Annotated in this window: 57 protein-coding genes, 1 tRNA gene and 1 pseudogene; 51 read left to right on the top strand and 8 right to left on the bottom strand. The window is 44.2% G+C overall.

What is annotated here, in order from left to right:
* The 3 genes from NCCP2222_RS10135 to NCCP2222_RS10125 form a co-directional block, all read left to right on the top strand.
* Nucleotides 1-1843: beta-propeller domain-containing protein (locus NCCP2222_RS10135; RefSeq protein ID WP_248512017.1), on the top strand; the 1843-nt coding region annotated here is incomplete at its 5' end.
* 126 nt (nucleotides 1844-1969) lie between these two features.
* On the top strand, nucleotides 1970-2710 hold the full coding sequence (locus NCCP2222_RS10130) for a threonine/serine exporter family protein (protein WP_248512015.1): 741 nt from the start codon (nucleotides 1970-1972) through the stop codon (nucleotides 2708-2710).
* 16 nt (nucleotides 2711-2726) lie between these two features.
* Nucleotides 2727-3176: a threonine/serine exporter family protein gene (locus NCCP2222_RS10125; RefSeq protein WP_248512013.1), complete on the top strand. Its 450-nt coding sequence runs from the start codon at nucleotides 2727-2729 to the stop codon at nucleotides 3174-3176.
* 101 nt (nucleotides 3177-3277) lie between these two features.
* Here NCCP2222_RS10125 and NCCP2222_RS10120 read toward each other — a convergent pair whose 3' ends face one another.
* The gene (locus tag NCCP2222_RS10120; protein WP_248512010.1) at nucleotides 3278-4930 is read right to left on the bottom strand and encodes a sensor domain-containing protein; all 1653 of its coding nucleotides are present in this window, start codon (nucleotides 4928-4930) and stop codon (nucleotides 3278-3280) included.
* Nucleotides 4931-5057: 127 nt separating this feature from the next.
* Here NCCP2222_RS10120 and NCCP2222_RS10115 point away from each other — a divergent pair, with 127 nt between their 5' ends.
* From NCCP2222_RS10115 to NCCP2222_RS10105, 3 genes are all read left to right on the top strand, one after another.
* Nucleotides 5058-5963, top strand: coding sequence for a DMT family transporter (locus tag NCCP2222_RS10115; RefSeq protein ID WP_248512003.1), 906 nt, complete (start codon nucleotides 5058-5060; stop codon nucleotides 5961-5963).
* Between the two features lie 204 nt (nucleotides 5964-6167).
* Entirely contained in the window at nucleotides 6168-7910 is a 1743-nt protein-coding gene (locus NCCP2222_RS10110; protein ID WP_248512002.1) for an ABC transporter ATP-binding protein, read from the top strand.
* A complete protein-coding gene (locus NCCP2222_RS10105) occupies nucleotides 7891-9720 on the top strand; it encodes an ABC transporter ATP-binding protein (protein WP_248512001.1) in 1830 nt (609 codons plus the stop codon). The genes NCCP2222_RS10110 and NCCP2222_RS10105 overlap by 20 nt, the downstream gene beginning before the upstream one ends.
* Nucleotides 9721-9778: 58 nt before the next feature.
* On the opposite strand, the gene NCCP2222_RS10100 is transcribed toward NCCP2222_RS10105, so the two are convergent.
* Nucleotides 9779-10249 (bottom strand): YusW family protein, encoded by a 471-nt coding sequence (locus NCCP2222_RS10100; protein WP_248512000.1) that lies wholly within the window; start codon nucleotides 10247-10249, stop codon nucleotides 9779-9781.
* A 108-nt stretch (nucleotides 10250-10357) separates the two neighbouring features.
* A complete protein-coding gene (locus tag NCCP2222_RS10095) occupies nucleotides 10358-11377 on the bottom strand; it encodes a DUF2804 domain-containing protein (RefSeq protein WP_248511999.1) in 1020 nt (339 codons plus the stop codon).
* Nucleotides 11378-11444: 67 nt separating this feature from the next.
* Here NCCP2222_RS10095 and NCCP2222_RS10090 point away from each other — a divergent pair.
* Nucleotides 11445-11517: transfer RNA gene (locus NCCP2222_RS10090), tRNA-Ala, on the top strand.
* 132 nt (nucleotides 11518-11649) lie between these two features.
* On the opposite strand, the gene NCCP2222_RS10085 is transcribed toward NCCP2222_RS10090, so the two are convergent.
* From NCCP2222_RS10085 to NCCP2222_RS10070, 4 genes are all read right to left on the bottom strand, one after another.
* Nucleotides 11650-12867 carry a tyrosine-type recombinase/integrase gene (locus NCCP2222_RS10085; RefSeq protein ID WP_248511998.1) on the bottom strand — a complete coding sequence of 406 codons (1218 nt, stop codon included), beginning with the start codon at nucleotides 12865-12867 and terminating at the stop codon, nucleotides 11650-11652.
* 1 nt (nucleotide 12868) lies between these two features.
* Nucleotides 12869-13378 (bottom strand): ImmA/IrrE family metallo-endopeptidase, encoded by a 510-nt coding sequence (locus NCCP2222_RS10080; RefSeq protein ID WP_248511996.1) that lies wholly within the window; start codon nucleotides 13376-13378, stop codon nucleotides 12869-12871.
* 81 nt (nucleotides 13379-13459) lie between these two features.
* Nucleotides 13460-14038: an OB-fold putative lipoprotein gene (locus NCCP2222_RS10075; RefSeq protein WP_248511994.1), complete on the bottom strand. Its 579-nt coding sequence runs from the start codon at nucleotides 14036-14038 to the stop codon at nucleotides 13460-13462.
* 15 nt (nucleotides 14039-14053) lie between these two features.
* Nucleotides 14054-14410 (bottom strand): helix-turn-helix domain-containing protein, encoded by a 357-nt coding sequence (locus tag NCCP2222_RS10070; protein ID WP_248511992.1) that lies wholly within the window; start codon nucleotides 14408-14410, stop codon nucleotides 14054-14056.
* A 157-nt stretch (nucleotides 14411-14567) separates the two neighbouring features.
* Here NCCP2222_RS10070 and NCCP2222_RS10065 point away from each other — a divergent pair, with 157 nt between their 5' ends.
* The 30 genes from NCCP2222_RS10065 (at nucleotide 14568) to NCCP2222_RS09920 (ending at nucleotide 37121) form a co-directional block, all read left to right on the top strand.
* Nucleotides 14568-14810 (top strand): helix-turn-helix transcriptional regulator, encoded by a 243-nt coding sequence (locus NCCP2222_RS10065; RefSeq protein WP_248511990.1) that lies wholly within the window; start codon nucleotides 14568-14570, stop codon nucleotides 14808-14810.
* A 189-nt stretch (nucleotides 14811-14999) separates the two neighbouring features.
* A complete protein-coding gene (locus NCCP2222_RS10060; RefSeq protein ID WP_248511988.1) occupies nucleotides 15000-15692 on the top strand; it encodes a Rha family transcriptional regulator in 693 nt (230 codons plus the stop codon).
* 23 nt (nucleotides 15693-15715) lie between these two features.
* Nucleotides 15716-15955 carry a helix-turn-helix domain-containing protein gene (locus NCCP2222_RS10055; protein ID WP_248511986.1) on the top strand — a complete coding sequence of 80 codons (240 nt, stop codon included), beginning with the start codon at nucleotides 15716-15718 and terminating at the stop codon, nucleotides 15953-15955.
* Between the two features lie 166 nt (nucleotides 15956-16121).
* The gene (locus NCCP2222_RS10050; protein WP_248511984.1) at nucleotides 16122-16388 is read left to right on the top strand and encodes a helix-turn-helix domain-containing protein; all 267 of its coding nucleotides are present in this window, start codon (nucleotides 16122-16124) and stop codon (nucleotides 16386-16388) included.
* Entirely contained in the window at nucleotides 16385-16663 is a 279-nt protein-coding gene (locus NCCP2222_RS10045; RefSeq protein WP_248511982.1) for a hypothetical protein, read from the top strand. Before NCCP2222_RS10050 ends, NCCP2222_RS10045 begins: the two co-directional genes overlap by 4 nt.
* Nucleotides 16664-16979: 316 nt before the next feature.
* A complete protein-coding gene (locus tag NCCP2222_RS10040; protein ID WP_248511981.1) occupies nucleotides 16980-17285 on the top strand; it encodes a hypothetical protein in 306 nt (101 codons plus the stop codon).
* A gap of 5 nt (nucleotides 17286-17290) precedes the next feature.
* A complete protein-coding gene (locus NCCP2222_RS10035; RefSeq protein WP_248511979.1) occupies nucleotides 17291-17470 on the top strand; it encodes a hypothetical protein in 180 nt (59 codons plus the stop codon).
* Complete coding sequence (locus tag NCCP2222_RS10030) at nucleotides 17470-17715, top strand: YqaI family protein (RefSeq protein ID WP_248511977.1); 246 nt, start codon at nucleotides 17470-17472, stop codon at nucleotides 17713-17715. Before NCCP2222_RS10035 ends, NCCP2222_RS10030 begins: the two co-directional genes overlap by 1 nt.
* A 99-nt stretch (nucleotides 17716-17814) precedes the next feature.
* On the top strand, nucleotides 17815-18834 hold the full coding sequence (locus tag NCCP2222_RS10025; RefSeq protein WP_248511974.1) for a hypothetical protein: 1020 nt from the start codon (nucleotides 17815-17817) through the stop codon (nucleotides 18832-18834).
* Nucleotides 18834-20981: an AAA family ATPase gene (locus NCCP2222_RS10020; protein WP_248511973.1), complete on the top strand. Its 2148-nt coding sequence runs from the start codon at nucleotides 18834-18836 to the stop codon at nucleotides 20979-20981. The genes NCCP2222_RS10025 and NCCP2222_RS10020 overlap by 1 nt, the downstream gene beginning before the upstream one ends.
* A complete protein-coding gene (locus NCCP2222_RS10015) occupies nucleotides 20968-22770 on the top strand; it encodes an ATP-dependent helicase (protein WP_248511971.1) in 1803 nt (600 codons plus the stop codon). Before NCCP2222_RS10020 ends, NCCP2222_RS10015 begins: the two co-directional genes overlap by 14 nt.
* A gap of 11 nt (nucleotides 22771-22781) precedes the next feature.
* On the top strand, nucleotides 22782-23732 hold the full coding sequence (locus NCCP2222_RS10010) for a DnaD domain-containing protein (protein WP_248511970.1): 951 nt from the start codon (nucleotides 22782-22784) through the stop codon (nucleotides 23730-23732).
* A complete protein-coding gene (locus NCCP2222_RS10005; RefSeq protein WP_248511969.1) occupies nucleotides 23729-23893 on the top strand; it encodes a hypothetical protein in 165 nt (54 codons plus the stop codon). The genes NCCP2222_RS10010 and NCCP2222_RS10005 overlap by 4 nt, the downstream gene beginning before the upstream one ends.
* 160 nt (nucleotides 23894-24053) lie before the next feature.
* Nucleotides 24054-24875, top strand: coding sequence for a DNA adenine methylase (locus NCCP2222_RS10000; protein ID WP_248511968.1), 822 nt, complete (start codon nucleotides 24054-24056; stop codon nucleotides 24873-24875).
* A complete protein-coding gene (ssb, locus tag NCCP2222_RS09995; RefSeq protein WP_248511967.1) occupies nucleotides 24872-25336 on the top strand; it encodes a single-stranded DNA-binding protein in 465 nt (154 codons plus the stop codon). Before NCCP2222_RS10000 ends, ssb begins: the two co-directional genes overlap by 4 nt.
* 170 nt (nucleotides 25337-25506) lie before the next feature.
* Nucleotides 25507-25815: a MazG-like family protein gene (locus NCCP2222_RS09990; RefSeq protein ID WP_248511966.1), complete on the top strand. Its 309-nt coding sequence runs from the start codon at nucleotides 25507-25509 to the stop codon at nucleotides 25813-25815.
* 200 nt (nucleotides 25816-26015) lie between these two features.
* A complete protein-coding gene (locus NCCP2222_RS09985) occupies nucleotides 26016-26183 on the top strand; it encodes a DUF6011 domain-containing protein (RefSeq protein ID WP_248511965.1) in 168 nt (55 codons plus the stop codon).
* On the top strand, nucleotides 26180-26695 hold the full coding sequence (locus tag NCCP2222_RS09980; RefSeq protein WP_248511964.1) for a Holliday junction resolvase RecU: 516 nt from the start codon (nucleotides 26180-26182) through the stop codon (nucleotides 26693-26695). The genes NCCP2222_RS09985 and NCCP2222_RS09980 overlap by 4 nt, the downstream gene beginning before the upstream one ends.
* A gap of 7 nt (nucleotides 26696-26702) precedes the next feature.
* Nucleotides 26703-26990 carry a hypothetical protein gene (locus NCCP2222_RS09975; RefSeq protein ID WP_248511963.1) on the top strand — a complete coding sequence of 96 codons (288 nt, stop codon included), beginning with the start codon at nucleotides 26703-26705 and terminating at the stop codon, nucleotides 26988-26990.
* A 166-nt stretch (nucleotides 26991-27156) separates the two neighbouring features.
* Nucleotides 27157-27348 carry a hypothetical protein gene (locus NCCP2222_RS09970; protein WP_248511961.1) on the top strand — a complete coding sequence of 64 codons (192 nt, stop codon included), beginning with the start codon at nucleotides 27157-27159 and terminating at the stop codon, nucleotides 27346-27348.
* On the top strand, nucleotides 27326-27559 hold the full coding sequence (locus NCCP2222_RS09965) for a hypothetical protein (protein ID WP_248511959.1): 234 nt from the start codon (nucleotides 27326-27328) through the stop codon (nucleotides 27557-27559). The genes NCCP2222_RS09970 and NCCP2222_RS09965 overlap by 23 nt, the downstream gene beginning before the upstream one ends.
* A gap of 333 nt (nucleotides 27560-27892) precedes the next feature.
* Nucleotides 27893-28090 (top strand): XtrA/YqaO family protein, encoded by a 198-nt coding sequence (locus NCCP2222_RS09960; protein ID WP_248511956.1) that lies wholly within the window; start codon nucleotides 27893-27895, stop codon nucleotides 28088-28090.
* A 23-nt stretch (nucleotides 28091-28113) separates the two neighbouring features.
* Nucleotides 28114-30759, top strand: a complete 2646-nt coding sequence (locus tag NCCP2222_RS09955; RefSeq protein WP_248511954.1) for a helicase C-terminal domain-containing protein — start codon at nucleotides 28114-28116, stop codon at nucleotides 30757-30759.
* A gap of 95 nt (nucleotides 30760-30854) precedes the next feature.
* Nucleotides 30855-31046, top strand: a complete 192-nt coding sequence (locus NCCP2222_RS09950) for a hypothetical protein (RefSeq protein WP_248511952.1) — start codon at nucleotides 30855-30857, stop codon at nucleotides 31044-31046.
* An 11-nt stretch (nucleotides 31047-31057) separates the two neighbouring features.
* Nucleotides 31058-31558: a sigma-70 family RNA polymerase sigma factor gene (locus NCCP2222_RS09945; RefSeq protein ID WP_248511950.1), complete on the top strand. Its 501-nt coding sequence runs from the start codon at nucleotides 31058-31060 to the stop codon at nucleotides 31556-31558.
* 301 nt (nucleotides 31559-31859) lie between these two features.
* Nucleotides 31860-32201 carry a hypothetical protein gene (locus tag NCCP2222_RS09940; RefSeq protein WP_248511949.1) on the top strand — a complete coding sequence of 114 codons (342 nt, stop codon included), beginning with the start codon at nucleotides 31860-31862 and terminating at the stop codon, nucleotides 32199-32201.
* A gap of 66 nt (nucleotides 32202-32267) precedes the next feature.
* Nucleotides 32268-33068, top strand: coding sequence for a phage terminase small subunit (gene terS, locus NCCP2222_RS09935; protein WP_248511948.1), 801 nt, complete (start codon nucleotides 32268-32270; stop codon nucleotides 33066-33068).
* Complete coding sequence (locus tag NCCP2222_RS09930) at nucleotides 33061-34395, top strand: phage terminase large subunit (RefSeq protein WP_248511947.1); 1335 nt, start codon at nucleotides 33061-33063, stop codon at nucleotides 34393-34395. Before terS ends, NCCP2222_RS09930 begins: the two co-directional genes overlap by 8 nt.
* Nucleotides 34396-34398: 3 nt before the next feature.
* Nucleotides 34399-35889, top strand: a complete 1491-nt coding sequence (locus tag NCCP2222_RS09925) for a phage portal protein (protein WP_248511946.1) — start codon at nucleotides 34399-34401, stop codon at nucleotides 35887-35889.
* Nucleotides 35889-37121, top strand: coding sequence for a phage minor capsid protein (locus tag NCCP2222_RS09920; protein ID WP_248511944.1), 1233 nt, complete (start codon nucleotides 35889-35891; stop codon nucleotides 37119-37121). Before NCCP2222_RS09925 ends, NCCP2222_RS09920 begins: the two co-directional genes overlap by 1 nt.
* A 264-nt stretch (nucleotides 37122-37385) precedes the next feature.
* Here the strand turns inward: NCCP2222_RS09920 and NCCP2222_RS09915 are convergent, their stop codons facing one another.
* Entirely contained in the window at nucleotides 37386-37652 is a 267-nt protein-coding gene (locus NCCP2222_RS09915; RefSeq protein ID WP_248511942.1) for a hypothetical protein, read from the bottom strand.
* 348 nt (nucleotides 37653-38000) lie between these two features.
* On the opposite strand from NCCP2222_RS09915, the gene NCCP2222_RS09910 reads away from it, so the two are divergent.
* The 14 genes and pseudogenes from NCCP2222_RS09910 to NCCP2222_RS09845 all read left to right on the top strand — a co-directional run.
* The gene (locus tag NCCP2222_RS09910; protein WP_248511939.1) at nucleotides 38001-38606 is read left to right on the top strand and encodes a phage scaffolding protein; all 606 of its coding nucleotides are present in this window, start codon (nucleotides 38001-38003) and stop codon (nucleotides 38604-38606) included.
* Between the two features lie 24 nt (nucleotides 38607-38630).
* On the top strand, nucleotides 38631-39626 hold the full coding sequence (locus NCCP2222_RS09905; RefSeq protein WP_248511937.1) for a major capsid protein: 996 nt from the start codon (nucleotides 38631-38633) through the stop codon (nucleotides 39624-39626).
* 21 nt (nucleotides 39627-39647) lie between these two features.
* Nucleotides 39648-40007: a head-tail connector protein gene (locus NCCP2222_RS09900; RefSeq protein WP_248511935.1), complete on the top strand. Its 360-nt coding sequence runs from the start codon at nucleotides 39648-39650 to the stop codon at nucleotides 40005-40007.
* Nucleotides 40008-40009: 2 nt separating this feature from the next.
* A complete protein-coding gene (locus NCCP2222_RS09895) occupies nucleotides 40010-40336 on the top strand; it encodes a hypothetical protein (RefSeq protein ID WP_248511932.1) in 327 nt (108 codons plus the stop codon).
* Nucleotides 40333-40716, top strand: coding sequence for a hypothetical protein (locus NCCP2222_RS09890; RefSeq protein ID WP_248511931.1), 384 nt, complete (start codon nucleotides 40333-40335; stop codon nucleotides 40714-40716). The genes NCCP2222_RS09895 and NCCP2222_RS09890 overlap by 4 nt, the downstream gene beginning before the upstream one ends.
* Nucleotides 40713-41099 (top strand): minor capsid protein, encoded by a 387-nt coding sequence (locus NCCP2222_RS09885; protein WP_248511930.1) that lies wholly within the window; start codon nucleotides 40713-40715, stop codon nucleotides 41097-41099. The genes NCCP2222_RS09890 and NCCP2222_RS09885 overlap by 4 nt, the downstream gene beginning before the upstream one ends.
* Nucleotides 41100-41108: 9 nt before the next feature.
* A complete protein-coding gene (locus NCCP2222_RS09880) occupies nucleotides 41109-41609 on the top strand; it encodes a phage tail tube protein (RefSeq protein WP_248511929.1) in 501 nt (166 codons plus the stop codon).
* Between the two features lie 17 nt (nucleotides 41610-41626).
* Complete coding sequence (locus NCCP2222_RS09875) at nucleotides 41627-41959, top strand: hypothetical protein (protein WP_248511928.1); 333 nt, start codon at nucleotides 41627-41629, stop codon at nucleotides 41957-41959.
* A gap of 10 nt (nucleotides 41960-41969) precedes the next feature.
* Nucleotides 41970-42287 (top strand): Gp15 family bacteriophage protein, encoded by a 318-nt coding sequence (locus NCCP2222_RS09870; protein WP_248511927.1) that lies wholly within the window; start codon nucleotides 41970-41972, stop codon nucleotides 42285-42287.
* A 50-nt stretch (nucleotides 42288-42337) separates the two neighbouring features.
* A complete protein-coding gene (locus NCCP2222_RS09865; RefSeq protein ID WP_248511925.1) occupies nucleotides 42338-45526 on the top strand; it encodes a hypothetical protein in 3189 nt (1062 codons plus the stop codon).
* Between the two features lie 14 nt (nucleotides 45527-45540).
* Complete coding sequence (locus NCCP2222_RS09860; protein WP_248511923.1) at nucleotides 45541-45885, top strand: DUF6711 family protein; 345 nt, start codon at nucleotides 45541-45543, stop codon at nucleotides 45883-45885.
* Between the two features lie 11 nt (nucleotides 45886-45896).
* Nucleotides 45897-47525, top strand: a complete 1629-nt coding sequence (locus NCCP2222_RS09855; RefSeq protein ID WP_248511921.1) for a hypothetical protein — start codon at nucleotides 45897-45899, stop codon at nucleotides 47523-47525.
* Nucleotides 47525-47926, top strand: a complete 402-nt coding sequence (locus NCCP2222_RS09850; RefSeq protein WP_248511919.1) for a hypothetical protein — start codon at nucleotides 47525-47527, stop codon at nucleotides 47924-47926. The genes NCCP2222_RS09855 and NCCP2222_RS09850 overlap by 1 nt, the downstream gene beginning before the upstream one ends.
* Before the next feature lies 1 nt (nucleotide 47927).
* Nucleotides 47928-48153, top strand: a pseudogene (locus NCCP2222_RS09845) (hypothetical protein); the annotation flags it as partial.

Raw genomic sequence — 48153 nt, 5'->3', positions numbered from 1 at the left:
TACGAGAACATTTTTAAAATCGTTCAAGCAGAATAAAATCAAATTCACTATGTACGAATCAATCGAAACTGTGAAATCTGCAGCTGACTTAAAAGCTTATTTTGAAATAGCGAAAAATCTACAAGGTAGAAATCAAAGTGAAGAGATTACCTTGGAAAGTGCTGAAGTTGCATCTGACAGCAGTAGTAGCAACAAAGCTTCAAGCGGCAGTTCAGGACACTCGGAAACAAATGTCCAAGTGCAAGGGATTGATGAGCCGGACATCGTTAAGACGGACGGGGATTATATCTATACCATTGCGGAAGGGACTGTGCGCATTACGGATATCCGAAATGGCCAAATGAAGAAAGTGGCCTCCATAAAAATGGAAGAGGATTTCTATCCATCACAGCTGTTCATCCAAGACGATACGCTAATTGTTCTTGGGGAAAAAATGGTCCGTTATGATAAGAAAATAGCGGCACAGGATCAGATTATGCCAATGAACGGGATGACGACGATTCGTTTGTACGATATGAAGAAACGGACTGCGCCAAAATTGCTGAGGGAAGTTTCGGCGGAAGGCTATCTTAGCAATGCCCGCATGACAGATGACACATTATACATCGTGACCAACTTGTATCCGATGCTTTGGGTGCTGGAGGAAATCGATGGGGCGACTGTGCGTCCGCGGATTACAGATACGGCTGATAAAGATCTTGGCTATATGGAATACGAGGATATTGCGATTCTGCCAGGTGCGACGGAGCCATCCTACACGGTTGTGACGGCCATTGATCTGCATTCCCCGGAGAAGAGCGAGCTAACTACGAAGGGGTACCTCGGCAGCAGCAATCAGTTGTATATGTCAAAAGACCATCTCTATTTGACGGCAACTAAATACCATTTTGAACAGAATAATGCCAAGGCTATGATTTGGAACCCTGGAACTGCCAATACTCAATTTTTCAAGTTCACATTGGATGGGATGAAAGTTGAATTTACAGGTTCGACTGAACTGAAAGGGACTGTGTTGAACCAATTTTCAATGGACGAGGATAACGGCTACTTCCGTGTCGTGACGACGGAAGGGAATATGTGGGATAACAAGAACCCTTCTAAAAATCATCTATTTATTTTAGATAAAGGGATGAAGCAGGTTGGATCCGTTGAGAATCTGGCAAAAGGAGAACGCATCTACTCCGCCCGCTTCATGGGGGATAAAGCTTACATGGTGACGTTCCGCGAGACGGATCCGTTATTCGTTATCGATGTGGCGGAACCGGAAAAGCCGAAAGTGCTGGGGGAATTGAAAATACCTGGCTTCTCGAACTACTTGCATCCGCTTGATGAAAATCATCTCATCGGATTTGGATACGAGACCGTTTCGGAGAAAAATCCGTCTGGCGGCGAGCCGTTCATCCGCACGAAAGGAATGAAAGTCTCCCTCTTTGATGTCACCGATTTTGCCAACCCGAAAGAGAAAGATATGGCGATAATCGGCGGCGAAGGTACCTATTCGCCGGTGCAATATGATCATAAGGCGCTGTTCCAGCATGCGGGCCAGAATCTATACGGCTTCCCCGTCAGCGTGTACGAGGAGAATGGCAAGCAACATCAGCTCAATTTCAAAGGGTCGGGCGCCCTTATTTATGAAATAACGCCGGAACGGGGCATCGTCTTGAAGGGCGATCTGGTCCGCAAACCGGAAAAGGGCCAGCAATACGAGGAATGGGAAACGCAAGTACAGCGCCTCCTTTATAGCAAGGACCGGCTCTATACGGTGTCATACAGCGATTTGAACAGCTTTGACTTCACCACATTTAAGAAGCTGGAGCAATTGAAGTGGGACGACAAGAAATAAGCAAGGTTCGGCTGGGAGCTTACTAACATACTCCTGGCTTTTTTTATTTCGTTTCACGAACTCAAATTGTATTTTCGTTTCTTCTTCGATAAGATGGATAGTACAACGTAACAGGGAGTGAGAGAGATGAGCGATAAGGAAATGGCGATTGACTGCTGTTTGCTGGCCGGCCGGCTCATGATGGAAGCGGGGGCGGAGACGTACCGGGTAGAAGATACGATGGACCGCATGGCGAAGACACAGGATCTAGCTTCCATTCATAGCTTTGTCACTCCAACGGGCATTATTCTGTCTCCAGGAAGTCCTCACCATACGAAGCTAATCCGGATTACGAACCGCTCGACCGACTTGGAGAAAATAGCACTGGTCAATGGGGTATCTCGTAAGTTATCCACTGGAGAATATTCACTTGAGCAAGCCTATGAGCGGTTGAAAGAGATTGAGAAGGCGAATGTCATGTTTCCGCTTTGGCTCCAAATTGCTGCGGCCGCGGTTGCGAGTGGCTCCTTCCTTATGTTGTTCAACGGATTGTGGCAAGATGTGGCAGCGGCTGTGTTTGCTGGAGGCATCGGTTTTATCGTTGTAACATTTTTTCAGGAATTGACGAACGTCAAGTTCTTTGCAGAATTTGTGGCCGCATTAGCAGTTGCATTAACCGCCTTTTTTGCAATTAAAACGGGATTTGGCATTGAGCTTGATAAAATTATTATCGGGGGCGTCATGCCTCTCGTACCTGGATTGCTTATCACAAATGCTGTGCGCGATCTGATGGCAGGCCATTTTATGTCGGGCTTGTCCAAAGGAGCGGAAGCTTTTCTGACGGCGTTTGCGATTGGCGCTGGCGTCGCCCTTGTTTTATCTTTCTAATGAAGAGGTGTATTGAATGACGTGGATCATACAAGCAGCGCTCAGTTTTCTTGCCGCCATCGGCTTTGGGATCATATTCAATGCGCCGCGGAAAATGTTGTTTTATTGCGGGGTCGTCGGGATGGCCGGCTGGCTTATATACAGTGTCAGTGAATTGTATTCGGGGGATGCGGTCAAAGCTTCATTTCTTGGGGCGTTCGCTGTGGCTCTCGTCGCCCATATTTTTGCGAAACGGTTTAGAACGCCAATGATCGTGTTCAGTGTAGCGGGCATTATTCCGCTTGTTCCGGGAGGTATGGCATACAATGCGATGCGCCATATCGTCGAAAATGATTACATTACAGCGATTTCATTCGCGTCTAAAGCGTTCATGGTTTCCGGAGCCATCGCAATGGGACTCGTTTTCGCAGAAGTGAGCATCCAGCTCTTATATCGAGGCCGCTCGAAACGGCGGAGAACGACTTGATAGGGGGCCAGGCGGCTCTTTTTTTATTTCCAGAGTACATATCGTTACCTTCTTTCCTAATGAAAAACGGAGCGCCCGGCAGGCACTCCGCTTATGCTCTATCATTCAAATGTAATTTGATCTTGTGTTACTGGGGTACCGATATAATAACCTTGGATGGAATCGACGCCCATTTCAATCAGCATATCGAATTGTTCCTGCGTTTCCACGCCTTCAGCTGAGACGGTAAGTCCCATTGACTTGCATAGCATGATCATGCCTTCTACCAGCTGCTTTGTCTTCGGATGGGTCGTCAACGCCTGGATGAAGACCTGGTCGATTTTTACACGTGAGATCGGCAGGTTCTGCATATATCTGAAAGAAGCATAGCCTGTCCCAAAATCATCTAGAACAAATTTCACGCCGGCGTCTTGAAGTGTTTGCATTTGCCGGATGATCGATTTCTCAACTTCAGCCTGAAATGCAAATTTCTCTGTAATTTCCAAGTGGATCCGGTTCGCCGGACAGCTCGTATCCCGCAGGATATCCAATATCGTATTTTTCATATCCGGCTTGCTGAATTCTCGTACGGAAGAGTTGATAGAAACGCAAATATTGCGCTTATCCTTGTCCCATTCGGCGGCCAGCTTGGCGGCTTCTTCGATCACGTAGGCACCGATGGCATGGATTTGCCCGTTCTCTTCCGCAATTGGAATCAACTCATCCGGCATGACGTATCCGAGTTCCTCGTCTTCCCAGCGGACAAGCGCTTCATAGAGATTAATCCTTCTGGAGGCGACATCGTACTGCGGCTGATAGACGACTTGCAGATTGCGGCGGTCAAGAGCTGTCAACAGTTTGCGGTCAATCAAGGCGCGCCGGTTCAGGCCCTTATGGGATTCTGCAGATAAGGAGGCGATACGGCCGCCGCCGCTGTCCGTCATTTCCTTTGTAGCGGCTAGTGCTGCGGTGATCAGTTGTGTATAGGTTTGCTGATCCTCAGGGTAGCGAACAATTCCACCGCTAATGGAAAGCGGCAATGCGGTATGTTCAATGTAGATCGGCTGTTCCTTAAGAAATGCAAGGAACCCTTGTATGTACCAGTCTCCATAGGGAGTGAGCAAAGCAAATTGGCCTACACCGACTCTTGCAATGGGGCTGTCTTGAAAATAGCGCTTGAGCCGATTCGTGAATTCTTTCATTAAAATCCGTTCAGAGTCGTACGTCTTATGATCTTTCAGTGTATAATAGTGATCGATCGTTATGTAAACAAATGAAAAATGTCGATTGCTTTCGATATATTCATTGACGAGCGTTTCCAGCCGATGACGGCTCATGAGACCAGTTTCGAAGTCAATGAACGCGATTTCTTGCAGTTTTTCCCGTAGCTCGACGTCATCAGTAACGTCTAATTCGAGAAATGTGGCGGAGCAAAGTGTATCGGAAGGATCCATGATTGGAACTGCGACCATCTTGACGAAATAAGGATCTCCATGGCGCGTTGTTTTCTTTGTTGTACCAAACCAGGATTTTCCGATTGATAGACGGCTCCATATGGCATGGGATTGTTCTTGGCCTTCTTCGTCATTCGGGAACATCTGCCAAAATGATTTTCCTAATATCCGTTTAGGTGTCCAATTGCTTGTTTCTAAGAAGTTCCGGTTTGCATATGTAATCAAGCCCTCGCCATCCGTACGGGTTACCATATAATACTTCTCGAGACTATCCATGATATCCGGCAATTCGAGTCTTTTGTCATTCTCGGATTTCAACATTCTGTCCCCTTTCGGATGTGTTATGTAACAAATTATTCATTTGATGATAGTATACATCATAGTTTCGGTGAATAACTAGTCTATCTGTCTGTTTGTAAATAATTAGTCAAAATGGTGGTAGTGCAAAATGAATAGATTAAAAGGTATTCTTATGATCATTTCCGGCGCCATGATGTGGGGAGCGACCGGCCCGATGATGGAATGGATGCTGTCAACTAGTGACATGTCCATCTCTTTTATGCTGACAATTCGCTTGTTGATTGCGGGTTTTTTTATTTTGGCCTTTTTGAAGGTGAAAGGACAAGATATCTTTCGCCCAATGAGGTATAAAGTCTGGCTGCGACAAATGATCATTTTCGGGATCTTTGGCATGCTTGGCGTTCAATTTACATTTGTCGGGTCTATCAATTCGAGCAATGCGATCATTGCAACGCTTTTTCAATTTTTAGCCCCGATTTATATCATTCTATTCGTTTCCATCCGGCAGAAGGCCCTGCCGCCGATTGCACAAGTAATTGGCATGATTGTGACGATGGTAGGACTGTTTTTTTTACTTACGAATGGCACGTTATCCGGGTTTGCACTTAGTGCCACTGCGGTTGCCTGGGGTCTGGCAGTCGGTTTCACATTCGCTTTTTACACACTGTACCCCGCGCGGCTGATGAGTGAATGGGGTGTCCTCCTGGTCGTTGGATGGGGGATGCTGATCGGCGGGGCTGTGCTATTAGTTGCTAATATAACAAAGCTGGGCGATGAGTTTGTCTATTTAAGCGAATGGCGCATTGTCACGATTTTGTCGCTCGTTATTGTAGTTGGAACGGTTGCGTTTCTTTTATTCCTCGGCAGCATGAAGTACATCTCGCCTGTCGAGACAAGCATCCTATCAAGCTTTGAACCACTAACTGCCATGATTATCTCTGTTATCTGGTTCGGAAGCGTGCTCGGAAAGTGGCAGCTGGCCGGAGCATTAATCATGCTAATCGGTGTGACCGGGCTGTCGGTTGCGGGGAGCAAGGCGAAGGAAGAAGAATAAAGTGTTGGAAAAAATATTGCCGATAAAGGAGTGAAGTGCCGCTCCTTTATTGGCAATTCTTTTTTGTAGGAGACATCTTATATTGATTTTGAGAAATGTCAAACCATTCAAACTCCATCCTATACATGAAGAGACGCATATGGCATAATAGGTAACAGTCGAAAAATAATTCGTAAAACGAAAGAGTTCTTGGGGGTTCGAAGAATGAAGACAGTTTTTTCTTATGCGAAGCCGTATAAATGGCCGATTCTCATCGCCCTTGTCCTCATGCTCATGGAGCTGGCAGTAGAGCTGATCCAGCCTTTGCTCATCGCAAAAATTATCGATGATGGAATTTTGGCTTCCAATACAGAAGTCATATGGACATGGGGAAGTGTCATGATGGGACTTGCATTTGTTGCGTTTTTCGCGGGGGTCGTCAATTCATTTTTTGCGGCCCACGCTTCGCAAAGCTTTGCGTTCGATCTTCGCCAAGCTTTGTTCAAGCAAGTGCAGGCGTTTTCTATGGCAACCTTTCTGCGGTTTCCGACAGCAGGGCTTATCACCCGTTTGACGAGTGATGTCACCATGGTGCAAAACACCTTATTCATGGGTCTCCGGATCATGCTTCGGGCGCCGCTTCTCGTTATCGGGAGTTTGGTCATGGCGTTTCTCGTTAATGTCAAATTGGCGCTGTATCTCGTCATCGGGGCACCGATTTTGCTTGTCTTCCTCTTCATCATGGCCCGGAGAGGCGTCAAGCTATTCGCGAAAGTGCAACGCCGTTTGGATCGTGTAAACCGGGTGATCCAGGAAAATCTTCAGGCAGTCCGGCTAATTAAAGCATATTTGCGTGGAATGTATGAGGCGAGCCGTTTTTCTAAAGTAGCGGGATCGCTTCGAACTGATACGGTCACGGCAATGCGGAATATGGAGCTTATTTTGCCCGTTCTCATGTTCATAATGAACGCCAGTCTGCTAGCTGTCCTTTGGTTCGGCGCGGCAGAAATTAGAAACAGCGGGGCACAAGTAGGGGAACTTGTGGCAATCGTTAACTATGCCATGCGGATGACAGGTGCTTTCTCCATGTTTGCTTTTATTATCGTGGCTTTCTCACGTGCCAAAGCATCATCCGAACGGATGGAAGAAGTGCTGCTTGCCGATGAGGATTTAGAGATGCAAGGCGCCGAAAGCTCGGGCATGCGGAAATTGGAAGGCGATCTTCGGTTCGAGGATGTGTCATTTTATTATCCCGGAAAACCTGAGCCCATATTAAATCATGTTACATTCCATGTGTCGCCTGGAGAAAAGCTGGCGATTATGGGGGCAACCGGTTCAGGAAAATCTACATTATTAAACCTCATTCCTCGGATCTTTGAATCTACCGAGGGCAGTATCTATGTCAGCGGAGTGGAAGTGAAAGAGTGGCCGCTGAAGGAATTGCGGGATGCCATCGGACTGGTTCCGCAGCAATCCATTTTATTTACCGGATCCATTTTGGATAATCTTTCGTGGGGAGATGCGGAAGCGGCGCCCGATGAGCTGGAAGAAGCGGCCCGGAAAGCACAAATCCATGAATCAATCGATCTCTTTCCGAAGAAGTATGAGACGCGTGTCGGACAGAAAGGTGTCAATCTGTCTGGCGGACAAAAGCAGCGTCTATCCATCGCCCGGGCGCTTGTCAGAAAACCATCTATTCTAATTCTGGATGACAGTACGAGTGCGCTGGACGTCAAGACAGAGACAGCTCTTTGGGAAGCGCTGGAAAGTGAAGATGCCACCATGCTTGTCGTGACGCAAAAAATCCAGACGGCAAAAGGGGCAGACCGAATTCTCTTGCTTGATGAAGGAAAAATCGCTGGCTATGGGACGCATGCCGATTTAATGAAGCAGTCTGCTTTATACCGGAAAATAGCAGAGTCGCAATCGGAAGAGGAGGTGATCATCGATGCTGCGAGCAATTCGTAAGCCGTTTGGATATGAGCCGATCCTGAAAAAAGAAGATATTAAAGGGCCGGGCAGGAAAAAGGTGGAGCGGGCGAGTAACTGGAAGTCGGTGTTGCTTCGGATCTGGAAGTTAGTCGATGAACAGCGCGGCTTGTTGATCACCGTCCTTGCCCTCGTCTTTGTCAGTTCGGTACTTGCCTTGCTGGGTCCGCTTCTGATCGGGAAAATAATTGATCATTACATCATTCCGAAGGACTTTGATGGTCTTGGGACGGTGATTGGCTTGCTGGTTTTGATTTATGCAGGTCAGTCCGTCGCTCTTTATTTGCAGAGCTTCTGGATGGTCGGCATTGCGCAGCAAACGGTCTACCGCCTGCGGACGAACTTATTCGAACATCTGCAAAAGCTGCCTGTAACGTTTTTCGATAAACGGCAGCATGGGGAATTGATGAGCCGGGTGACGAATGATATTGAAAACGTCAGCCAGACGTTGAATTCCTCGTTCATACAGGTCTTTTCCAGTATTTTGACGCTCGTCGGCACCCTTGCCGTCATGCTCTATCTCAGCCCGATTCTGACGCTATTGACGATGGTCATCGTTCCGGTCATGTTCACGGCAATCCGTTGGATTACGAGAAGGACGGGTCTGTTGTACAAAGAACAGCAGCAGGCGGTCGGTTCACTGAACGGGATGATTGAAGAGACGATTTCCGGACAACGGATCGTCAAAGCATTTTCACAGGAAGAACGGGTTATGGAGGAGTTTGCGGATAAAAGCGGAAGGCTTCGCCGCACCGGCTTTTGGGCTTTGACTTACTCCGGTTTCATTCCAAAGGTGATGAACATGCTGAACAATGCCAGCTTTGCGATTGTGGCAGGCGTCGGGGGATTGCTCGCGCTAAAAGGCGATAACATTGTAACGATAGGAACCATCGTTATTTTCTCCGAATTCGCCCGCCAGTTTACGCGTCCTTTGAATGATCTAGCGAACCAATTTAACACTGTTCTTTCTGCGATTGCGGGGGCGGAGCGCGTGTTCCGGATTATGGATGAGCCGATTGAAAAGGATGAGGCGACCGAGCATCAGGACACGGTATTGAAAGGTGATGTCGAATTCCGGAATGTATCGTTTGGCTATGCCGTCGAGACAGATGGCTATACCATTCAAAACGTATCCTTCCATGTGAAGCCTGGAGAAACTGCTGCGTTCGTTGGAGCGACAGGAGCAGGAAAAACGACGATCATGCAATTGCTTGCCCGTTTCTATGAAACCGATGCAGGCCAAATTTTAATAGACGGCATCCCAATTAATGAACTGCCGCGCAAAACGCTGCGCAATCAAATGGCATTCGTACTGCAGGATCCTTTCTTATTTGAGGCGTCGGTTATGGAGAATATCCGCTATGGACGTCTGGATGCGACCGATGAAGAAGTGATCGCAGCAGCGAAAAAGGCGAATGCCCACTCATTCATTTCTCGTCTCGAAAACGGGTATGAGACCGTGTTGACAGCGGATGGCGGAGAGATTTCACAAGGCCAGAAGCAATTGTTGTCCATTGCCCGTGCACTCGTTGCGGATCCGGTCATCCTGCTGCTCGATGAGGCGACAAGCAGCATCGACACCGTAACGGAGCTTGAAATCCAAGAAGCGCTGGAACGATTGATGGAAGGCCGTACTAGTTTCGTCATAGCCCACCGGCTGAATACCGTGAGGAAGGCTGATACGGTCTATGTCATGGGGCAAGGCAAGCTGATCGAATCAGGAAGCCAGGAAGAATTGATTGAGCGTCAAGGCGTTTATTATCAAATGCTAACGGAAGCGAAAGTATAAGAAAATCCCGAAGATGCGCATGGGTTGCGTCTTCGGGATTTTGGCGTTCAGGTAAGAATTACTTTACTTCTTCAATAGTTAATTCATTTCCATCATCAAAATGAACTTTCAAATAGAATTTAGAGAAGCTGTCAAGACCATACCATTTAAGGATATCGTCCGTCGCGCGCTTTTTAGAGGTGTCTTTTGTAAGAAGGATTTCCTTGAAGAATTTATCCAGTTCATTCATCGCTTTTGCATCCTTCAAGTCGACGCCTGTGAGTTTATTTACGTATATAGCGGTAAGTTCTTTCTCCATTGTATATTGATCCTGAATGGCTTCTTGTCCATCGACTTCGATTTCTAATTCAAAATGATCAAATCCATAGGCATTTCCGGTGTTCATCGTACCGCCGTCTTGGTCATCCACATTTTGCACGCTATCTTCACTCGGGTCCGTGCCTTGCGTGTCGTCTTTTTTATTGCCACATGCGCCGAGCACGAGGGCGAAGGCAAATAATAAGGTGCCCAACAGTAGGAGTTTTTTCATCTGCGCATAACCATCCCTTCATAATTTCTGCTACTAGTAGTTTTCCTTCTTTTGTGGAAATTAAACCGAGAACTCACGGAATAAAAAAAACCGGCAAGCGCCGGTTCGTTACCACTTTGCCATATGATCCTCCGAACAGCCGAGCATTTGCCGGATCAATAAAAAGGAGCCGTCATCCAGCTTAATGCGCCCGTTGAAATAGCCGACGGTCTGATGCACTTCGGTCTGGACCAATTGAACATTGGTTGTAGCAGTCCGTTCAAAGAAGGGGGTGAACGTCACGCTGACTTTATCAGAAAATCGGGTTTTGATCTTCCACGGTTCCATGTAATTGGATGGATTATATGAAAAAAGGACATCTTCATGGATTTTCATCATCTTCCCGTCAATGAACACGGCATTCTCCGTCATGCCGGTCCCATCAGTCCATTTGCCTCCAAAGTTGAGCCCGATCCGGCGCCCGCCGGCACGTTGAGAGGCCATCGCCCAATTCCACTGCGCTTCCCTTGGCCAAATGCCGCGTCCGTAATCCAGCACGGCAAAGCTATAATCGGGATTGAAATCATAGCGCTTCGAACCAATTTTAACGAAGCCGGCAGTCGGCAAGGAATGATGCTTCGCGGTGAATTGGAAAACATCCCGGCTTCGCGGAATGACTACATTCAGGGACTCATCCTGCGCGGGATGCTTAATATGCAAATCGGCATGCAGTACTTCACTATCGAAGTCAGGAATAGTGACGGAAAGATGGGTCTCTCCCTGCAAATGCACCAACTGGACAGACATCCGGTCATTCATGAACTTCACACTGCCCAGCACATCTTCCGGCATTTTAATCTTCCGCCCGATCGGCAGCGTAATCTGCTTTTCATAAAACCGCTGCGTCTCATAGTCGAGCATATACACAAAGCAGACCGCCGCATAATCCAAATGGCTGATGGTCGCAGAAAACAGAAGATCCTCCCCGAACACACACCAATAGTTCCATTTCTTCTTTCGCATGAAATGACCCTTCAGATTACTCTGAATGATCGGCCGGCGCGCATACCCGATAGCACCCGGATTCAACTGGCCTTTCTTATCACAAAGAAGCACAGGCTCCGTAATTTCCCTCTCAGCATGCTGCAAGGAGATCTCCCCCAATCTGTTGTCTTTTTCAAAATCGTTTGGTATACTCTTATTGTATCAGATATACGGGGCATTAGCTCAGCTGGGAGAGTGTCACGCTGGCAGTGTGAAGGTCACCGGTTCGAACCCGGTATGCTCCATCTAAACAAACATTGATAGGACGGCGTTTCTCTTAGGTTCATCATGAACCCAAAAGGGAAACGTCTTCTTTTTTGCCGACATTTTGCCGACCAAAACCAAATTTATAGTGGTTTCTAATTATTTTTAATGTATTATTCTTCATCAATTTGTTTTTTTGCAAAGATGGAATCAAATTTATCTGTCGCTGCCTTGTCGGCTTTTCGAAGTGCATGCCCATACGTATTCATTGTGATCTTAATATCGGAGTGACCGAGACGTTCCGAAATTGTTTTGGGATGTACGCCTTGGTTAATTAGAATGGTTGCGGAGGTATGGCGTAAAGCATGGGGTTTTATGTAGCGAAGCTCATGTCTTTTTAAAAACCTTATCCACCACGTCCTGACGGAAGAGGGGTTGTACGGCTCGCCATTAGGATGGGACAGAATCAAGTTATGCTCGCCATTCATCCATAAGGAATCACATGCTGATCGCTCCTCTGCTTTTAATTTCCTTAGCAACTTCAAGTCATCCATAACAATGTTGGACAAATAAATATCCCGTTTTCCTTCGCTTTCACTACCATTACCCTTTTTGATATCGTGGATTTGATAACCTTCAACTTTGGTGTAAGTTAAGGCGTTTTCAACATGCACGATACCTTCCTCATAATCAATGTGTTTTTCTAAATCGAGTGCTAATAATTCAGAACGGCGCATGCCAGTAGTGATTAGTAATTTAATGGCGACCTGCCAATGTAACAATTCAGATTCTAATGCTTCAACTACCAAGGCAGCTTCATCATCATCATATACATCGATTTTAGACTTTCGAACCTTAGGCCGTTCAATTCCTTCCATTGGGGAAACTTCAATCACTCGTGAACTAACAGCATAGCTAAAGATACCCTTTAATATTCTGTAATGATAAAAGATCGTGGTGTCTGCAAGTTTTCCATCCTTCCCGTCTAAACGCATGCCTTTTTCTCCTAAGTTATGCAAAAAATCAATAATGTGTTGTGGTTGAACTTGGTCCACTCGCAAAAATTGGAAAGCGGGCAAAATTCGATTCTCCAGAAAGTTGATGTATTTAGCGATGGTTGTATGCGATAGGTTTCGTTCAACGGACTTAGGCAACCATTCGTTTTGCACAAAATCCACAAAATTAATTTTCCTGCCTTCAGAATAATCATCCCCCGTGACTTCCGTAATGAAGCGGGCAAGTTCACGTTCAGCTTCTCTTTGTCCTTTAGCTGATATGGTTTTATATTTTTTGTTTCGCTTTCTTTTTCCTGTTTGCGGATCTATAAAATATCCAAGGTCTACTTCTAGCTGCCATTTACCTTTCCCGCGACTGCGGACGTGTCCGGCCATCTTAAGCTCCTCCTTGCAACAAATTAATAGTAGATAGTTTTTGATAATATCGATTCAGTCTCTCCGCCGCGAATTTGGGAGTGACATTAAATAGAACGCAAATTAACCTGACGGCATCTTTTTTGTCTAACGGAAGGTTCGTTTTGTGCAACATGAAAGTTGGCACACACAACTCATACATAAATTTATTGGCCTGCCATTCTTGCATCTGGATGAATAGTGGATGCATTTTACGTTGATCTCCTGCATGATGTAACACATGATGCATTTCATGGCCGAAATCCTGTTGCAGTTCAGGACGTGATAAGTCTTTGTTCAAAAAAATATACTTTTCTTCCCCATCAATTACTCCACGACTATTACCCGGATATAAATACAGGTATACGCCTAAGCGATTTGAGATATCAAACATATTAAGTTGTAGCGGGTGATGGATATTCATTTCAGAAAGAAGCTGATACACGTATGCTTCCGTTTGATTCTGATGATAAATGACTTGCCGGTATGTCATAAGGTGCCCCCCCCTTGATGTTCAAACGCTTGTTCGGTTTTTAGATTAAAAGAAAAGCCTGAATTTAACCAGGCAATATCGTCATTTCAATTCAGCTTTGTTTATTACTACGGAAGTAATGATTAAGCCTCCTCCTTTACCAACAATGGTGATAGTTTCCCCTTTGGATAGTTCCGCAATTTTCTCTTCTTGCCCTTTTTTGAAAAATACTTGAGTATCATGGAATGGTCCTCTTCCAGTGTCAAACTTTATAAAAGCGGTACCAAAGGCATCAACCCCAAAATCGGATATCACGCCTGTGACTTCAAGTGATTTATTTTTATACTTTAAGTCAGCAGCAACTTCATTATCCTGATAGGCGTTATATAGATCCATCATTGATACAACAATAACTTCTTCTTGTTTTTCAACTTTGTTGACTTTCTCATTTGGTTTTGTTTTAGAATCTTGTTTTTCCACTTCATCTGTTGCAGAAGACTCTTCAACAAACGGCCCTTTATCTTGACTGCCTTTAACCGATGTTTCTTGTTTTTTCGGAAGATCAATATTTTCTTCGGTATTTTCTACAGTTCCCCAATTAATTATTGCGCCAAGAAAAGCAGCGGCAATCAACCAAACCCACCATTTCTTATAGAATGGCTTTTTTTCTTTTACATCCACAAAAGTCCCCCCCAGTTACTCACCATTCTTCTTTCTTCTATTCTTAATAATTTCCCATATTTGTCTTAATTCCTCTTGTTCTTGTTCCGCGCTGGCTTCTATATCTCGAAAGAAATTACTTAACTGCGGATTACTAGAAAATTCTTGGAATTCTTCATCAGCTGTCATATTTGGATTATCCGATCTGCCTAAAAGGTAATCTGTGGTGACCTCTAAAACTTTAGATAGGAGTACTAACATGTCATTAGATGGTGTACTGTGTCCGTTTTCATAATTACTTATTGTGCTCTTTGTCGTGTTGACTTTCATCGCCAATTCTTCTTGGGTCATTTTCGATTTTTTCCGTGCAGACTTCAATCTCAGGGACAACATTCCAATTCCTCCTAATGCCAGTATGTACAAGTATATTGTACAACATATGTTTCTATTTTATATAAAAGTACAAGAAGTTTGTATTTAAAGGTTGACGTACAAGAATCTTGTATGTATACTGAAAGTACAAGCTATTCATACACGGAGGTGAAGCAAAGTGAAAAACCACAATTTAATAAAATCTCGTAAAAAGAAAAATTTAACTCAGGAAAAGCTAGCCAAAATGCTAGGGTATAAAGGGAAGCAGTCAGTAGCGAATTGGGAGAATGGTAATGTTTCTCCACCATTAGAAACAGCAATTCGAATTTCGCAAATTTTAGAAGAAGACATCTTCTTTTTATTTGAAAACAAAGTACAAGAAACTCATACAGAATGCGCAGAGAAAAAAGAAGTCGGTTAAAAACCTAATAAGTATACCGAAAAGATTACTTTTGTATCAATGGAAATTTAAACCTCACACCCAACAACAAGCATCCAAATGAACGGAGCTGGCCATGATCCATCATTACGATGAGGAGCCGCGCCAATAGGTCACGCGAAGACGTTGGGTTCTGGTTGGTGGGTGTGAGAGAAAAAAGGAGGATGGAAGATGAAACAATTAGTCATTATGCAGGATCAGCAAGCAGTCACTTCTTCTGTTGTTGTTGCTGAAAGCTTTTCGAAAGAGCACAAGAATGTTCTTCGCGACATCGAAAGCATGAAGGAAGATGTGCTCAATTTTGAGCAGATGTTTTTTGAAACAGAAACGCCTGATTCGTATGGCCGTCCTCGAAAGACATTCCTAATGAATCGAGATGGTTTCATGTTGTTAGCTATGGGATTTACCGGGCGAGAAGCTTTGAAATTCAAACAACAATATATTGAAGCTTTCAACAACATGGAAAGGCAAATTAAGCAGCCGGATAATATGACGCTTCTCCTACGGTCTGCACTTGCTCAGCAGGAGCGACTAGATACGGTCGAATCGGACGTTAAATACCTAAAAGACCATATGCGAATTAATGGCGCACAGGAACAACGGATTAACATGAATGCTCGCGGAAAGATTATGAAGTGCTTGGGAGGTAAGGACGCCAACGCATACAAGGAAATTGGCAAAAAGGCATTCTCTCAGTTTTGGAGAGATTTCAAAGCATACTTCGAGATTCCTAGATATGGTGAGCTGCCAAAGAAACGTTTTGAAGAAGCCTTACAGTTTATCGAGGAGTGGTCGCCAGATACGGCATTGCGGATGGAGATTAAAGAAATGAACAGTCAGCAGCACTTAAGACTAGCTGAATAAAAAGCGGAAAGGAGATAGGCCATATGGAAACTATGACAACCAAAGAAGCGGCAGCCCACATCGGCGTGTGTGTTAACACTTTAAGGAAATACGTTCATGAGGAAGAACTTCCTGTCCTACGCTTTCCTGGTCGTCGCAAATGGACCTTTCGGAAAGACTTGGTTGATGAGTGGGTTAAAAAGAGATCACAGCCTGAAGTAGTGGTGATGTCAGCAGAGCGTACACCAAAGGACTACGGGAAATTGAGAGTTCTCACGCCTTGATTCTGGAGTTGAGGTTAAGAGGAGCCGGGGGAGGGACCCCGGCTGGTGAGAGGTCGTAAGGTGGTTGTTGTCGCGGAGGTTTTGGAGGTCTACATCTAAAGAGTACAACAGCCCTCGCTAAATGAGTATGTTGATTTGACATATTCCCGGAAAGGGGGTGAACAGGTTGGAGTTTGGCGCAATATTACGGGCTTGCCGGAAACGTAAGGGATTTACTCAGGAAGAGTTAGCGGACATGCTGAATATCGAGCAGGCGGATGTTTCCAGGATTGAGAACGATCGCAAGGAAGCCCCAATGTCTCTCTTTCAGCAGTGGGCAATGATCACAGGGTCAACGGATGTCTTGGTCGCATTCATCGCAGGCATGGAGGGTATGACGATCTTGGCAAACATCCTATCAATAGGGTTCATCAAATTAGGAGGCATTTTATGAAACTAGAAGATTACAAGTCAGAGGACATTGAAGAGGTCTTGGAGTTAAAAACAATGGCACTCCAACAAATATCAGAAATAGAACGGGCTATCTGGACAGATAACGTTAATGAAGCAACTGCAAGAGCAGCACATTTATTTGGAGCTATGCAGAAAGTGCGCGTCTTGAAAAATAAGAAGTCCGACGAAGAAAAAATGAAGTTCTTGGTATCTAAATTAATGGACCAAGGAGTAAACGCTCAAGTAGTAGTTTTCGGACACAAAAAAACCGACTGACGTTGGAGCGTCAAATCGGCAAGAGTAAATTATCATTTGGTATCTCCATTATAAACGAACGCAAGTAAGGTGACAAGGGGCCATGGCTCCTGTCAAGAAGTCCATGAGCATAGGAGCGATTTACCCCCAATCCTCCCGATATACCCCACGGCAAACTTATGGGCTTCTTGATGGGATTCACTCCATCTAACTAATTGAAAGAGGTGAGCAAATTGAAAATCAGTGTAAAAGCGTGGAAAAACCTAACATTGCGGCAAAAGTTGGCACTACTAAGTTTTTATTCGCAAAACAATAAAAGAAATGGAGGGATTTGAAAATGGATGATCAAGCGAAGAAAGCGATGTTCGCTCTTAGGGATGATCTAAAATCATCACTTCCAACAAATTCGGTGATTATGGTCAATAGACGGGACTTGGAAACAGTTGTGAACCACCTGTTCCATGCCGGAGATCAGTGGAGCAATCAAAGTGCGCTTGGTTATGCAATAGCGGCCGCTGAGTCGCTCGAAATGAGCAAAATAGACATTCAACGTTTAGTTAGTGCCATTGTTTCCGAATTCGATTGGAAAACCCTTGAAAACGCTGCTGATGTATATCGGAAATCTGATTACTTAAAGAGGTGAAGAAATTGGTGAAATTATTTCAATGGGAAATCCGCTCAATGGGCGAGCAGGATCCCTACACAGTACACACTGAAAAGGATGATGTACTGGCAGCAGTGACACAGTTTGTTGAGCAATACCCGACAGTCAGTGTCTATTCGGTCCGTAAGTCCGCTGAAATCATTCAGTACAAGGAGGCGATCTGATGGATCATCCAGAAGTTTTGGCGGCTATTAAGACAGGATACCCACATATTGATTATCTGGATCGTGAGAGGTATCAGGATACTCATTATCCGGTTGCTAATCATCCGGTAGAGGATATGTATGGATGCGAAATCCGGCAGGGAGACAAGTATTTCACAGATCCACAAGGCAAAGTGGTACTCATGGATAACTTACAGGACTATCTACAGGATGAAGTAGGAGTAGTGTTTTACGAAGCAAAATAAAAGACCCGCTGTAGGGCAGCGGATCGATGAGGTTCTTATGAGTAATATACATTTTCATTATACATAAGGACCTCTATAAATGACAAGGAGGAATCATTGATGAATGAAGTTCAGGTAAATCAAGAGCAGTTCAATCGTGCACAACAGGAAATTCAACTTTTAAAGAAACAGAATGTCGCTGTCTTGGGGGATGGTGAGGTTTTCGTTAAAAGAACAAATGGCGGCGCTTTACGCAGTATCAAAGGTGCTGTCACCTTAAATGAACGGAACGGAGAAATTGCAACAATCCAAGGCAAGACAATGACTACAGCCAAAGGGTTCAACACATTAAATCAAATTGCCGGGCTCTCCATTATTACGCCTGAAAAACTTACTCTTCCTGACGGCCAGGTGGTAGTCAATCCCTATCCGATTATCGATCATGAATCGGGAACCATCAGTAAAGTGTGGGTCAAAAAAATTGCTATCGGTTACAGCCCGACTGGAAACTTGGTCATCACGAGTTCGACTCTTCTGTACGACATTAAAATGTACTTCATTCAAGACGTGATGAAAAAAGTTCAATACAGCAAAGACGCTGGACGAGTTTGCATGGAACAAATGATGACTGAAGAGGAAAAGAAGAATTGTATTTTCCTCAAAATTGAAGGCTTCCTTGGAGTCGCTGCCAACATCCAACATAAGGACGTTCTGAAAGCGATCGATACGTACATCAACAAAAAGCAATTTGCTGAGCGGAATGCCCAATCCATTTGCGAACGGTTGGTGATGTCAAAACATCCTGCTCTTGCGAGCGCTGCATATGTAACCAAGCAAGGTGAGGTTGCACGTGTACCGGTAGTCGGTTATGTCCATGATTTCAACCGAGAAGAGTTATTGGAGATTGCAGACAAAGCGGAACGCGGTGAGGAAGTTGTTGTAAGAGGTAAAAAGGCGGATGTCATCGAGGCAGTTGTTGAAGCAACCGAAGCAGATATAACGGTAGATGCAGACGATGAGGAGATCCTTCAATCTAGCCCGATCCAAGAAGAGCAAGAATATGAAAAAGTCTATGCTGAAACAACGCGAAACGAAGAGCCTGCATCCAACCTTTTCAACATGGGAAGGGGTGAGTTTTGATGATTACCGAAATCCGAATTAAGAATATGAAAGGTCAAACAGTAACACAACACCTTTCCGGTAAAAACATCATTATCGGTAAGAACGGATCCGGAAAGACCACTCGAATCCAAGCTCTCGGATTGGCCATGTTAGGGAACGTACCTGGACAAGCAAAAACGTCGGCTGCGAATTTCAAGTTTGCGACAGGCGATGAGATGGCGGTAGGTCTTAAAACAGACGGCTTTGAATTTACAAGAGGTTTTATAAAGGATGAAAAATTTAATAGCAAAACGGGCGAACGAACGGTAAGCGTGAAAGAAAATGTTTCTGTTTCTCCTGGTAAGGGCGAGCGTACCGTTACACAAAAGAAGGAGCGTATTATCCAAGAAATCGGGAATTTCCCGGTAGCAATGGATTTCAACGAATTTCTAAAACTATCTGATGCTAAGCGGAGAGACTTTATCTACTCGCTTTCTCCGATTGAAAGTAGTTCGTGGGACAAGGAAAAGCTATCAGCTTACTTGCACGAAAAGATGATCCCGACCGATTTGCAGGTCAACAATGCTGATCTCTATGAGATTACAAATGAATTCATTTCAGAAGCGCTAAAGGAATACGCTGACGGACTAAATAATCATGAGGGGTTACAGTCCATGCTCGATTGGACAGCTAAGGAGCTTTCCTACTGGCGACGGAAGCAGTCGGATTCTCAAGGGGCAGTTCGGCAAATGTCAGAGATGAAAAATCAACTGATCGAAACTGATCGGAACATTGCTGAGGCAAAGAAGGAACTAGAAGAACTTCAGGCGAGCTTAATTGAAGTGGAAAAGAAGATTTCCGCTGATACAGAGAAGAAGAGAAATATTGACGAGCGACTGGAACGTATTAGCGCTATCAAGAAAGAGATGGACCTAGTTAAAGGGACGGAGTTGCAAACAAGCACAGAGGACATCGATAAAGAGATTGCCTCACTGACTGCATCTATACCACTTCCGATAAGTGTCGAAGAAAAACTCGGTCCGATAAATAAACAAATTGCAGAATTGCATAGTCAGTCGTTTGAACAACAGCAAAAGGTCAATCACATCCGCGAACAGGTCATGAACATCCAAGCCAATGTGCAGACGCTCGACGGGACTTTGCGAAGAGTCGGAGAGATGGCTGGCATGTGCGTCATTAGTCCAATGATTTCATGTCCAAAAGATTTTACAGGCTTTGATTCTTATATCGATGGTAAAAAGCAACAAGCAGCAGAAGCCTTACAGAAGCTTAATGAGGAACATGCCAAAGAAGATGCTCTGTTATTGACACTCAAAAACAAAGCGAATGAGCTTGAAAGCCAGAAAGCGGCACTCTTCACACAAGCGCAGAAAGTGCAGTTCCATCGGGAAGAGGTTGCCGAGAAGATTAAAGCCAAAGAAGCAGAACGGCAACGAATCATTTCACTTGTCGAAAGACGGAACAATAAATTGCATTCCTTAAATGAAGAACTGGACAAACTAACGAATCAAAAAGTGGAACCGATTGGCGACATTTCCCTTATGACGAGACAGACCGAGGGAACAAGAGCACGGATCGAAGAACTGAAAAAACAAGTAGAAGAGAAGGAGAAATCGAAGCAGACACTCATTTTGATGAATGAGAATGTACTCCAAAACAATGAAGCGGAATACAAGGCTAGCGCGGCTAAAAGCCTACAGGATTTCTTGGGACCGAAGGGTGTCCAAGGCGAACTTGTTAAAGAAATTCTTGAACCCATCCGCTTGCAAATCAAAGAGAATCTAAAGTTGATGAACTTTTCTCAAACACCATATTTCGAGACGGAAAGTGAAACCGGAAAAGAATTGTTTGAGTTCGGGTGGGTGAACGAGCAGGGCCATCGAGTGAACTTCGATGCACTCTCTACTGGCCAACAGACAGTGTATTTAGCAGCCATGATGATGACCATTATTGATCGAGCACAACCAAAATTAAAGATCCTTGCAATGGATAATCTAAACCATTTGGACAAGCATAACTTCCAGCTACTCGTCAACGGATTAAATGGCCTAGCTCATAAGGTTGACAATATCATTTTGGCTGGCGCTTTAGAGTATTCCTTCGAGGCGGATGGATGGGATATAGACGATTTGTCTGCAGGAGGTGCCGAGAGTGCAATTGCTTAATGGGCTAAATGCTAATCAAAAGCAAGCTGTCGTGTCAGACAGCAGAACGATTCTATGCCTAGCAGGAGCCGGATCAGGCAAGACAACTGTACTCACCCGGCGTATTGCTCACCTTTTCGACAATCGTATAGGGACTAGCAACATGCTAGCCCTCACGTTCACTCGATTGGCTGGGATGGAAATGAAAGAACGTGTCATCAAGCTGATTGGAGAACAAGAGGGCAAGAAATTATTTTGTAATACATTCCACGCTTTCGCTGTTCAGGTTCTTAAAGAATGGGGGCATCGAATCGGTATTGAAAAGAATTTCTCTATTTATGACCAGGAAGACAGAGAATCTATTTTGACCGTTATCCTTAAGGAACTTGGAGCAAAGACGACGTTGAAAAAGGTGTTTGACGCATTCGAATCAACACCGAACATACGTAGTGATGAGTACCGCGTCATCAATGAATATTTTTGGAAACTACGCCAGAACAACGCTGTCGATCTTGACCGATTAATTCACAAGGTAGTTGAGCTGTGGAAGGCTGTTCCGGAATCACTTCACTACTACCGTCAGATGTACTCGCATGTATTCGTGGATGAGTTTCAAGACACGAATGATGAACAAATGGAGATGTTTAGACTGCTAGCGCCTGCCTACCTATTCGTAGTCGGTGACGACTTTCAAGCAATCTATGGGTGGCGCGGTGCAAAGGTTGAATATATTCTCAACTTTCCTAGCGAATACCCGGGCTGTGAGACCGTGAAACTTGAAGATAACTACCGATCTACGAACGAGATTGTCACTGCTGCTAATAATTTGATTTCCTATAACATCAATCAATCAGAAAAGAAATTGATCGCTCATAAGGAAGGTCCGAAAATATCGGTTTTTGAAACTGGTGATGAACGAACAGAGCATGAGGAAGTGTTGAACAAAATCCGGTTGCTTCAAAGTGAGGGAGTTGCCTTGAAAGATATTGCAGTCCTTTCCCGGACTAACATGCAACTTACTCGAATGCAAAGTCAGCTAGATCGGGGCGGAGTGGCAAACATAGCCCTTGGTCGAAATGACATTATGAAGAATCGAGATATCCGTTCTATCGTTGCATGGCTGCAGGTCATCTTTAACCAAAAGGACGGTATGGCACTAAAAAGGGCGCTTGGATACCCGGTTCCCTTTCTATCTGAGAACGAGCAAAAGGTGTTAAAACTTGAAGCCGCAAAACGTGAAAAAACAGAACTTGAAACGCTGAAACTTTTGGATTTCAAACAGGCAGATCGATTCTTTGCATTAGGTTCGATGATATTCGAAACGGCCAGTGAATGCGGTGTTTCCGAATTGATTTTGTATGCTGCCGAAATCATGGGCGTTATCAAAGAGTATGAAGAACAAGGCTTGCAGAATCGCTTACACGTCTTGCAAACCGGAATTGAGTACATCCGGTCATGGGAAGAGTCAAAACGCAATATGGGCGAAGATAACAGCGTTACAGCCTTTCTATCTTGGCTAAAGTACCGAGACATTCAAGAGAAGTTGATAGAAGAGAAGGATGCGGTCAAGTTAATGACAATGCACGGAGCCAAGGGATTGGAGTTTCCTGTAGTCTTTTTGATCGACCTTGTCGAGGATACATTCCCATCCAAGCGAGGGGATTTAGAAGAGGAAAGACGATTGGCTTATGTCGGTATTACAAGAGCCAAAGAAAAGCTTTTCCTTTCCCATTCGAAGTCGAAACAGGACTGGAATGGCTCTCCTGTCTTCGCTACTAAGAGCAGATTTTTGGATGAAATATTGAATTAAGAGGTGAAATTATGAGCGGCGCATTTCTGATGTCGAGAGAAATATTCAGTCACGAAATATGGAATGACGTAGCAAAGTTCAGGATTTTCTTCTACATCGTAGGAAATGCCGTCTTCTCAGAGCGAGGAGTAACAAAAGGCGGCATTCATATCGGCAGGGGGCAGTACCTTCGTTCCTACCGAAACATCCGAGAAGATCTTCTATATGTCGAAAAGAATGCCGAGAAATACTACTCTCTCAACACCATTAAAACGAAGATTGATGAACTTGTAAAAGAAGGTACATTGACCACGGAAGAAACTAGGCTCGGAACACTCTTTACCGTGGTTAATTACCATAAGTATCAAGGGTTTGAGACGTACAAAAACGATAGTTCGGAACAGGAACAGAACAGCAAAAGAACACCAAAAGAACAGCAAGAGAACAGCAACGGAACACCTACAGAACAGCAACAGAACAATAAGAACTATGTTATTAATGCTATTAATGTTAATCAAGATATTACTACTACTGCTACTACAGCGGTCGATCGCGGATTCGGAAATCTCGTTCAAACTTTCGAAATGAATCTCTGTATGCTTTCTCCAATCCAGATTGATTCGTTAGGAAAATGGTTTGACGACTTTGAGCAAAATGCAGGAGTCTTCACCACTGCAATTAAGATAGCTGCAGATCGTAATCGGAAAAACTTCGGTTTTGTGGAGTACCTGCTGAAAGAATGGTCCCATCACAAATTAACGACCGTGGAACAGATTGAATCCCATGAACGAAATAAATTTGATAAGCAACGCCAACAACCTCGACCATATAACCGACCGGGTGGCAAAGTTGAACGCCTGCCAGAATGGTTTAGGAATAAGCAGCAGGAAACGCAGCCGGAGGTTGAAACTGAGGGGGATGTTGAAGCAAGGCGTAGGGAGCTGGAAGAACGCTTGGAAAATATGAGGAGGGAAAACGCATGAAACAACAATTTATCCCAACCAGAGAGACGGAGCGACGGGTGCTAATCGATAATCTACACCAGCTTGGAATCTTTGAAACTGTGAAAAGGGAGCCGATAGAGGGTTTGGATTATTACGAGCTTCGGGCTTTGTTGGCGAAGAAGAAGGTGGTAGCGCAATGAAACTCCACCAGCTGACATGCAATAACGGCCATAATTTCTTCCTCGATTTGGGCTTACCACTGCGGATAGATCTTTTTGTTGAACTAGCCGCAAAGGTTACATGCCCGATCTGCCAGAGCAATAATGTAAGGTTGCATGCTCAGGAGATTGAGGTGACGCAATGACACGCATCCTTCATTATCCCGGCTCCAAATGGTCCATGGCCGACTGGATTATCAGCAACATGCCTGAGCACAAAACCTACTTGGAACCATTCTTTGGATCCGGGGCAGTATTTTTTAATAAACCAAAATCCGGAATTGAAACTATAAACGATTTGGACAGCAGCGTGGTTAATCTCTTCCGGGTTGTACGGGATCACCCCGATGAATTGGCTAGACAGATACACTTCACCCCGCTATCTCGTGAAGAGTATTACGACTCCTATCAGGATCCGGATCCTAACGAAAATGAAATCGAATTGGCCCGGAGGTTCCTTGTCCGGTGTTGGCAAGCAATCGGAGCAAAGACAAGCGATCGTACAGGATGGCGAAGTCTTATTTCCTCGAATGGACCAGATACCGCTAAGGATTGGGACAGGCTTCCGGCAAAGATATTGAAAGTGGCAGCTCGTTTAAAAGAAGCGCAGATTGAACACCAACCAGCTGTCAAATTGATTGAACGATACAAGCGGGAAGAAGTTTTGATTTATGCGGATCTTCCCTACATCATCGAGACGAGGACCAAGCGGCATTACAAGCATGAAATGACTATTGAGGATCATGTGGAATTACTTGAAACTTTGGTAGCTCACCCTGGACCAGTCTTATTATCGGGTTATGCTCATCAGATTTATGATGATCGGTTGAAATCGTGGAAGCGAGAGACAAGAAATGTAGCTGCAGAAGCAGGAGCCCGCAGACAGGAAGTTCTTTGGATTAACCCCGTAGCTTCTGAATTCGGATATCAACAACAGACTCTAACTTTGGAGGTAACACCATGATCAATCGTGTCGTATTAGTCGGTCGGCTGACCAAGGATCCGGAACTCAAATACACACAAAGTGGTATTGCGGTCACTCGCTTTACTCTTGCGGTAAACCGGGCATTCTCGAACCAATCTGGAGAACGGGAAGCTGACTTCATCAACTGTGTCACTTGGAGAAAGCAGGCTGAAAACACAGCGAACTATCTTCGCAAAGGTAGTCTGACGGGTATCGAGGGACGCATCCAAACAAGCAGTTTCGATGGTCAGGACGGCAAACGGGTTTTCATGACGGAAGTAGTTGCGGACAGCGTGCAATTCTTGGAACCTAAAAACTCCAATCAAGGGCAGTCATATCAGGAGCAGCCACAACAGCAGTACAGTCAATCCTCACAACCAAGTTATCAGCAGACCGATAGTGATCCATTTGCAAGTAACGGCGGACCTGTAGAGGTGACGGATGATGATTTGCCATTCTGACAAGGAATTGATATGGGCTTTGCAACAGGAGAACGCAAGGCTTCGAGCAGCCTTGGCATATTATGCGAATCCGATAAATCATCACCTACGTACCGTTAGTGGAGTTAGGAGAATTTCCAAAGTAAATATAGACAGCGGCGAACGGGTCAGAAAGGAATTGGGGTGGAAATATGAAAATCTCGGAACTACTTGAGCAACAACGAAATCAAAAAGTGGATGTGTTAATGTGTGAAGTCAATGACGATGTACTGCAAGAACGCATGCAACAGAACGAAAAGTGGGGATTGCAACGATATGATTATGGCTACTGGCTAGCCATCCTAGTCGAAGAGGTCGGGGAGGTGGCACAGGCAATCCAGCAAGGCAGTGTGGCAAGCAAAGAGACGGACGCGGATGACCTATACACGGAATTAATTCATGTTGCGGCTGTCGCATCGGCTATAGCTGAGCAAGTGAAGGAAGAACGAGGATCAGCGTAATGCTAACCGAATTGACGAAAAAGGTCAGTCGGCAGCAGTTGTTCATGTGCGGGTACTTCACCAAGCAGGAGATTCAACAACTTAGGAAAGATGGTTGGCGTGTTTTGTGGCAGGACAAAAAGGAGCGGATTCCGAGAACAAAACGAAAGATACAACAAAACAAGAATGGGATTCCCGTATTCACGAAAGGGGCGAGCTGAATGGGGACATGCAAACGGTGCAACAAGCCATTGAAAACGCCGCAGAGCATTGCGGTAGGCTATGGCCCGGTTTGTAAGCAGAAGCATGATGAGGCTGAAGCGGAGTTTTTGAAACGCCAGATCACGATTGACGAGGAATTGGCCTACCAGGAGAGGGTGGCACGATGAGGAAAACATACAGCAGATCGCACGCTAACCGTGGAGCGCAGCTTGAGAACTTGGTTGATATCACTAATCAGCAGTACCGCAATAAAGGCGTGGCTGATATTCGTAAGATACCGACGCCGGTGAAAATTATAGGGCAGCAGGGCAACATGATTACTGGTCACACTCAAAAAGGCGAGTGGGTCGATTACGTTGGCATTCATGATAGCCGGACAATTGTATTTGACGCGAAGGAAACATCTATCCGGACGAACTTTCCACTCAGCAATATCTCGGAGCATCAATACGAGTTACTTAAATCATGGCACCAAAAAGGCGCACACGCCTTCCTCCTCGTTTCTTTTACAACACTCGACGAAGTATTCCTTCTTCCGTTCGGACGGCTACAGGAGGCTTGGGAGCACGCCAAGAAGGGCGGAAGGAAATCGATTCCTTATGATGATTTCAAACTGTATTGCGATCAAGTGAAAAGCGATAAGGGGTATGTGCTGCATTATTTAAAACATGTGGGGTGAATTAATCATGAAAACTAAAGATGCTTGGGTATTGCGCTTGAAAGAAGAGTCGAAAGAGCTTGGCATGACGGGAGAATATTACCATGATGAAAATGGTGAAGAGCTGGACTGGATTACAGATGACCTACAAAAAGCAACACTCTACAAAGATAAAGACAAGGAAATTGAGTTGATGAAAGAGCATGAGCAAACATTAATCAATATGTTTGGCAAAGATGCTGTAATCAACTTCGGTTACACAAATATGATGAAACACTTCGAGTTTGTCGAAGTTGAACTTGTGGATCCTGTTTAAGTGGCCAAGAAAGCGTACCCAACGGAACGATTCGTGAATGAGTGACAGTCTTGAAAAAGTGTAAACACTGCAACGGTTCAGGGAAGAGGATAATTGTTCAATTTTATAACGGCGAAAAAATAACCAAGCCATGCAAAAAGTGCTTTGGAAAAGGGACGAGGTGAACATGAAGATCACTGACACATACACACCAGAGCAAGAGCAAGCATTTCTGTCGATGTTGTCCGGTGGCGTCCGGGTCGTCAAGAAGCGTGGAGAACGGATCACCATCATCGAGTACCAGGACGAGAGGTACGTCTATCAATCGGAATCAGCAGCGAGGGGAGGCAGACACAATGGCAAGCGCCGCAAGGCATGAGGATGCACATGTATTGCTTGAAGGAATGGTGATCAAGTGGTATTGGAGCAAGGATGAAATCATTGAGTTCCGTAAATTGTGGAGGGCCGGCGTGGATGTGGAAAGCATTGCCGAAAAGCTCAACACGAATTCGAATAGCATCGCCCTGTTGGTTATGGATCAAGCGATGACAGATGTAATTAAGCCGCGGCCGGGTGGGTTGTTTGGATAAATAAAAAAAGACAGGCTGCATCCTGTCTGTTCACTGAAAGTATTCGTGGAATCCCACATTCATTGGAATGGCCCAGAGATATAAGCCAATTAAACATACAGGACCAAGCAAGAAATTGAAAAGCCTTTTAGGCAACCAACTAAATAATAATTTAAAGATAAGTGCAACGCTAACCATCGTCACAATCAGGACGATTAAAGGACCTATGATTGGCATCCAATCAAACTTTACCCCATCAAACATAATTCCGTTTCTCCATTCGAATTGTGATAAAAAGACCAGGAGTGTCCCTCCTGATCCGACCAATTTAATTATAGCATGGGGGGACATTCTGTGAAAATAGTAGATGCGCAAATAGACTTACATGGTAAACTATTTCTTGATACAATGGTATTACCTGCTAATTGTGTTGTGGTAATTTCAGAGGGCAAGGCAAAGGTGAGAGAATTGCCAGAGCATGGTGAGTATAAGATTGTGACGTATCAGGGGAAGGTTAAGCGAATGAGAAAGGAAGAGGGAGAAGAATTTTAAAAAATGACTAGGGGGCGTTATTAATGGCTTTTAAAATTCCTGGTAAAAGCAAGTTTATTCCTACCGGCACTATTGAACTGTTCAACAAACTGAAAAGATTGGAGAGACTGTCCTTACAACAAGGAGAATCATTACAGGATTACGAAAAATTCTCAGGCAAAGACAGTGATATCGCGATTGAAATGCCAGCTGGGCATGGTAAAACACTTGTTGGTGGCTTAATTGGTGAATTTAACAGGTTAAATAAAGGTAAGAGAGTAGTGTATTGTTGTGCAACAAGACAATTAGCCGCACAAACTAATCAATTATTGGAGACTTACGGTATTGAATCTGTTCTCTTAGTGAAAAGGGTAAAAGATTTTAATGAGCGGGATCTCAGAAAATATAGAAGATCAGATGCTATAGCTGTAACAACATACAGCCATATTTTTAATACCAATTCCGCTTTTAAAGATTCTCAAATTATTATATTTGATGATGCACATGCTACTGAATATTCTATAAACGATCTTTGGACTTTAGAAATAAATAAAAAAGCTAAGGATCAAACCCAAATTTTTAACGCTATGTACGCAATCGTAAAAGATTTAGTTCCAAAATCATTACAAGACAAAATAGATTTAAACATTGTAGATCCTAGGATGGATGCAGTTGATATTATTCCTCAGCCACTCTGGTTTGATAGAATAGATGACATAAAGTCATATCTAAATACTGTTGCTGTAGGTGATCATGAGTTATCATATTCTTGGTCTAAAATAAGAGATATTATTCATGGATGCCAAATGTATATCTCAAAAGATAAAATAACTTTGAAGCCATTAATAATGCCTAATTCATATCATGATGCTTTTTGTAATGCATCAGAAAGAATATATATGTCGGCTACACTGGGTGCAACGGGTGAGCTTGAGAAAATTTTCGGAGTACCTGAAATTAAGAGGATATCAAAGTTCTCAAAAGGTGCGAATAAAGTGTCTGGAAGAAGATTAATCCTTTTTCCTGAAGACCATTTTGAAATGAGTGAAATACCAAATGTTTTAATTGAAACAATTAAGATGCAACCGAGGGTACTGATGCTCTTCCCTTCCAAAGACATATTAAATAAGCATAAAGATACGCTGGAGAAAGAATTACCGGGATATACAATTTTTTTGAGCGAAGATATCGAAGACTCACTTGATTCATTCAAAAGTAGTCAGTCGGGAATCCTTATGTTAGCTGGTAGGTATGAAGGAATTGATCTCAAAGACGATGAATGTAGGTTGCAAATATTTTATGATTTGCCAGTATCCGTTGGAGTTTCGGAACAATTTTTACAAAGCAGATTAAGAGTTAATGAGATATTAAAAAGCAGGTTGGTAACTCGGGTAACTCAGGGATTAGGTAGATGCACTCGAGGAAACCAGGATTACGCTGCGATCTTATTTTTAGGTAAAAATGTTGGAGAGTATCTTTATAAAAATGATTTTAGAAACTTGCTACCTTCTGAAATAGAAGCTGAATTAGATTTTGGATTAAGTCAAATAGATGAAATAAATGATATTGAAAATTGGAAGGCCTCCTTGTCAACTTTTTTCGAGCAAAATGAGGATTGGGATGAAGCTGATGATCATATTAAATCTAAGACAATTGAAAAAGAGAAAGAAAGAGAAATAGAAAGAGAACGAGAAAAAGAAAAAGAAAATAATGAAGGAGAAGAAGGCGAAGTTATATCTAGTGATACTAAAAACATTTTAGAGGAAATATATGCAAAAGAAATAAATTTTCAATATTACTTATTTGATAAAAACTTCGAGAAAGCAAATAAGGAAGCCTTTAGCATTATAAAGTCTTTGGGACGTAGCTCTGCTTACAAGGAATACCGAGCTTGGTGGAATTATAATTTAGCATGTATATTTAAACAAATGGGAGAAGAAAAAAGGGTGGTCGAGTATATTGAAAGAAGCCTCAATGCTTCAACGAACAAAATTTGGATTGCTCGAGAATTATTTAGTATAAGTTTAGAACAAGATGATTTTCATGGCATAGAAATAGAATCTCAATTAGAACAAATCCTTACTAAATTATATACCTTCGGAGATAGGGACCAAAGATTTGAAAAAGATTGGGACAAAATAATGAAGGGACTGCAGGATGTAAATGCGAATATTTATGAGCCAGCATTAAGAGATTTTGGTGCCTTTCTTGGTTTAATCACCGATAGACCTGAAGGGAAAGGAACCCCGGATAGTGTATGGAATTTTGGCGACCAGTGGTTAGTCTTTGAGGCTAAGACTAATATAGAAGACCCTTCTAAACCTATATCCTTAGAAGATATTAGGCAAACTGGTTTCCATGAAAAGTGGCTAAGAACAAATTATCAACATATATCTGAAGATGCTACTATAAATACTATCATGTTATGTGAAAGAAAGTATATCGAGGAATATGCCATGCATGCAACTGATGATGTTTATTTAGTTTCACCATCTGACTTGGTAGAAAAGGCAGTGCACTTTGGAGATGTTTTGAGAACAACTATTCAAAAGATAAAATTTAGTACACAAGAAGATGCTAAGAAAACTTTAGTAGAGGGAATTATTGAGAAGAATTTAACTGTAAATGAATTCACTAACTGGCTTAAAACAACTGAATTAAAAACTTGTGTAAAAATACAAGAATTTTAAGTCCCACTGGCCAACCAGAGGACAGCATTTGATTACAGCATTACGCTGTGTCATTTGTTGTCCTCTTTTTTTATTCAACAAAAGGGAGTGAGGAAATGAGGACGTTGCAAGATCAGCTGATAGAAAAAGGGCTCTCACAGCCAGCAGGGCAGGTGAAAGTGAGTCGGAGTACCAAGACAAGGGGCAAGCCGGAGGAACAGTTCACACCGAGGGAATGGGCTGAATTAATGGGTACAAAACGCCCGACGTATGGACGAGCGAAAGGCGGAGCGTTAAGACAGAGATAGGAGGGGCTTTTATGGCAGGGTGGGCGGATGAATTAATTCAGGAGTATACAGTGGCGCAGTTGGATCTAACAAAACACGCTGAAAGGTTAGATAAGAAAAATCCAAACGATAAAAATGATCTAACGCAAATCAATAGCATGATCGAAAGCATGGCCTTTTCAATCGACTGGATGGCGACCGGCCGGCAACCTGGAACTTACCGTGGAGCAGAGAAAAGGGCCATTTACCAAAAACAATATATTTCAAGTATGGATGTTATTCCAGATATAACGGAGCAGCTGGAGGAAGACCATAAACATCTGTTTATCAGCAAGGAAGAGAGAATGATTTTGGCGGATATCTTTGCATCTATGTCGCATCGTGAAAGGCAATGTTATGTGCTTCATGAAGGGCAAGGAATGAGCATGGGAAGGATTGCAGTTGAACTGGGTTTGAAGAAGAGGACGGTTCAGCAATACATTGAACGGGCGAGAGATAAGGTCAAAGAAAAAGTAGTGAAGGAGGCATCTTAATGCGGTGTGAAGAGTGCATGCAATACTTGGTGAGTTGCCCTAATTGTTGTAGCGAGTCATTTTGTCCCAGTTGCGGGAAAACAGAAAGCGAGATTGAAGAAGAACAAGAAGATGCTGATTAAATGTCCTGTGACGTACGAATGACGTACGAAGTCTCTATAAGTAGAGGGGGAGAATAAAAGAGGGGGTGCGTCCGAGCGACCATACCCCTCCTACAGCCCCGATACATACCAGAGAAATTTGCGGAAATTGAAGGGTTCATGGGCATCCGTGGAGTATATTGTCAATGGAGGTGATAAATATGGCAAATAGCAACGTCGAACTTCTCACACAGTGGAAAAAAGAGTTAGAAAACGAGAAAACAGAACTTCGTCGACAATACGATGAGTATGAAAGAGATTTAAGGCTCTTGAATGCCAAAATATCAATCGCAAGCCGTGCATCTGTAAAGGTGGGATTTGGTAATAGGGATGACTTTCAGGAGGAAATAATAACACCCTTAGAAGGTCAACTTGCAGAAGCGGAAGATGAACTCGATGAGTACACAGAGCGTTATAACAAACGGTTAAAATACGTAAATGCTCTGCTCGAAGAAATTAATGCTGTTCTACCGAGTGGACCAAAAGTAAAAATCGAAAGATGATTTAGGGCACCCTTTGCGGGCGCCTTTTTCTATGCAAACAAATAAAGGAGGCGGCGGTGATGTGAAATGCCGAATTGGGAAGAGATCCAGAGAGAATGGGAAACGACAAAGATAACACTGGTTGCATTAGCTGAGAAACATGATCTTAAGCTGGGTACATTGAAGAGCAGAAAGAGCCGTGATGGATGGTCGAGGGGGGCTGCTAAAAAGGATGCAACCATTCAAAAGGATGCAACCCCGAAAAGCGAGAAGGTTGCAACCGGAACCAAGATGGTTAATGACGGGGCGAATAAGAAAGCATCATCTAATGTCAAAGCGGAGAAGCAACGCAACCGGAGTGGCAATCCTAACCCGAAGAACCAATTCACAAAACGGAACAGTGCAGCAGTAACACATGGCTTATTTGCTAAGTACTTACCAGAAGAAACAATGGATATCATGGAGATCTTGCATAAGCGTTCCCCGATAGATTTATTGTGGGATCAGATACAGATTCAGTATGCTGCCATCATTCGAGCGCAACGGGTCATGTGGGTAGAAGATGCAGACGACCATCTAAAAGAAGAATCCGGCTACAGCAGTAGTGATACAGGGGGAAGTACATCTTATAAAGTGGCATATGCTCATGAGCGATATAATTCTTTCTTAATGGCACAATCAAGGGCGATGTCCGAACTAAGAAGTCTAATCAAACAGTATGACGAGTTGCTGCAGACTGATTTGGCTACCGAAGAACAAAAAGCCCGTATCGCTGTTCTTAAATCAAAAGTGCCGAGCCAAAACACAGTAGACATGAATAAGCAGATTGTGGCCCTAGCGGATCTGATCAACAACCCTGCGCCGAATCGGGTGATTGACGATGACTGAAAGTAATTTGATTCCTTATGCGCCATTGACAGCGAATCAAGCGGCGTATATCGCCAACTCAACAGATAGCTGGTTGAATGTTGCTGAAGGTGGGAAGCGTGCCGGAAAGAACATCATCAATTTAATCGCCTATGCTATGTGCTTGGAGATTCATCCCGATAAGCTCCACTTGGTTGCTGGCGTGTCATTAGCTGCAGCAAAAATGAATGCGATCGATTCAAACGGCTTCGGACTGCAACATTTATTTGCTGGCCGTTGTCGAGAGGGAGAATATAAGAATCGGGATGCTCTATATATCCAGACCAAGACAGGCGAGAAGATCGTCATTGTGGCAGGGGGAGGAAAGGCGAACGATGCAGCGCGAATTAAGGGTAACTCATACGGGACTGTGTACATTACTGAGGTGAATGAGTGCCATCAGACATTCGTGCAGGAAGTATTTGACCGTACCCTTGCCAGTAGTAAGCGGCAATTATTTTTTGACCTTAACCCTTTCCCTCCATCGCATTGGTTCTATCGGGACATACTGGATCATCAAGACCTATTGAAAGAGCGCGGAGAGAATCCGGGGTATAATTACGGCCATTTCACCATCATGGAGAACTTGTCGATTCCAGACGAACGTTTAAGGGAAGTGTTGCAGACGTATGATAAGTCGTCTCTTTGGTATCAAGCAGATATCTTAGGTAAGCGAACAGCGGCGACCGGACGCATTTACACCGGATACACTTACAAAGACGTGGTTAAGACACGGGACTACATTATGAACAAACGTTTCATTGAGTTTTCTATCGGTGTAGACGTAGGTGGCACAGATGCTACAGTAGCCACGTTAACAGGCTTCACGGCAAACTATGCAGAAATAATTCTCCTCGATGGTTATTATCACAAGCAGGGCAAGGAGTCAGGCTATACGCATGACCAGTATGCAAAAGAGATAGTCGATAAGATTGTTGAGTGGTCGGATACCTATCCGGCTTTTTTTGCGTCTGCTCATATCTTTGCGGAATCGGCAGATAAGTTATTCCGACAAGCTCTATCAAATGAATTGAAACGAAGAGGCATCCATATTCAAGTGGTCCCATCCTACAAAAAGGAAGGAATTGTGGACCGTATACGCCTTACGAATATCCTTATCAATCAAGGGCGGTACAAGATCATGCAACATCTAAAACAGTGGACTGAAGCGATTGAAAACGCCACTTGGGTTGAGGAAGAAAAGCAAAAGGGCGAATGGGTCCGTACAGATGATGGCTCCTATCCTGTTGACTGCCTAGACAGTAGTGAATATGCCGTGCAGCCATTCAAGCACAGATTGGAGGTATAGAAAGTGGGGTGGTTTAGAAATATGGTGATGAAAATGTTGAAAATACAGCCAGCTACCGAATCAAAGCCAATCGTTATTCGCGAGCCGTTGAGTTACGGAACAAGCGTATTACGCAATCGGTTATGGTATCGAGGTGATCCGTCAGAGCTGGATCAGTTTTATAAACAGACTGCAACAGACGCGGTGGCAAAGTCACGCTTTTGGGCAGCCGTGCCGAGTGAGGACTTGGCAATACGGAAAATCCACAGTGGACTGCCGGCCATGATTGTAGAGCGGCTGTCAGATATTGTTGTAGCTGACATGGATGGAATTGCGTTAAAGACTGATGCGGAAAACGAGCTATGGAATGAAATCAATAAAGACAACGACTTTGACGAGTTGGTTGGTGAATCTATCACCGATGCATTGATAGCGGGAGACGGTGCCTTCAAAATCACGATCGATACGGCCGTTACAAAATATCCAATCATTGAGTTCTTTAGCGGTGAGCAGGTGGATTACAAGCGGACGCGAAACCGGCTGCAGGAGATCCTGTTCTATACTGAATACACTCACAAAGAAAAGGATTACCGACTAGAAGAAGCATTTGGTCGTGGCTATATCAATTTCTGTCTGTTTGATGCGGAAGGCAGAGAGGTACCCCTGACTTCAATTCCACAGACTGCCGAATTGAAGGACGTAAAGTTCTCGGGTGATTTTATCATGGCTGTTCCTCTCTACTTCTTCAAATCACCAAAGTGGAAAGGACGAGGTAAATCAGTTTTTGAAAGTAAGGCTGACAGCTTCGATGCACTGGATGAAGTCATTTCTCAATGGGTCGATGCAATCCGTTCCGGCCGGGTACAAAAGTATATTCCGGATGATTTGCTTCCCAAAGACCCTCATGATGGATCGCTTTTAAAGCCGAATCCGTTTGATAATCAATTCATTCGAGTCGGATCTTCACTAAAAGAAGATGACAAAAACGAAATGAAGATGGTTCAGCCGGCCATCTTGTATGAAGCATTTGTAAGTACGTATGCGAGCGCATTAGACATGTGCTTGCAGGGAATCATCAGTCCGGCGACATTGGGCATCGACTTAAAGAAAACGGACAATGCGGAAGCACAGCGGGAGAAAGAAAAAGCCACGCTCTACACTAGGGGCAAGATCATCGACACGCTCAATGATGTAATTCCACAGGTGGTTGCAACTGTGATGAAAGTATACGATACGATGCTGAACCGTACTGCGGGCGAATATGACGTCAGTGTGACGTTTGGGGAGTATGCTTCTCCATCATTCGATGCAGTGGTGGAAACAGTCATGAAAGCCAGAGGCGGTGCGCCGGTTATGTCTACAGAACAAGCAGTCGAAGAATTGTATGGAGATACATGGACGGATGAAGAAAAGGCTGCGGAGGTTCAGCGCATCAAAGCAGAAGAGGGAGTAACGAGAATGGACGAGCCGCAGGTCGGAGAATATGACGATCCACCGGGGGATGGTGATGAGTAATGAACAAGAAGCCAAACCCCTATGACATCAACCGCATATTCGAGCAAATGACACTTGAATTGATTGATTCACTCAAGCGTAACTCTTTACGCCATAAGGCAGAGGAAACAAAAGAGGGCTTCCGTTGGGAGCCGTGGCAGAGTGCCAAGCTTCGAGCAATGGGTGAGTACCGCAAGCGTAACCGTCGAATCATTAAGGCGCGCATGATAGAAGCAGAGAAGGTTGTGGATGATGTGCTGCTGGATAGCTTCAAGGAAGGTGAGCGGCGTTTCACTTCCATTTGGCGCAGGCTGCTCAATATCGTAATAAAGCCATTTCAGCTAATACAGGGAATCAAAGTGAGAAGGACCATTCAGGGGAAGGTTGAACTTCCGAAAGACTTCAAACCAAGAAAATTCAATGTTCCGTATGAGAAGCTGCCGAAAGCTCCAAAAGAAACCGACTTCTTCCGAATGAATGAAAAGAAATTGGCTGCCCTGCAGGATACGGTGAAGGCTGATCTGAGGAAAGCCGAGCTGGGTGTCTTACGTAAGATGGATGATGTTTATCGCCAAGTCATCTATAAAGCAGAGGTCAACATGGCAGCAGGCGCCAAGACGCTCAATCAGGCAATCGACATGGCGACAAAGGAGTTTTTAGCAAAGGGTATTAACACGATCGAGTATAGCGACGGCCGGCGGGTGAGCATCGGTGCTTATGCTGAAATGGCATTGCGTACAGCAAGCCAGCGGGCGACCTTTTTAGGTGAGGGAAAGAAGCGCGATGAATGGGGCATATACACTGTCCTGATGTCATCTCATAATAACTGCTCCCCTATGTGTCTGCCGTATCAAGGCACCGTAATGATTGATGATGTGTATACTTCAATCAGCAAAGAAGATGCGGCTGAGTTATCAAAAGAGACTGGCTACACCTTGCTATCAACAGCCATGAAGAATTATGCTTTTCATCCAAATTGCCGGCACACACTCTCAACATTCTTCCCTGGCATTAGTACGGTGCCTAAAGCTTCCGAAGATGCTAATGCGGTTGAACGCTATGACGCAGAGCAGAAACAACGCTATATGGAACGGCAGATTCGCATGTATAAACGATTGCATGCCGGTTCCGTCGATGAAGTGAATGAGCTCCGGTACAAGAAAAAGGTTGCTGAATGGCAGAATCGATTGGAAGAGCATCTACAACAAAATGATTTCCTTCGCCGTGATCGGACGAGGGAGAAGGCAGGTTAAATCAGTTGATTAACAAATAATTTAAGGAGAGATCGTTGTCATGAAAGAACACTGAAAAACGTCTTATACAATGGCGAATCAATAGGGTGTTATGGCTATTGAACACCAGGGATTTGAATTTGAAGTTCCGAAATTTGTTCATATTGAAAAGAAAGTGGATAGAATTCTTGAATTTCTGGAAGGCAAGAATTCTATCCACTTATGATAATAATGAGAATTCGGGACGTATTTCTGCTCCCGCAAAACCTGTTAACTTACAAAAGATCAATCTTCCGTTAACTCAACAACGCCTATGTCTTTTAGAACTTTAAGCGTTGTTGTGACTGACGTTAGCGTGCATAGTCGTACTAAATGAGTGATTGCATTTTCGACTTTTATGTGTTCTTCTCCGGTAAATGTTAGTTTATCGAAAAAGCTGATATCAATATACTCATCGAAAAACTTTGCAATATACTTTTCAAGATCTGGTTCATTCTCTTGATTAATCTTATTTACGAGATCAACGATTGCTTGACCTTTTATCTTTTGCATTTTATACACCCCCTCTCTCTAATCCTTACTTCGACACGAAAGGGGAGTTTACCTTGCAGTATTTGTACAACTATGTAAATTAGTCGCGAAATGCGGCTTTTTATTTTGCTTAAAAGTAGGTGATGTAGTGATAAAAAGTATTACAGGCTTCTGGCTTTTCCCCGACTCCTTAATGATGGGAGCAAGTTACACAGGCGAGTCTAGGGAGATATTCCTTGGATTCTTTGCGTTTAGCATTGAATTGAACTGATGCAATACCTCGTCATTTTGGTATTTGTGGACGATAACTACAAAGACGTCACCGGACACGACCGGGTTAAAAAGTGTAGATGAATGGAGGAAATATAGATGACTAAAGAACAATTAATTGCACTTGGATTGACTGAGGAGCAGGCTGAAAAGGTTGTCGCGGGCTTTGGTCCGATGATTCCTATATCTCGTTTCAATGAAGTGAACGACGCTAAAAAACAACTTGAAACGGATATTTCCGCACGGGATTCGCAGCTGGAAGAATTGAAGAAGACAGCAGGGGCAAGTGAGGAATTAAAGGCGCAAATCCAAACGCTGCAGGACGAAAACAAAACGGCGAAAGAACAGTATGAGACAGACTTAAAGGATTTAAAATTGACGAATGCTATCAAGCTAGCGTTTAACGGCAAGGTCCATGATGAAGATTTAGCGGCCAGTCAAATTGATAGAACAAAACTTGTTATAGATGGCGACAAAGTCGTCGGGCTAGATGATCAAGTAACTGGTTTGAAAGAAGCGAAGGCATTCCTATTCAAATCGGAAGAAGAGCAACAGCTTGGTTTTAAGATTGGCGGGGACGGACAAGGGAACGCAGTACCGAATAATCCATTCTCCAAAGAACATTGGAACCTGACAGAACAAGGACGATTGTACAAGGACAACCCAGAACTATACAAAAGCTTAATGGCGCAAGCCGGAAAATAATAAAAGAAAAGGAATGATGTACAAATGACAACACGTCTTATCGATGTAATTCAACCGGAGATTTTCACTCCTTACACAATTCAACGAACAATGGAGTTATCCGCACTTGTACAAAGTGGGATTGTTACCAATGATGCTGAGTTTGATAGCTTAGCTGGGGGAGCAAACACGCTCATTAATATGCCTTTCTGGAATGACTTAGGGAATACGGAGTCCCAAATTATGAAGGATTCCGGCGATATGGCTATTAACAAAATCACATCCAGTGAAGATGTGGCACGTAAACAGGCGCGTGTAAATGCTTGGGGAGCAAATGGTCTTTCCGCATTGCTTTCCGGAGATGATCCGATGGGGGCAATTAGTGAACTAGTGGCTGGTTATTGGGCGAGGGATTTGCAACGTACGTTACTGGCTACATTGTCGGGTGCATTCAAAAGCACAACCATGAAAGAAAAAGTATATGACATCTCAGCGGAGACAGGCGACAAAGGTACGATCAACATGAATACTTTCCTTGATGCTACTCAATTGATGGGTGACGCAAAAGAAGCATTAACAGGAGTAATGATGCATTCAGCTGTAGAAACGGAATTGCGGAAACAAGACTTGATTGATTATGTGCCACAGTCTCAACAAGGTAAGCCGATCCCTTACTTCAACGGAAAGCAAGTCACTGTTGATGATTCCATGTACTATGACACAGCAACAGGAAAAGCTGAAATGTATATTTTCGGACAGGGTGCAATTGCCCTAGGTAACGGATCACATCCAAGAATCATCCAAACAGAGGTAAGCCGTAATCAATTGTCCTTTTCTGGCGAAGAGGCGTTGGTAAATCGTAAGATTTTTGTCTTACATCCGCGCGGCGTGAAATGGAACGAGGGTGGCGTAGCGAACGTATTCCCAACAAATGCAGAGATCAACACAGCTGCTCGTTGGACACGAGTTTATGAACCAAAAGCTGTCCGTATTGTGAAATTCGTATTTAATACGGTTCCAAAAGCTCCTGTAGGCCCATGAAATATATAAGGCGGTGACGATATGTATGCAACGCCAGTTGATTACGAGAAGTACGGTGAGGGGCTGATTCCTGCTGAACAACAGGAAAAGGCCCTTTCTCGTGCTTCCGATCAAATTGATTCACTCACTTACAATCGAATTGTAGCGACCGGTCTTGATAGACTGACACCGTTCCAACAAACCAATATTAAAAAATCCGTTTGTCGTCAGGCGGATTTTTTCTTTCAATATGGCGACTTTCTCAATATGCCGTTATCCGGGTACAGCGCAGGAAGCGTTTCATTGTCGTTTAAATCGGTCGAAGGTGGCGGAGGTATCCAAACAACAGAAAGTGTCATGAACCTGTTGAGCGCCACAGGGCTGGCAAGCAGGAGGCTATGACCATGCTTGGCAAACTACCTTTCCCTCGCTGGATCCTGAACACGCCTGTAACGGTGTGTAAAACCGAGATGTCGGAAGATGGCGAGCCTGTCGAAACGTTAATATTCGATGGGCTGGCTTCATATGACGAGAAACAACGACAGGTCATGAATGCGGAGCGGCAGTTGGTCTTGTTGTCCGGCAAAGTCATCATTGAGGGAGATATCCTGCCCGGCAAAGTGATAGAGGGCATTGTGAAGATAGGTGACATCGAGAAGAAAATCTATGGAGCACAACGCCCACGCAATCCAGATGGCAGCGTGTTTAGTACGGAGCTCGATCTATCATGAAAATAACTGCAAAGGTCACGCTTAATCAATCGGCATTGAAGCAGCTGGAGCAAGCGCAAGAAATAGCCCTTGAAATGACAGGAGAAGTGATCAAAACGGACATAGTCACATCGCAAGTCGTGCCTAAACAAACCGGAGAATTGGAGCGTAGCGGCTTTGTAGATACATCGCTACTCAAGCAAATGAAAATCAAGATTGTCTATGATACTCCATACGGCAGGCGGCTCTATTGGCATCCGGAATACAACTTCCGTAAGGACAAAAACCCGAATGCTCAAGGCAAGTGGATGGAAGCCTATCAAAGTGGCGAGAAGCAAGACTTCGCCCGTAAAGCGTTCGCGGCCTTTTTGAAGCAACATAGTAAGGGGCTGATTAAATGACATTGGCAGAAATCCGTGAATGGCTCAAAACTCAAATAGCAAGCCCCCAATGGTACATTGGCAAAATTGATGGCAGTAAACCGGAATGTATCGGCATTTATAGTGCAAGCGGACCGGCTCCCCGAATAGCAGTAGGGGGACTGTCGAATACCGGATATACGACCAAGTCGGTGTCTATCCTCGTTCATTGGGGCAAGAACGCGAATACTTCGGAGATAAAAGCCCAAGAAGTTTATAACTCGATGTTCGGCCAGAAAGCTGTCATAGGAGGCAAGCGGGTTATCATGTTCCAGATGAAAACAGATGGACCGGTAGGCGTGGGTACGGACAGCGAAGGCATTTACGAGTACGTAATTGAAATGAATATATTACATGAGAGGTAGGTTTTAAGGATGAATGAACCGAAATTGCTGAAATTAGACTTACAGCACTTTGCAGGAGAAAGCCTAGGTGTTTACCCTGTATTCAACTTGGATTTTAAGATTGGCACAAAAGGAAGAGCGAGCGCGGCACCAGGAGACATGAAAGTCATTAAGGACATGGAGACATTCTCCCCGTCCATTGATGGAAACGTCGAAGAGTGGACACCAATGGATACAGATGGTTGGGTACGTCGCTTGATGACAGGGAAGGGGTTTGCGATCACGTTGAATGGTAAGCGTCATGTAGGTGATCCAGGAAACGATTACGTCGCGGCGATGGCATGGAAAAGTGGATTGGAGTGTTCGAGTAAGGCGGAGATCGTCTTTCCTGATGGCGACAAATTAACGTTTGATTGCATCGTCAATGTAACAACACCATTCGGCGGTGACTCCACAAACGTTTCTGGCCTAGAATTCGAACTGCAGTCTGATGGCAAACCAAATTACGTACCGGCTCCTGTTGGGCCATAAGAGAGGGGAATAATTAAATGGGAAGAACAATTGATATTTCAGCACGCTTGACGAATGAAAGACCGACATTAAAACTATCTGAAGACATGGTGTATAAGGTTAATAACCGCAAGAGCGCTATGCTCATTCTAAATCAGAAAATGAAGAATGCTGACATTAACGACATCGAGGAAGTAGATGAAATTCTTACGGTGTTGCTTGGTAAAGAAGCAGTAAAAGAAATCAATGAAATGGATCCTTCACTTGCAGGCTTTCAAGCAATCATGATGGGTGCGATGGCTGCCGTCATGGATGAGGATTTAGAGGTTGTCGAGGAACGATTTCGCGAATCCGCAGAAGACCAGCAATGATTGGTATGACTTGTATGAGGATTGGGGGCTTATTGAAGCCTCTTTTGCTCAACAATACAACATTAGGCTAAGAGCAGAGGAAGAGATGACCTGGGGAGAGTTCACCACGTTGTTATCCGGTATTATGCCCGAAACGCCACTCGGACAAGTCATCTCCATCCGATCAGAAAATGACAAAGAAATACTGAAAAACTTTAATGCAGCTCAACGTAAAATGCGTGATGATTGGCGAAGTCGTATGAATAAGGCGGTCACGTTGGATAAAAAAGAAGCAGCAAAACAAGTTGCGAATTTCCAACAAGCCATGAAAGCCGTATTTTCTAGGTAAAAGCATCCTTCGGGGTGCTTTTTTATTTGGTCGGAACGGAGGTGAAATGAATGACGGAAAGCGTCGGGAAAATCAGTCTGGATATTGATCTACGGTCCGACTTAAACAAGCAGATCAACCACATTGCGGATAATATCGGAACGCAGCTATCTAAAACACTCCAACAGCATGTTAAGGGCACGATGAACGGAATGAAAGGCATGATGCCGAACTTCGGTATGCCAAAGAAGACGTTCACCATGCCGAAAAAGACAATGAAACAAACCTCCACTGCTGCTAGCTCTGACGTTGATGCAGAAGCTACGAAGGCGCAAATCGCCAGTCTGGAGCCTGTATTAGATAATACCAATGCCAAGATCGAAATCCAGAAGAAGAAGCTGGCAGAGCTCAAAGAACAGTACAGTGCCGGAATGTCGGATGGTGTGAAGTTGCAAATCGAGCAATTAGAAAGGGTCATGCAATCTTCGGAAGGCCGGATCAATGCGCTGAATACGAAGTTGAATGATTTAAAGTTCAGCTATGATAATGCAGTTTCTGCCGAGCGGAAGAATAAGCTGGCTGACCAAATCTCTAAAACTGAGATGCAAATATCGAATCTTATCAATAAGTCAGATAAGGCGAACCAAAAGATTATGCAGTTGGAGTCCGGGTTTAGTGAGTCGAAAAAGAATGCGCTCTATGAAAAAATCGTTAATACGGAATCTGCACTTTTACGTTTGCAAAACAGTGCAGATAAAACCAAGAACAAAATGACTCAACTCAATGACGGCATGAATAATGCTGGGAAGAACGCAGACAAAGCTGAAAGGCCAGTTCGTAAATTGTCCGGCTCACTTGGCAAGGCAGAGAAGGCAGCGAAGCGAACAGGTAGCGCCTTCTCCTTAGCAGGGAACCAAGGAAACAATATGGCACGGTCATTCCAGATGGCATTGACGCGGATCCTTAAACAAGTGCTTGTCTTCGCTATTTTGTACAAGGCAATCCGTGGCTTTACTTCCTATATGGGTTCAGCACTAAAGACCAACAATGATTTTATGCATTCTTTAGGACAGATCCGCACGAACTTACAAGTTGCATTCATGCCGATCTACCAAGCCATACTCCCTGCCATTAATGCATTAATGCGGGGACTGGCAACCGTGACGGCTTATATTGCGAGTTTTATTAGTGCTATCTTCGGAAAAACCTACAAGCAATCGTATCAGGCGGCGCAGGGTTTGAATGCTGCCCGTTCTGCAATGGAAGGTTACGGAGGTGCTGCTAAGAAAGCGGCCAAGGATGCAAAGAAGGCCAGTCTCGGCCTTGCCAGCTTCGATGAAATCAACTCATTGGCATTTAATGATGATGCTGGGGCAGATGATGGAGGAGCAGGCGGGGGAGGCGGTGGTGGAGGTGGAATCGCTCCGCTAATCGAGCCGGATATGGATACATCGTTAATTGATGCGAAGATGGCCGAACTGCTTGGCAGTGTGAAAAAGTTATTATCACCAACCATTGACTCCTTGAAAAATTTGTGGGATGCAATGGCGCCGTTTCGAACATTCCTAGCGCAAGGGGCTATTGATTTCTATAACAACTTTTTAAAGCCTGTTGGTCTTTGGGTTTTTGGTGAGGGAATACCGAGATTTTTTAATATCTTGGCAGAAGGATTCCGGTCGGTAGATTGGGCGGCAATGAATGACGCACTAAACGGACTATGGCTCGTGTTAACTCCATTTACTATTAATGTAGGCGAGGGTCTGCTTTGGTTTTTCGAAAATGTGCTAGTTCCGTTAGGTGCGTGGACTATGAATGAAATAGTGCCAAGGTTTCTGACTGCAGTAGGAATCGCTATCGCAGTTTTAAATAATGTAATAGAAGCGTTGAAACCGACAGGACAATGGCTTTTCGATAATTTCTTAAAGCCACTCGGGGTTTGGACTGGCGGAGTAATACTAAAAACACTGGATTTATTAGCGGCCGGTCTAAAAAAAGTGAGCGATTGGATAAAAGACAATCAGGAACTATTTGCAGATATCATCTTAGTGCTAGGCAGTTTTGCTTTAGCTTGGGGAGTGGTGACTGGAGCAATTAAAGCTTGGGGATTAGTGGCTGCATTAACCTCGGGAATATCTGCAGCGTTAGGGGCAGCAATTGGATTTTTAGCTTCTCCTATCGGTATTGCGACTGTGGCGATTGGCTCACTGATTGCCATAGGCGTCTTGGTAGCGAAAAACTGGGACGATCTAAGCGACAAAGCAAAGGTAGTGTTCACGTCAATCCATAAGGACATCATAAAGCCGGCAATCGATCTCGTGAAGAAAATCATCAAAGACATGATTGATATGAGTACGAGTTGGTGGGATAAGTGGGGCAAGAAGCTGGTGGATGGTATCAAAGATGCCACGAAGAACATCGGCTTGCTGTTCACGAATCTGTGGGTGAACTTACTTCAACCATTGATCAAAAAGATGCTTGATACAATGACAAATCTTTGGGATAAGCATCTAAAGGATTTGATCAAGGAAATCGGAGACTTTGTCGGCAAATTGATTAGTGCCGCGACCGACATTTTCAATAAGTTCATCATGCCTATCGTGAATTGGCTTGTAAAAACGCTCGGTCCAGTTTTCGCAGAAATCTTCCGAGGAGTCATGGATGTAATCGGAACCGCGTTAGGTGCCATTATCGATGCAGCCAAAGGAATTATTAAGGCTTTGGGTGGCATAGTCGACTTTATTGCCGGAGTCTTTACCGGAGACTGGGAAAGAGCTTGGAATGGCATCAAGACGTTTATGTCTGGAATCGGTGACGGGCTTGTATCGATATTCCGGGGCGCCATTAATACAATCATCGATGCGTTCAACTGGATGATTAGGCAGATCAACAACCTTAAAATTGATGTTCCTGAATGGGTGCCGGGAATAGGCGGCAAGAGATTCGGCATGAGCATTCCGAGCATCCCTAAGTTGGCTCGCGGTGGTATCGTGGATCAGCCAACAATCGCCATGGTTGGAGAACGAGGGAAAGAGGCAGTAGTTCCGCTCGAAAATACTCCGTTCGTCAATACGCTTGCTAGCGCTCTTGGCTCTGCTGTTATGGCGGCTATGCAGATGTCAGGCGGAGGAGGCAAGCAACAAGGTGCGCAAGGGAATGATGTCGTGCTAAACCTAGACGGCGCAACACTTGCACGGATTCTCATGCCTTATCTAACGCGGGAAGAGAAGAGAATTGGAACACCAATCATTAAACCAATCTAAAGGAGTGGGGGCTATTGATAAAAATTGATGGCAGGGCTATCCCTGCTCCTACGGATTATCAAGTAGGTATCCAGGATATTTCAAAGGCGGAGCGTAACGCTCGGGGCGATATGATCATTGAGCGTATCGCTACGAAACGCAAACTTGAAATGTCTTGGGAGTATTTAAGTAAGTCGGAGCAACAACTACTACTGACTGCTGTATCTCCTGTGTTTTTCAAAGTAGAATATCCGGATCCAGAGACAGGAACAATTAAGACCGGTACTTTTTATAGTGGCGATCGGACAGTAGGTGCTCTCGATTATAACAACGGGGAAATACGCTGGAAGAATTGCAGTTTCAATGTGATTGAAAGGTAGGTGGATAGCCCGTGAATGAAGTAAGTCGAGAATTTAAAAAGGCGGTCTATGCATCTATCCGTAAAGCTTCGGCAAAGGTGAACTTCGAAATATTGGATAATGCTGCATATGGCGACCGGACAGTTACGGCATCTTCGGAAGCTCAGATCAGCAGGATAGAACAAGTCACAAATAAAAACAGAAGTATGTCGAATAAATACGCAACATTTGAAAAGGACTACTTTCGATTGGACGGTAGCTTTCGTATTCCTCCCCGGCCGGACGAAGGACCGGATGAATTAGGTTGGTGGAGCGGCGAGCTGTCCGATGCTGAGGGCGTGTTTACGGAACCGCAAACGTTAACGCTAAGTTTTACTGATCACCATGACTCTATGGGTCTGACCATTCATTTTGATGCTTTGTCCCGCGAATACGCAGTTGATTTTGATATTGACGTATACGGCTTGGCTGATGCCCTTATCGCTTCAGAGAAGGTACGGGGCAATACGGGGGCTTCTTATATATGGGTCAAAGGATTGGATGCCTACAAAAAGATTGTGATTACGATTCGGAAATGGGTCAAACCCTTCCGGCGAGCGCGGATCTTGGAGGTAGACTTCGGGGTCGTGAAGGTATACGAAGGCGATAAGCTCGTTCAATTGAATCTTATCGAGCAAATGAATGTAGTGGGTGACACTCTGCCGGCCAATGAATTGAGATTTACAATCGACAATTCGAGCAAGGAATTTAACATCCTAAATCCCGATGGCTTCTATCGCTTCTTGAAAGATCGGCAGGAATTGAGCGTTTCGATCGGCATTGAAATTGAGGAAGATGTCTTTGAATATGTGACTGCAAAAGGCTACTACTTAACTGATTGGCAGTCAGACGAGGGAGCACTCACTACCACTTTTACGGCGCGGAATATATTCGAGCTGTTGGAAAAGGAGTATGTTCAATCAGTCGTATTTGCAAATCTGTATGATCTAGCAGAGGATGTTTTGATTAAGGCAGGCGTACCTAAATACGAGATTGACCGAACACTAAAGGACATACCGACAGCAGGCTTCCCGGAGAAGCTGACATATCGTAAAGCGTTGCAGTGTATCGGAATCGCAAGCATGAGCGCCGTGTATCAGAATAGGGATGGCGTATTGATTATCAAGCCATTCGTTATTTTGGATGAAAGCACGAGCTATATTTTATTTGCGGGTCCGGACATGTTTACTGGCATGGTCACGCCTACCGTGTACAGCGGATATGACATGCTTAATATCACATTCGATAACGTCTATGCAGAGCCGCAGATCAAGCTGGATAAGTTGATTCAGTCCTTAATCATGACAGTATATATCAACGGAGAGAAAGAGGAGCATGTTTTCCACAATTCATTCACAGATGAAGGGGAGAGTTTGAAGTGCGACAATCCACTTATCAATTCGGCCAGTCATGCTGCAGCGGTCGCGAAATGGATTATTGAAGAAAGTAACCTACGTGCATTATACCAGGTCAATTGGCGACAGAATCCGGCGCTTGAATGCGGTGATATTGTCATCATTGAGGATTCGTTTGGGGCTGAAAAACAATCGCGGATTACGAAACAGGAATTTGAATTCTCCGGGTACCTTTCCGGCAAAACAGAAACAAAGGGTGGTGTGTAATGGCAAATTGGATCGAGCCGAAACTAGATTGGACTCGTGATGATTATTACAATTTCGATGACCTAAATCGAGTTGAAAATAATGCAGAAGTTGTCACTGGGTTGGTTGGCTATTTCATTCCATTACCTCCACTCGTTTCTGTAAAGGATCGCAACATGAAGCGGATAGAATTCGCGGATAGCCTGAATCGGATTGAGTCTAATCAAGATATCTTGCGGCAGCGGTATACACCGATCGGATGGCTGCCGAACAAAATGGAATGGGAACCCAATACTCCTTTTTCTTTCAGCGATGCTATTCGTTTGGAGCATAACTTATATTTACTGTACAAGCATTACAAAGGGAACACGGAGACCGTGCCCATTTGTGGTGCTTTTATCTGTGGAGAGGAAGTGATTTAACATGGCGTATGAGCCGACGATATGGAAGAATCGAGAAGTAGAGCGACCGAGGACGTTTACTATTCAGAATAATGATGATGGAACGATAACCTTAGTACCCGCAGAGGGTCGTGTAAATGAACCCGGTACTCCGATAATGGCAGTACATTTGAATAAGATTGAGCAAGAATTAGTTTTGCTTGACGCGCACACTCTAAACAAGTCGAATCCCCATAATGTCACGTCAA

It is taken from the genome of Sporosarcina sp. NCCP-2222 (genome assembly GCF_023168145.1).
Classification (GTDB): domain Bacteria; phylum Bacillota; class Bacilli; order Bacillales_A; family Planococcaceae; genus Sporosarcina.
The sequence above is the reverse complement of the archived record's forward strand: the minus strand, read 5'-3'. Positions and strand labels throughout refer to the sequence as shown.

What these genes read in the sequence shown, in the direction of transcription:
- NCCP2222_RS10070 (WP_248511992.1), bottom strand. Translation starts at nt 14,410, where the DNA reads ATGTTGTCCCTGAGATTGAAGTCTGCACGGAAAAAATCGAAAATGACC.
- NCCP2222_RS09865 (WP_248511925.1), top strand. Translation starts at nt 42,338, where the DNA reads ATGACGGAAAGCGTCGGGAAAATCAGTCTGGATATTGATCTACGGTCC.
- NCCP2222_RS10110 (WP_248512002.1), top strand. Translation starts at nt 6,168, where the DNA reads ATGAAGACAGTTTTTTCTTATGCGAAGCCGTATAAATGGCCGATTCTC.
- NCCP2222_RS10125 (WP_248512013.1), top strand. Translation starts at nt 2,727, where the DNA reads ATGACGTGGATCATACAAGCAGCGCTCAGTTTTCTTGCCGCCATCGGC.
- NCCP2222_RS09890 (WP_248511931.1), top strand. Translation starts at nt 40,333, where the DNA reads ATGAAAATAACTGCAAAGGTCACGCTTAATCAATCGGCATTGAAGCAG.
- NCCP2222_RS10045 (WP_248511982.1), top strand. Translation starts at nt 16,385, where the DNA reads ATGAAACTAGAAGATTACAAGTCAGAGGACATTGAAGAGGTCTTGGAG.
- NCCP2222_RS10105 (WP_248512001.1), top strand. Translation starts at nt 7,891, where the DNA reads ATGCTGCGAGCAATTCGTAAGCCGTTTGGATATGAGCCGATCCTGAAA.
- NCCP2222_RS09850 (WP_248511919.1), top strand. Translation starts at nt 47,525, where the DNA reads ATGGCAAATTGGATCGAGCCGAAACTAGATTGGACTCGTGATGATTAT.
- NCCP2222_RS09980 (WP_248511964.1), top strand. Translation starts at nt 26,180, where the DNA reads ATGAGGAAAACATACAGCAGATCGCACGCTAACCGTGGAGCGCAGCTT.
- NCCP2222_RS09970 (WP_248511961.1), top strand. Translation starts at nt 27,157, where the DNA reads ATGAAGATCACTGACACATACACACCAGAGCAAGAGCAAGCATTTCTG.
- NCCP2222_RS10005 (WP_248511969.1), top strand. Translation starts at nt 23,729, where the DNA reads ATGAAACAACAATTTATCCCAACCAGAGAGACGGAGCGACGGGTGCTA.
- NCCP2222_RS10010 (WP_248511970.1), top strand. Translation starts at nt 22,782, where the DNA reads ATGAGCGGCGCATTTCTGATGTCGAGAGAAATATTCAGTCACGAAATA.
- NCCP2222_RS09920 (WP_248511944.1), top strand. Translation starts at nt 35,889, where the DNA reads ATGAACAAGAAGCCAAACCCCTATGACATCAACCGCATATTCGAGCAA.
- NCCP2222_RS10055 (WP_248511986.1), top strand. Translation starts at nt 15,716, where the DNA reads ATGGAAACTATGACAACCAAAGAAGCGGCAGCCCACATCGGCGTGTGT.
- NCCP2222_RS10120 (WP_248512010.1), bottom strand. Translation starts at nt 4,930, where the DNA reads ATGTTGAAATCCGAGAATGACAAAAGACTCGAATTGCCGGATATCATG.
- NCCP2222_RS09985 (WP_248511965.1), top strand. Translation starts at nt 26,016, where the DNA reads ATGGGGACATGCAAACGGTGCAACAAGCCATTGAAAACGCCGCAGAGC.
- NCCP2222_RS10000 (WP_248511968.1), top strand. Translation starts at nt 24,054, where the DNA reads ATGACACGCATCCTTCATTATCCCGGCTCCAAATGGTCCATGGCCGAC.
- NCCP2222_RS09910 (WP_248511939.1), top strand. Translation starts at nt 38,001, where the DNA reads ATGACTAAAGAACAATTAATTGCACTTGGATTGACTGAGGAGCAGGCT.
- NCCP2222_RS09975 (WP_248511963.1), top strand. Translation starts at nt 26,703, where the DNA reads ATGAAAACTAAAGATGCTTGGGTATTGCGCTTGAAAGAAGAGTCGAAA.
- NCCP2222_RS10025 (WP_248511974.1), top strand. Translation starts at nt 17,815, where the DNA reads ATGAATGAAGTTCAGGTAAATCAAGAGCAGTTCAATCGTGCACAACAG.
- NCCP2222_RS09950 (WP_248511952.1), top strand. Translation starts at nt 30,855, where the DNA reads ATGAGGACGTTGCAAGATCAGCTGATAGAAAAAGGGCTCTCACAGCCA.
- NCCP2222_RS09905 (WP_248511937.1), top strand. Translation starts at nt 38,631, where the DNA reads ATGACAACACGTCTTATCGATGTAATTCAACCGGAGATTTTCACTCCT.
- NCCP2222_RS10020 (WP_248511973.1), top strand. Translation starts at nt 18,834, where the DNA reads ATGATTACCGAAATCCGAATTAAGAATATGAAAGGTCAAACAGTAACA.
- NCCP2222_RS09885 (WP_248511930.1), top strand. Translation starts at nt 40,713, where the DNA reads ATGACATTGGCAGAAATCCGTGAATGGCTCAAAACTCAAATAGCAAGC.
- ssb (WP_248511967.1), top strand. Translation starts at nt 24,872, where the DNA reads ATGATCAATCGTGTCGTATTAGTCGGTCGGCTGACCAAGGATCCGGAA.
- NCCP2222_RS10100 (WP_248512000.1), bottom strand. Translation starts at nt 10,249, where the DNA reads ATGAAAAAACTCCTACTGTTGGGCACCTTATTATTTGCCTTCGCCCTC.
- NCCP2222_RS10085 (WP_248511998.1), bottom strand. Translation starts at nt 12,867, where the DNA reads ATGGCCGGACACGTCCGCAGTCGCGGGAAAGGTAAATGGCAGCTAGAA.
- NCCP2222_RS09930 (WP_248511947.1), top strand. Translation starts at nt 33,061, where the DNA reads ATGACTGAAAGTAATTTGATTCCTTATGCGCCATTGACAGCGAATCAA.
- NCCP2222_RS10080 (WP_248511996.1), bottom strand. Translation starts at nt 13,378, where the DNA reads ATGACATACCGGCAAGTCATTTATCATCAGAATCAAACGGAAGCATAC.
- NCCP2222_RS10130 (WP_248512015.1), top strand. Translation starts at nt 1,970, where the DNA reads ATGAGCGATAAGGAAATGGCGATTGACTGCTGTTTGCTGGCCGGCCGG.
- NCCP2222_RS09880 (WP_248511929.1), top strand. Translation starts at nt 41,109, where the DNA reads ATGAATGAACCGAAATTGCTGAAATTAGACTTACAGCACTTTGCAGGA.
- NCCP2222_RS10115 (WP_248512003.1), top strand. Translation starts at nt 5,058, where the DNA reads ATGAATAGATTAAAAGGTATTCTTATGATCATTTCCGGCGCCATGATG.
- NCCP2222_RS09990 (WP_248511966.1), top strand. Translation starts at nt 25,507, where the DNA reads ATGAAAATCTCGGAACTACTTGAGCAACAACGAAATCAAAAAGTGGAT.
- NCCP2222_RS09965 (WP_248511959.1), top strand. Translation starts at nt 27,326, where the DNA reads ATGGCAAGCGCCGCAAGGCATGAGGATGCACATGTATTGCTTGAAGGA.
- NCCP2222_RS09955 (WP_248511954.1), top strand. Translation starts at nt 28,114, where the DNA reads ATGGCTTTTAAAATTCCTGGTAAAAGCAAGTTTATTCCTACCGGCACT.
- NCCP2222_RS10060 (WP_248511988.1), top strand. Translation starts at nt 15,000, where the DNA reads ATGAAACAATTAGTCATTATGCAGGATCAGCAAGCAGTCACTTCTTCT.
- NCCP2222_RS09900 (WP_248511935.1), top strand. Translation starts at nt 39,648, where the DNA reads ATGTATGCAACGCCAGTTGATTACGAGAAGTACGGTGAGGGGCTGATT.
- terS (WP_248511948.1), top strand. Translation starts at nt 32,268, where the DNA reads ATGCCGAATTGGGAAGAGATCCAGAGAGAATGGGAAACGACAAAGATA.
- NCCP2222_RS09875 (WP_248511928.1), top strand. Translation starts at nt 41,627, where the DNA reads ATGGGAAGAACAATTGATATTTCAGCACGCTTGACGAATGAAAGACCG.
- NCCP2222_RS09945 (WP_248511950.1), top strand. Translation starts at nt 31,058, where the DNA reads ATGGCAGGGTGGGCGGATGAATTAATTCAGGAGTATACAGTGGCGCAG.
- NCCP2222_RS09895 (WP_248511932.1), top strand. Translation starts at nt 40,010, where the DNA reads ATGCTTGGCAAACTACCTTTCCCTCGCTGGATCCTGAACACGCCTGTA.
- NCCP2222_RS09915 (WP_248511942.1), bottom strand. Translation starts at nt 37,652, where the DNA reads ATGCAAAAGATAAAAGGTCAAGCAATCGTTGATCTCGTAAATAAGATT.
- NCCP2222_RS10030 (WP_248511977.1), top strand. Translation starts at nt 17,470, where the DNA reads ATGGATCATCCAGAAGTTTTGGCGGCTATTAAGACAGGATACCCACAT.
- NCCP2222_RS10040 (WP_248511981.1), top strand. Translation starts at nt 16,980, where the DNA reads ATGGATGATCAAGCGAAGAAAGCGATGTTCGCTCTTAGGGATGATCTA.
- NCCP2222_RS09940 (WP_248511949.1), top strand. Translation starts at nt 31,860, where the DNA reads ATGGCAAATAGCAACGTCGAACTTCTCACACAGTGGAAAAAAGAGTTA.